This window comes from Halochromatium roseum, assembly GCF_016653315.1.
Lineage (GTDB): Bacteria > Pseudomonadota > Gammaproteobacteria > Chromatiales > Chromatiaceae > Lamprobacter > Lamprobacter roseus.
This window is the reverse complement of record NZ_NHSH01000062.1, coordinates 11311-62514: the sequence shown is the minus strand read 5'-3', so window position 1 is coordinate 62514 and position 51204 is coordinate 11311. Positions and strand designations below refer to the sequence as shown.

General features: G+C 61.6%; 46 protein-coding genes. 16 read left to right on the top strand and 30 right to left on the bottom strand.

The genetic code is table 11. The annotated features are described in order from the left end of the window. On the bottom strand, nt 1–853 hold an 853-nt coding region (locus CCR96_RS15560; RefSeq protein ID WP_242519126.1), incomplete at its 3' end, for a DUF6079 family protein. A gap of 59 nt (nt 854–912) precedes the next feature. Next, nucleotides 913–1503: a BREX-3 system P-loop-containing protein BrxF gene (brxF, locus tag CCR96_RS15555; protein WP_242519125.1), complete on the bottom strand. Its 591-nt coding sequence runs from the start codon at nt 1501–1503 to the stop codon at nt 913–915. 311 nt (nt 1504–1814) lie between these two features. On the opposite strand from brxF, the gene CCR96_RS15550 reads away from it, so the two are divergent. The 7 genes from CCR96_RS15550 to ubiB all read left to right on the top strand — a co-directional run bounded on the left by CCR96_RS15550 (nt 1815) and on the right by ubiB (nt 9269). Beyond that, nucleotides 1815–2621: a Uma2 family endonuclease gene (locus CCR96_RS15550; protein WP_201221033.1), complete on the top strand. Its 807-nt coding sequence runs from the start codon at nt 1815–1817 to the stop codon at nt 2619–2621. Between the two features lie 16 nt (nt 2622–2637). Then, nucleotides 2638–3066, top strand: a complete 429-nt coding sequence (gene arfB, locus CCR96_RS15545) for an alternative ribosome rescue aminoacyl-tRNA hydrolase ArfB (RefSeq protein WP_201221032.1) — start codon at nt 2638–2640, stop codon at nt 3064–3066. 379 nt (nt 3067–3445) lie between these two features. After that, nucleotides 3446–5263 carry an arginine--tRNA ligase gene (argS, locus tag CCR96_RS15540; RefSeq protein WP_201221031.1) on the top strand — a complete coding sequence of 606 codons (1818 nt, stop codon included), beginning with the start codon at nt 3446–3448 and terminating at the stop codon, nt 5261–5263. Between the two features lie 39 nt (nt 5264–5302). Next, nucleotides 5303–5956: an SPOR domain-containing protein gene (locus CCR96_RS15535; RefSeq protein ID WP_201221030.1), complete on the top strand. Its 654-nt coding sequence runs from the start codon at nt 5303–5305 to the stop codon at nt 5954–5956. Nucleotides 5957–6031: 75 nt separating this feature from the next. After that, a complete protein-coding gene (gene ubiE / locus CCR96_RS15530; RefSeq protein WP_200245436.1) occupies nt 6032–6781 on the top strand; it encodes a bifunctional demethylmenaquinone methyltransferase/2-methoxy-6-polyprenyl-1,4-benzoquinol methylase UbiE in 750 nt (249 codons plus the stop codon). Beyond that, a complete protein-coding gene (locus CCR96_RS15525; protein ID WP_201221029.1) occupies nt 6778–7467 on the top strand; it encodes an SCP2 sterol-binding domain-containing protein in 690 nt (229 codons plus the stop codon). The genes ubiE and CCR96_RS15525 overlap by 4 nt, the downstream gene beginning before the upstream one ends. A gap of 131 nt (nt 7468–7598) precedes the next feature. Continuing rightward, on the top strand, nt 7599–9269 hold the full coding sequence (ubiB, locus tag CCR96_RS15520) for a ubiquinone biosynthesis regulatory protein kinase UbiB (protein WP_201221028.1): 1671 nt from the start codon (nt 7599–7601) through the stop codon (nt 9267–9269). Between the two features lie 42 nt (nt 9270–9311). Here the strand turns inward: ubiB and CCR96_RS15515 are convergent, their stop codons facing one another. The 18 genes from CCR96_RS15515 to pilM all read right to left on the bottom strand — a co-directional run bounded on the left by CCR96_RS15515 (nt 9312) and on the right by pilM (nt 32888). After that, on the bottom strand, nt 9312–9674 hold the full coding sequence (locus tag CCR96_RS15515; RefSeq protein ID WP_201221027.1) for a gamma-butyrobetaine hydroxylase family protein: 363 nt from the start codon (nt 9672–9674) through the stop codon (nt 9312–9314). Nucleotides 9675–9798: 124 nt separating this feature from the next. Beyond that, nucleotides 9799–10239, bottom strand: a complete 441-nt coding sequence (locus CCR96_RS15510) for a type IV pilin protein (protein ID WP_242519124.1) — start codon at nt 10237–10239, stop codon at nt 9799–9801. Between the two features lie 9 nt (nt 10240–10248). After that, a complete protein-coding gene (locus CCR96_RS15505; protein WP_201221026.1) occupies nt 10249–13875 on the bottom strand; it encodes a pilus assembly protein in 3627 nt (1208 codons plus the stop codon). A 38-nt stretch (nt 13876–13913) separates the two neighbouring features. Continuing rightward, on the bottom strand, nt 13914–14432 hold the full coding sequence (locus CCR96_RS15500) for a pilus assembly PilX family protein (protein ID WP_201221025.1): 519 nt from the start codon (nt 14430–14432) through the stop codon (nt 13914–13916). Between the two features lie 48 nt (nt 14433–14480). Further along, entirely contained in the window at nt 14481–15563 is a 1083-nt protein-coding gene (locus CCR96_RS15495) for a PilW family protein (RefSeq protein WP_274601133.1), read from the bottom strand. Next, nucleotides 15560–16039 (bottom strand): type IV pilus modification protein PilV, encoded by a 480-nt coding sequence (gene pilV / locus CCR96_RS15490; protein ID WP_201221024.1) that lies wholly within the window; start codon nt 16037–16039, stop codon nt 15560–15562. The genes CCR96_RS15495 and pilV overlap by 4 nt, the downstream gene beginning before the upstream one ends. After that, nucleotides 16011–16583, bottom strand: a complete 573-nt coding sequence (locus CCR96_RS15485) for a GspH/FimT family pseudopilin (RefSeq protein ID WP_274601132.1) — start codon at nt 16581–16583, stop codon at nt 16011–16013. The genes pilV and CCR96_RS15485 overlap by 29 nt, the downstream gene beginning before the upstream one ends. A gap of 840 nt (nt 16584–17423) precedes the next feature. Further along, complete coding sequence (gene hslU / locus CCR96_RS15480; protein ID WP_201221023.1) at nt 17424–18761, bottom strand: ATP-dependent protease ATPase subunit HslU; 1338 nt, start codon at nt 18759–18761, stop codon at nt 17424–17426. Nucleotides 18762–18897: 136 nt separating this feature from the next. Next, the gene (gene hslV, locus CCR96_RS15475) at nt 18898–19440 is read right to left on the bottom strand and encodes an ATP-dependent protease subunit HslV (RefSeq protein WP_201221022.1); all 543 of its coding nucleotides are present in this window, start codon (nt 19438–19440) and stop codon (nt 18898–18900) included. A 19-nt stretch (nt 19441–19459) separates the two neighbouring features. Further along, nucleotides 19460–20926: a glutamate synthase subunit beta gene (locus CCR96_RS15470; RefSeq protein ID WP_201221021.1), complete on the bottom strand. Its 1467-nt coding sequence runs from the start codon at nt 20924–20926 to the stop codon at nt 19460–19462. After that, nucleotides 20919–25598 (bottom strand): glutamate synthase large subunit, encoded by a 4680-nt coding sequence (gltB, locus tag CCR96_RS15465; protein ID WP_201221020.1) that lies wholly within the window; start codon nt 25596–25598, stop codon nt 20919–20921. The genes CCR96_RS15470 and gltB overlap by 8 nt, the downstream gene beginning before the upstream one ends. Before the next feature lie 427 nt (nt 25599–26025). Beyond that, the gene (gene aroB, locus CCR96_RS15460; RefSeq protein WP_201221019.1) at nt 26026–27153 is read right to left on the bottom strand and encodes a 3-dehydroquinate synthase; all 1128 of its coding nucleotides are present in this window, start codon (nt 27151–27153) and stop codon (nt 26026–26028) included. A gap of 1 nt (nt 27154) precedes the next feature. Continuing rightward, entirely contained in the window at nt 27155–27679 is a 525-nt protein-coding gene (gene aroK / locus CCR96_RS15455; RefSeq protein WP_200245460.1) for a shikimate kinase AroK, read from the bottom strand. An 84-nt stretch (nt 27680–27763) separates the two neighbouring features. Continuing rightward, nucleotides 27764–29992, bottom strand: coding sequence for a type IV pilus secretin PilQ (locus tag CCR96_RS15450; RefSeq protein WP_338035891.1), 2229 nt, complete (start codon nt 29990–29992; stop codon nt 27764–27766). Between the two features lie 42 nt (nt 29993–30034). Continuing rightward, complete coding sequence (locus CCR96_RS15445) at nt 30035–30538, bottom strand: pilus assembly protein PilP (RefSeq protein WP_242519123.1); 504 nt, start codon at nt 30536–30538, stop codon at nt 30035–30037. A gap of 92 nt (nt 30539–30630) precedes the next feature. Next, complete coding sequence (locus tag CCR96_RS15440) at nt 30631–31224, bottom strand: type IV pilus inner membrane component PilO (protein WP_201221018.1); 594 nt, start codon at nt 31222–31224, stop codon at nt 30631–30633. Continuing rightward, a complete protein-coding gene (locus tag CCR96_RS15435) occupies nt 31224–31814 on the bottom strand; it encodes a PilN domain-containing protein (protein ID WP_201221017.1) in 591 nt (196 codons plus the stop codon). The genes CCR96_RS15440 and CCR96_RS15435 overlap by 1 nt, the downstream gene beginning before the upstream one ends. Nucleotides 31815–31817: 3 nt before the next feature. Then, nucleotides 31818–32888 carry a type IV pilus assembly protein PilM gene (pilM, locus tag CCR96_RS15430; RefSeq protein WP_201221016.1) on the bottom strand — a complete coding sequence of 357 codons (1071 nt, stop codon included), beginning with the start codon at nt 32886–32888 and terminating at the stop codon, nt 31818–31820. A gap of 260 nt (nt 32889–33148) precedes the next feature. Between pilM and CCR96_RS15425 the strand changes: the two genes are divergently transcribed. Continuing rightward, complete coding sequence (locus CCR96_RS15425; RefSeq protein WP_207191985.1) at nt 33149–33736, top strand: hypothetical protein; 588 nt, start codon at nt 33149–33151, stop codon at nt 33734–33736. Nucleotides 33737–33803: 67 nt separating this feature from the next. Here CCR96_RS15425 and CCR96_RS15420 read toward each other — a convergent pair whose 3' ends face one another. The 4 genes from CCR96_RS15420 to mdoH all read right to left on the bottom strand — a co-directional run bounded on the left by CCR96_RS15420 (nt 33804) and on the right by mdoH (nt 39263). Next, nucleotides 33804–35102: a citrate synthase gene (locus tag CCR96_RS15420; protein ID WP_201221015.1), complete on the bottom strand. Its 1299-nt coding sequence runs from the start codon at nt 35100–35102 to the stop codon at nt 33804–33806. A gap of 528 nt (nt 35103–35630) precedes the next feature. Then, nucleotides 35631–36890 carry a malic enzyme-like NAD(P)-binding protein gene (locus CCR96_RS15415; RefSeq protein WP_201221014.1) on the bottom strand — a complete coding sequence of 420 codons (1260 nt, stop codon included), beginning with the start codon at nt 36888–36890 and terminating at the stop codon, nt 35631–35633. A gap of 194 nt (nt 36891–37084) precedes the next feature. Then, entirely contained in the window at nt 37085–37285 is a 201-nt protein-coding gene (gene rpmE, locus CCR96_RS15410) for a 50S ribosomal protein L31 (protein ID WP_201221013.1), read from the bottom strand. 115 nt (nt 37286–37400) lie between these two features. Next, nucleotides 37401–39263 carry a glucans biosynthesis glucosyltransferase MdoH gene (gene mdoH / locus CCR96_RS15405; protein WP_274601131.1) on the bottom strand — a complete coding sequence of 621 codons (1863 nt, stop codon included), beginning with the start codon at nt 39261–39263 and terminating at the stop codon, nt 37401–37403. Between the two features lie 278 nt (nt 39264–39541). On the opposite strand from mdoH, the gene CCR96_RS15400 reads away from it, so the two are divergent. Further along, the gene (locus tag CCR96_RS15400) at nt 39542–39856 is read left to right on the top strand and encodes a DUF1840 domain-containing protein (RefSeq protein ID WP_201221035.1); all 315 of its coding nucleotides are present in this window, start codon (nt 39542–39544) and stop codon (nt 39854–39856) included. Between the two features lie 223 nt (nt 39857–40079). Here CCR96_RS15400 and ppa read toward each other — a convergent pair whose 3' ends face one another. Together ppa and CCR96_RS15390 are read right to left on the bottom strand one after the other, a co-directional pair. Then, a complete protein-coding gene (ppa, locus tag CCR96_RS15395; RefSeq protein WP_201221011.1) occupies nt 40080–40628 on the bottom strand; it encodes an inorganic diphosphatase in 549 nt (182 codons plus the stop codon). Nucleotides 40629–40915: 287 nt separating this feature from the next. Beyond that, nucleotides 40916–43285, bottom strand: coding sequence for a YgiQ family radical SAM protein (locus CCR96_RS15390; RefSeq protein WP_201221034.1), 2370 nt, complete (start codon nt 43283–43285; stop codon nt 40916–40918). A gap of 385 nt (nt 43286–43670) precedes the next feature. Between CCR96_RS15390 and ilvD the strand changes: the two genes are divergently transcribed. Continuing rightward, complete coding sequence (gene ilvD / locus CCR96_RS15385; protein ID WP_201221010.1) at nt 43671–45575, top strand: dihydroxy-acid dehydratase; 1905 nt, start codon at nt 43671–43673, stop codon at nt 45573–45575. Here the strand turns inward: ilvD and CCR96_RS15380 are convergent. Further along, on the bottom strand, nt 45560–45826 hold the full coding sequence (locus CCR96_RS15380) for a CCDC90 family protein (RefSeq protein WP_201221009.1): 267 nt from the start codon (nt 45824–45826) through the stop codon (nt 45560–45562). The two genes, ilvD and CCR96_RS15380, sit on opposite strands and share 16 nt — an antisense overlap. Continuing rightward, the gene (locus CCR96_RS15375; RefSeq protein WP_201221043.1) at nt 45826–46080 is read right to left on the bottom strand and encodes a hypothetical protein; all 255 of its coding nucleotides are present in this window, start codon (nt 46078–46080) and stop codon (nt 45826–45828) included. The genes CCR96_RS15380 and CCR96_RS15375 overlap by 1 nt, the downstream gene beginning before the upstream one ends. 163 nt (nt 46081–46243) lie before the next feature. Between CCR96_RS15375 and CCR96_RS15370 the strand changes: the two genes are divergently transcribed. Continuing rightward, nucleotides 46244–47128, top strand: a complete 885-nt coding sequence (locus CCR96_RS15370; RefSeq protein WP_201221008.1) for a Uma2 family endonuclease — start codon at nt 46244–46246, stop codon at nt 47126–47128. Here CCR96_RS15370 and CCR96_RS15365 read toward each other — a convergent pair. Beyond that, nucleotides 47105–47311 carry a hypothetical protein gene (locus tag CCR96_RS15365; protein ID WP_201221007.1) on the bottom strand — a complete coding sequence of 69 codons (207 nt, stop codon included), beginning with the start codon at nt 47309–47311 and terminating at the stop codon, nt 47105–47107. The genes CCR96_RS15370 and CCR96_RS15365 overlap by 24 nt on opposite strands. Nucleotides 47312–47425: 114 nt before the next feature. Between CCR96_RS15365 and CCR96_RS15360 the strand changes: the two genes are divergently transcribed. The 3 genes from CCR96_RS15360 (at nt 47426) to CCR96_RS15350 (ending at nt 49382) form a co-directional block, all read left to right on the top strand. Next, entirely contained in the window at nt 47426–48373 is a 948-nt protein-coding gene (locus CCR96_RS15360; RefSeq protein ID WP_201221006.1) for a Uma2 family endonuclease, read from the top strand. A 377-nt stretch (nt 48374–48750) separates the two neighbouring features. Next, nucleotides 48751–49005 carry a type II toxin-antitoxin system VapB family antitoxin gene (locus CCR96_RS15355; RefSeq protein ID WP_201221005.1) on the top strand — a complete coding sequence of 85 codons (255 nt, stop codon included), beginning with the start codon at nt 48751–48753 and terminating at the stop codon, nt 49003–49005. Next, on the top strand, nt 49002–49382 hold the full coding sequence (locus tag CCR96_RS15350; protein ID WP_201221004.1) for a type II toxin-antitoxin system VapC family toxin: 381 nt from the start codon (nt 49002–49004) through the stop codon (nt 49380–49382). Before CCR96_RS15355 ends, CCR96_RS15350 begins: the two co-directional genes overlap by 4 nt. 167 nt (nt 49383–49549) lie before the next feature. Here CCR96_RS15350 and CCR96_RS24670 read toward each other — a convergent pair whose 3' ends face one another. Next, entirely contained in the window at nt 49550–49897 is a 348-nt protein-coding gene (locus tag CCR96_RS24670) for an Lcl C-terminal domain-containing protein (RefSeq protein ID WP_242519122.1), read from the bottom strand. Here CCR96_RS24670 and CCR96_RS15345 point away from each other — a divergent pair. Further along, complete coding sequence (locus CCR96_RS15345) at nt 49897–50415, top strand: four helix bundle protein (protein ID WP_242519121.1); 519 nt, start codon at nt 49897–49899, stop codon at nt 50413–50415. The genes CCR96_RS24670 and CCR96_RS15345 overlap by 1 nt on opposite strands. Before the next feature lie 48 nt (nt 50416–50463). Next, the coding region (locus CCR96_RS15340; RefSeq protein ID WP_201221002.1) for a Uma2 family endonuclease at nt 50464–51204 on the top strand (741 nt) is incomplete at its 3' end.

The window sequence follows — 51204 nt, the reverse complement described above, 5'->3', positions numbered from 1 at the left end:
TGAGTCCGCCGTAGTATTTGGCGAAAGGCATCAGAGTGTCGCGAATCCTGGCCTGTTGCTCGGCGGTCTTCTTGAGCAGACGCTCGGCGACGACGAATTTGACGTCGCTGCGGGCAATGAGGATCTGTTCGAAGCGGTCCTTCACCCGGCGGATACTGTCGGCGACAAAGGCGAAGCGCGGGCTGTCGAAGATGGCTTCCTGGACACCGGCCATGAAGCGGAAGCGCAGGTCCTTGCAGACCTCGCCGACCTCGCGGAGGAAGTTGAGGTCGAGGATCAGCTCCTGGTCCTTGCGGGTGCGCAGGTAGTCGAGCAGCTCGTCGACCACCAGCAGCAGACCTTGTTCGGGGAAGACCTCGCCGAACTTGGCCATCATGTCCTCGAAGGCCCCTTTGTGGCTGCTGATGGTCCCGGCTTCGGGGAACACATAGTCCACGCCGAGTGTTTCGAGATGCTCTTCGAGTTCGGCCACCAGGATGTCACGCAGGGACATGGTGGTGGCGCCGATCTCGGTACGGATGACCTTGAAACGCCCGGCGATCTGTGCGGCTGCATCGCGCACCGTCGGATGGGTCACGGCATCGACCAGACTGGCGTCGGCGGCCAGGCTGGAGACCACCGACATCAGATGCGACTTACCGGTGCCATAGTTGCCGACTACCATGACCGCTTTGTTATCGGCGGGCTGGTCGAACTGCAGTTGCGGAATGATGAGCTGACCGAGGCGCTCGGCCATCTCGTCGGAGACGACGTAGCTGCGCACGAGCTGGGCGGCGGCGCTGGACTTGTCCGCATCGCGCAACTGGACCACCGTTTCGATGGGGTCGAATTGAATCAGATCTCCGTAGCGCATGCTGGCTCCTTGTGGTGATGCAGACTGGCGATTCAGTTTAGACGATTGAGATAGCCGATTCAGCGGTCGGAGTCGATCGTTGCACCGCCGTCCATGCCGACCACGAGCGTCTCGACGCTGTCGTAGCGACGGTATTCGGGGTGACCAGGCGCGGCGTAGTCGAGCCGCCCCGCCTGGTAACAACCGTTCCATGAGGCCAGAACCTGTCGGTTTCTGGACAACCTTTGCAGCAGCCGTAGGGGATCTTGCCGCAGCCGCGGATCGAACAGCAGCTCAAGGTGATCGAGGATGAGGAGTGGCTGGGGCTGGGGCTGGGGCTGGTTTGGATTCAGGGTCTGAACCAGCGCATCATCCAGCGTCTGCTCAAGGATGCGCGGTAGCCGCAGGGCTCTTTGCTTTGGGGTCAGCTCGAGCAATTGGGCGGACAACGCGAGATTCAGATTGATCAACGGGACCGCCCGCTTTGCAGCGATCCGTCGGAGCGCGGCGGTCTTGCCAGCGCCGGTCTCGCCGACCAACAGCACGAGCTGATGATAGAGACCCGCAGCAGCCACTAACGCATGGTGTAACCTGTCGTCGATGGAGCCGGTCATGACCACTCCCTGTTCATCAGCCTGGTCGCGGCGATGGGTCGCTGGATCATACGCCAACTGTCCGCCTGCTTGGGTCAGAGGAGTCTCCAAGCGAGCCTGAGCTGGAACGGGTTGCCGTTCCCAGCACGGGTTGCCGAACAGCAGCAGGCCTCGACTGATTGCCCGTGCTATCGCTTGCCCTGAAGCTCTGGGGTTATAGTCGGCTCTTCGCCTCGCCTCGCCTTGCTTTGGTGCTCAAGCGCAACGACGAGGCTGCGATGAGTGGATGCATCGGATGATTGGACGCATCGATGGAGACGGATGGCCGCATCCATGGCAACAACACAAGCGAGAGACGCGAAGAGAGACGCCCAAACAGAGACGCCAAGATGTCGAACAACCTCCACCCCAACACCCAAGGCCCCTTTCGCGCTGATCAGTTGCGCGAAGGGGATCGCTACGAGTTGAGCCAGGGGCATCCGATCTACTGCGCCCCTGCCGGGCGGGATCATGCCGGTCGCAACCTGGCTGGTGGCGGCGCCTTGGAGACCGACCCGGATGTGGAATGGGCGGGCGTCGATGCTGGCTTCTCGCCGGAGTCCGGCACCCTGTGTGCGCCCGATATCGCCATCGCCCCGGACGGCGATGAGCGCGGCTGGATTCCCGGTGTGCCGCCACTGGCGGTCGAATATGCCGGACCCGGTCAGGATGCCCAGGAACAGGAGACCAAGATCGCCGAACTGCTGGCCCATGGCACGCAACAGGTCTGGGTGGTGCGACTGGTTGGACCACGACTCGTCGAGGTGCGCCGGCGCGACCAGCCGGTGCAGATCCTTGGCCCTGGTGAGCTGCTCAGCGCCCCTGGCCTACTGCGCAACCCGGTGCCGGTCGAGGCGCTCTATGATCGCGATGCCAGCCATCGCGTCATGCTGCGCAATCTGTTGCAACGCGCCGGTTATGAGAGCATCGAGGCTATTCGCACGGAGGGCCTGAACGCGGGTGTCGAGCAGGGGATCGAGCAAGGCATCGAGCAAGGTCTGGTCGAGGCCATTGTCGATCTACTGACTGATCGCGGCTTGACCCTTGACGAGGCGGCCCACGCCCGTCTCTCGGCCTGCCATGATCAGGCGCAGCTCAAGCAGTGGCTGCGTCGCGCCGTGCGGGCGAAGACGCTCGACGACTTGTTCGAGGCCTAGCCTGAGCCTGAGCCTTATGCTCAAGATCACCGCAAGCATCCAGATCCCCGAGCAGGAACTGCACGAGCGCTTCGTGCGCTCGCCAGGGCCAGGTGGACAGAACGTCAACAAGCTCGCAACCGCGGTGCAGCTCAGTCTTGATCTCCGGGCTTCGCCATCGTTACCCGATGCGATTCGCGAGCGCCTGCTGAACAGCGGTGATCGACGCATCGATCGCGATGGGGTATTGACCATTCACGCCCATCGTTTCCGCACCCGCGAGCGCAACCGCGACGATGCCCGTGCCAGGCTCGCCGCGCTGATCGCGCGCGCCAGCATCGTGCAAAAGCCGCGCACCCCCACTAAGCCAACCCGCGCCGCAAAGCGCCGTCGCCTGGATGAGAAGGTTCGGCGTGGACGGATCAAATCGATGCGCAGGCCTGTCTCAGACGCCGATCGATCCTGATCCTGCTCGCAGCTGGCACAAGCATCTAGCGAGCCAACCGCCGTTTCCGTATCCTTGTGACATTCAGTTGTTGCCGGCGCAGGCGCGCGCCCAGCTCACCGACGACAGCATCCGATTGCCTGCCTTGATGACATCGCAGATTGCAGTCCAAAGATCCCGGCCGCCTGGGGCTTTCGGTAAAACAAGCGCTTCCTCGCCGAGGGTGGCGACGTGCGATATCGGTGAGTCCCTGAGGCTGCCCGAGGGCCCGGATAACCTACTCTTTACGCGGTCGACATTCAGACCCCGGTGGGTGATCTGCTAGAGTGCCGGCAAGCCAGTTTGAGCTGTTTGACCGCAGCGGTAACGCCTAAAACCCCTTTGTGCAAGACAAGATTCCATGAAGCAACAGATCCAAGGGTTGGTGCGCACTGCGCTCGATCAGCTCGTCGCCCAAGCTGTCCTCGATCCGCTCGCCTTTGATGATGGCTTGCCGGAGCCGCAGATCGAGCGCACCCGTGATGAAACTCACGGCGACTTCGCCACCAATGCGGCAATGGTGTTGGCCAAGCTCGCCCGTACCAAGCCGCGCGAGCTGGCCGAGCGCATCGTCGCCGCGCTGCCAGCATCGACGTTGATCGACCGTGTCGAGATCGCTGGCCCCGGCTTCATCAATTTTCATCTTGCTGCCAATGCCTTCCATGCGCAGGTTGCTGAGATCATTGCCCAAGGCCCTGCCTTCGGCCGTTCGCAGATCGGCGCCGGCAAGCGCATTCAGATTGAGTTCGTCTCCGCCAACCCGACTGGCCCTTTGCACGTCGGGCATGGCCGTGGCGCAGCCTATGGCGCGGTCGTTGCCGATCTCCTGGCTGCGGTCGGTTACGACGTGCACCGCGAATACTACGTCAACGATGCCGGTCGCCAGATGGACATCCTCTGCACCTCAGTCTGGCTGCGCTACCTGGAGCTCTGTGGGGAGAGCCTGCGCTTCCCCGCCAACGGCTATCGCGGCGATTACGTCTGGGATATTGCGGCCTCACTGCATCGCGAGCACGGTGACGACTATCGGATCTCGGTCGACCAGGTCTTCGCCGCCATTCCGGAAGACGCCGCGGCCGCCGACGAATTGGACGCCAAGGGTCAGCCGCTGCCCGATGCCCCGCTCGGCAATAAAGAGGATCACATCGACGCGCTGATCGCCAACAGCAAGCGCCTGCTCGGCGACAACCGTTATCGGTACGTCTTCGAGCTGGGGCTGAATACCATCCTCGACGATATCCGCCAGGATCTCGCCGAGTTCGGCGCCAGCTACCAGGAGTGGTATTCCGAGCGCACGCTCACCGAGAGTGGCGCTGTCCACCGGGCGATCGAGCGCCTGCGCGAGGGCGGCCACGTCTATGAGCAGGCCGGCGCGCTCTGGTTCCGCTCCAGCGTCTTCGGCGACGAGAAGGACCGTGTACTGGTGCGCGAGAATGGCCAGACCACCTATTTCGCCTCCGATATCGCCTATCACATGGACAAGCTCGAGCGCGGCTTCGAGCGCGTGATCGATGTCTGGGGCGCCGATCATCATGGCTATGTGCCGCGCGTGAAGGCGGCGCTGAGCGCACTCGGCGACGAGGCCGAGCGGCTCGACGTGCTGCTGGTGCAGTTCGCGGTGCTCTACCGCAGCGGCCACAAGGTACAAATGTCGACCCGCTCAGGCGAGTTCGTCACCCTACGTCAGCTGCGCAAAGAGGTCGGCCGCGATGCCGCCCGCTTCTTCTATGTGATGCGCCGCTGCGAGCAGCACATGGACTTCGACCTCGACTTAGCGAAGAGCCAGTCCGCTGACAATCCGGTCTACTACTGCCAATATGCACATGCGCGCGTCCAGAGCGTGCTGCGTCAGGCCGCCGATCGGGGCATCCTGGTCGAGCCCAGCAGCGGCATCAACAATCTCAATCAGCTCAGCGAGCCGCATGAACTCGCGCTGATGAAGACGCTGTCGCGTTACCCAGAGGTGCTCGAATCCGCGGCTCTTGGCCATGAGCCTCATCTGCTCACGACCTATCTGCGCGCATTGGCCAATGACCTACATACGTACTACAACGCCCATCAGTTCTTGGTCGATAATGATGCGCTCCGAGATGCGCGCATCAAGCTCATCCTCGCTACCCGCCAGGTGTTGAGAAATGGGTTAACGCTCATCGGTGTTTCGGCCCCAGATCAAATGTGACCGAATAGATGTGACCGAACAGAGAAAACCGGGATCAAGATGACCAAAGACTACCGCCGTCCAGCCCCAGCGCCGCGCCGTCGCGGAGCCCGCCGTGGTACCTGTGCCTTCTGGTTTTTGCTCGGCGGCGTCCTCGGTGCCTTCGGCGTCGGCTATGCCTGGATGATCCATGAGCCGGCTGCACCTGGCGCCATCAATGAAGAGGCAACCACGCGCCCACCAGCAACCCCACCGCAAGAGCGCCAATTCGACTTCTTCAGTATGCTGCCGGCCGAGGAGGTGGTGGTGCCGACCGAGGAGGCCGCCGAGCCGATTGCTTTGCCACCGGCTAAACCTCAAGCACCGGGTGCCGAGCCGACGCCACAGCCAGTCAAGACCGCTGCCGCAACACCAGCGCCCAGCCCCGTTGCGCCTAGCCCTGCGCCCAATTCGACCGCCAACGCTGCTCCGAGCGGCGGCAGTGGTGACTACCTGCTGCAGCTCGCCTCATTCCGCAACACCGCCGATGCAGAGCGACTCAAGGCGCAGATGGCCCTGAAGGGGATTCAGACCAGTATCCAAACCGTGACCATCGACAATGGCCAGACCTATCACCGGGTCCGCACCGCGGCCTACGACAAATCCGCCGCCCAAGCGATGCGCGCCAAGCTCCAGAGCGAAGGCCAAGAGAGCATCATGATTCGCACGCGTTGACAGCTCGCAGCCCTTGCCGGAGCCGCAAGGTGTAAACTCGACGCATACCGATAGCAGTCTCAGCCCAAAGTCTCGATGTCTGACGATAAGACCACCCATTTCGGCTACCAAAAGGTGCCGGAGAAAGAAAAAGCCGATCGCGTGCGCGCCGTATTTGACTCGGTTGCCTCGCGTTACGACCTGATGAACGACCTCATGTCGATGGGCATCCATCGGCTCTGGAAACGGCGCGCCATTGAACTCGCGGGGGTTCGCCGAGGTCAGCGTGTACTCGACCTCGCAGCCGGAACCGGTGATCTCGCGGAGCAGTTCTCCCGCATTGTGGGTGATTCGGGCGCCGTGATCATGTCCGACATCAACCAGGCGATGCTCGCGCAAGGCCGAACTCGGCTCGTCGATGCTGGCATCGTCGGCAACCTCGACTATGTGCTCATCAACGCGGAGAAGATCCCCTTCGCCGACGACAGCTTCGACTGCGTCACCATCGGCTTCGGCCTGCGCAACGTCACCCACAAACAGTTTGCGCTCGATGAGATGTTCCGCGTGCTGCGACCCGGCGGGCGGGCACTGGTGCTCGAATTCTCGCATCCGACCGTCAAGCCCCTCGCCAAGGCCTACGATGTCTACTCGTTCTCGGTCCTCCCAACCCTGGGTCGTTTCGTTGCCGGCGATGCCGACAGCTATCGCTACCTGGCCGAGTCGATCCGCATGCACCCGGACCAAGAGACGCTGCGCTCGATGATGGAGCAGGCCGGGCTGGAGCGTTGCGAATACTTCAACCTGACCGGCGGCATCGTCGCCATCCATCGCGGTTACAAACTGTGAGTACCGACTGGCAACCCCCTGGCGAGCATGACCAGACGAGCGAGCCTGGCCTAACGCCACCGTCAGCGCTCCTCGCTGCCGCGGAAGCGGTGATCAACCGGGTTCTCGCGCTCGATCCTGAAGGTGCCGCAAGGCTCGCCCGCGTGCAGGGGCAAGTGCTTCGGGTCGAGCTGCTTGGGTTCGGCATTCATCTGTTCGTGGTTCCAGAAGCCGCCGCGCTGCGCTTGTTCGGCGACTACGCCGCCGAGCCCGACTGCATCCTGCGCGCCACACCGGCAGCACTCCTAGGTATGGCCCTAGCGCAACACCGCGAAGACGAGGTCTTCAGCGGCGCGGTCCAGATCGATGGCGATAACGGTCTTGCGCAGACGATCGGCGACGTCTGCAAGGGACTGGACATCGATTGGGAAGAACAGCTCGCCGCCCTCGTTGGCGACAACATCGCGCACCAGCTTGGCAATCAGGCGCGCGCCGCAAGCCGCTGGGCTGAGCGCAGCCGCCACAGCCTGCAGACCGACGTGCGCGAGTCTCTGATCGAGGAAGGCCGTTTCTTGCCCAGCGAGACCGAGGTGCGAGACTTCCTCGACGGGATTGACCGCTTGCGTGACGACGTCGAGCGCCTCGAGGCCCGCGTTGAGCGGCTCGCTCGCCTGCAGAGCCAAAGTACAGGGACCGATCCCACCTAGCAGCCATCCAGCGTCTGCTTCCCGCTCATTGTCCCGCGGGGCCCATCGAGTCGGGAGGCCGTCGATGCGAGACGGCTTGAACCGCGCAGCTGCAGACACGTTTAGGACAGCCCGGAGCCACCGAACCGCTCATGTTTCGTCTCTCGCAGTCGCTGCGACTCCTCCACATCAATCTCGTGTTGCTCAAGCATGGCCTCGACGAGGTGATCGTCGCGACCAAGCTGTTTCGGCCGCTGCGCTTCTTCCTCTATCTGGCGCCCTGGCACTGGTATCGGCGCGACCTGCCGGCCTATCCGGTACGGGTGCGCCGCGCGCTCGAAGAGCTGGGACCGATCTTCATCAAGTTCGGTCAGCTGCTCTCGACCCGCGTCGATCTGCTGCCGGAGGACCTGGCAGTCGAGCTGGCGCTGCTGCAAGACCGCGTCCCGCCCTTCCCCGGTCCCGAGGCGCGGCGGCTGATCGAGAAGGCCTGGGGCGTGCCAATCGAGACTGTGCTCGATGAGTTCCAGGAGCAACCGCTTGCCAGCGCCTCAATCGCGCAGGTCCATACCGGACGCCTGAAGAACGGCCAAGCGGTCATCGTCAAGGTGTTGCGGCCGGATATCGCGCAGATCATCCGGCGCGATGTCGACCTGATGCTGACCTTCGCCCAGCTCGCGCAGCGCTATTGGCCTGATGGCCGACGGCTGCGGCCGGTCGAGGTGGTGCGCGAGTACGAGAAGACCATCTTCGACGAGCTTAACCTACAGCGCGAGGCGGCCAACGCCTCACAGCTCAGGCGCAATTTCAAGCACAGCCAGATGCTCTACATCCCCGAGGTGTTCTGGGACTGGACGCGGCCGACGGTGATGGTGATGGAGCGCATCTACGGCACCCCGGTGTCGCAGGTGGAGCAGCTCAAGGCGCAGGGCATCAGCATGCGTCTGCTTGGCACCCGCGGGGTTGAGATCTTCTTCACCCAGGTCTTCCGCGACAACTTCTTCCACGCCGACATGCACCCGGGGAATATCTTCGTCGAACCCTCCGGGCGCTATATCTCGGTCGATTTCGGCATCGTCGGCAGCCTGACCAAGGAGGATCAGCGCTATCTCGCCGAGAACCTGCTCGCCTTCTTCCGGCGTGATTATCGGCGCGTTGCCGAACTCCATGTGGAATCGGGCTGGGTGCCACGCGGCACCCGGGTCGAGGAATTTGAGTCCGCGATCCGCACCGTCTGCGAGCCGATCTTTGAGAAGCCGCTGTCGGAGATCTCGTTCGGCGGCTTCCTGGTCAACCTGTTCCAGACCGCGCGGCGCTTCGATATGGAGATCCAGCCACAGCTGGTGCTGCTGGAAAAGACCCTGCTCAACATCGAGGGTCTCGGCCGCCAGCTCTACCCACAGCTCGACCTCTGGACCACCGCCAAGCCGTTCATGGAACGCTGGATGCGCGAGCAGATCGGCCCGCGCATGCTGGCACAACGCCTGTGGCATAACTGGCCAGCATTGGCGGAGCGCTTACCCGATCTGCCAGTGGCGGTCACCCGCATCATCGATCAGCTCGAGCATCAGGCGGCACTCTATCCAGCAGGCGGCAGTCAGGGCCTGAACCGGCTGACCACGCAGATCCGCACTAACCATGGCCGAACCACCGCGTCACTGTCCGCGATCGCGCTCGCGGGTCTGGCAACGGCGCTGATCCTGACCCCGCCTGCCGCCACCGCAGCCATCCCGCTGCTCGCACCCATCGCCGCTTCCCTGCTGCTGCTCACGAGCCTGATCATCCTCTGGCGCAACCTGATTGCGCCGACCAAAGCCGAATAGCGATCTCGATACAGGGCGCGGCATTTGCCGGCGCCCCGCACCTTAGGAGGGTCTGACCTTGCGCTTGTGGCCAGCCTTCTCCAGCTCATCGAGATAGGTCTTCCAGAGTTCTTCTTGGTTTTCACCAAGCTTGTAGAGGTATTCCCAGGAGTAGATCCCGGTGTTGTGCTCATCGTCGAAGAACAGGCAAACGGCATAGTTGCCGACCGGCTCGATGCGATCGATGTTCACCTCCTCTTTGCCGAGCTGCAGAACACGCTGGCCAGGCCCATGGCCTTGGACCTCTGCTGAGGGTGAGTAGACGCGCAAGAACTCCACCGGCATGGTGAAGTGCTTGCCGTCATCGAAGCTGATCTCCAGCACACGCGAGCTACGGTGCAGATTGAATTCGGTTGGGGTGGGCATGAAAACTCCTCGGCTTTGAATCGTAACCACGAAACGCGGCTTGCGCACAAAGGTGGGGATTCAGACGCCGATATCGAGCAAGCCGCGCCGTATAACCTGCCATCGCTGAGCTGAGTCAGCGTACTCACCAACAACGCTCGACGCTAGCACCCTCACCTGATACCCCTTTCGCGCCGGTATTGCTCAGCGTCAAGGCACCGCAGGTGTCGTCGTCCTGGCCACCATTGCTGTTGGGGGTCGCCTTCAGCCTGAAAGACGTCCGCGTCGGCTTGGGATCGAGTGCAATCGAGTAGTACTTGGTACTCCCTTCCTTCGGCGCGGCAGCCAAGGAAACGGGCAGTGCCACCGCATTTCCTGCACCATCCTCATCGTAGCGGGCATGCTCGGTGTAGAAGCGGTGCATCCATTGCGCGCCTTCCGTGAGCACTGCCTTCGCGTCGGCGCGCCGAGCCTTGATCACAGTGTCCCGGTAAGACGGGTAGGAGACCGCAGCCAGGATACCGACGATCGCCACCGTGATCATCAGCTCGATCAAGGTGAAGGCACGGAATCTCAGAGATCTCAACGCTGCAACCTATTGTAGCTGTCGCCAGGATTGACGCCCCGCGGTCGCATCGCCGGCCTCTAACACGGGCATCAAACCGCCTGTCGAACCCGCCGTGTATTTGTGCTCAACAACTCCCGCAGAAATCACCGCGGGGGTATTGATGATGCCAACCTCCGACTCGACTGACGCAGGAGGTGAACTTGTTTCGAGATAGCCGTCGCCATCGATATCCAGCGCAATCTCGTCAATCACATCGCTCATGTCGATGCTGCCGTTTCGGTCAACATCGAAGACCGGCGTCCCCATCTGCGCCCCGGTGAGCATATCCAGTTCCGTGATCCAACTCGTCCCGCCAGCCTCGCATGGCTCCAGTGATGGTACCACCGAGGTGAAGATGACGCGGCCATGACGAACCAAGGAGGGACTCACAATGCGCTCGCCCTCGGCACCAGCAGTCGGTGAGATCAGGTCGAGGAACCAGCCTTTGCTCAGCGCCCAGCTCAACGGGTACTCGGATGTAATACGCCAATTACGCCCATTCTCGCTGATCTCGGCAAGGATCGCCTGTTGGGTCAGCTCGGAGCGCACAACGGGATCATCATCGTCCCAGATGCCGTACAGGCTCTGTACCTCGGTCGAGGCGTTATCGCCGACCTCGAAATACTGTCCGGTCCCGAAGAGTACGAGATAGCCCCCGTCTGGATGCGCGACGACCTCTGGCGGCGCAGTAATCGGTTGCCGCAGATCCTCCCCGCCGGAGGGATAGCTGGCCTGAAACAACGGCTCAGGATCATTACCCGACTTGAACGCGCTCCCCCATTGATTGGGATTACTGGAAAGATCGAATTTCCAAAGGTTGCCATGCAAATCACCGGCGTAAACGGTCTCGACCTCGCGATCCGTATTGGGGACCAGGACCGGACCCGCCAAGCCATTAGGGTCGGATGGGTCGCCTACCTCGGTCTCGATCGCCGTCAACAGTGATCCGTCCTCAAGGTCGATGACCAAGAGCACCGCGGCTCCATCATCACTGCCATAGCCGTTCCCCAGGATCACACCCCAATCTCCGCTGGTCAGCAAACCGACGGACAGATGAATGAATTGATTGACCGGATACCCAAGCGTGCTATCCGAAAACTCCCATAGGATATCGTTGGCATCGAACTGATCCGGATCACTGACATCGAGCGCGAACAGTGAGCGCCCACCGGCCCCAAGGCTACCGATCAAGACCGTCCGCCAAGAGCCTGCGATACAGGCATCGGCGAGCTGTGGCGAGCCATCGACATAGTAACGATGGCTGTAGCCAGGATCTGCCAGCGCGGGCAGTTCCGCTAGCAGTCCGGATGGGATGAAGGCGAATTGCTCAACACCTGTTTCCGCATCAAACGCGTGCAACATGCCATCGTTGGCGCCGACATAGAGCATCTTCGTCCGGGCCGCCTTCGTCGCCAGGTAGGTCGCGTAAGTGGTGCCGCCACAAGTCGTTGAACGATATCCATAGTCCGCCCCACCGGCGAATGCAGGATTGGAGTTGACGATGTCGCCGAGCAGATAGTCGCGCTGTCGGAGCGCCCCAGACGGATACTCCTCGCTCTGATCGCCCCGCACCCAGTTGACGACCGCCTCATCAAGATCCAGCGCGGTCAATGCAGCCTGCTGATCAGCGTCCAGACTACTCCAGCGGAATGCAACGCGTTCACCATCGATGATGGTGAAGACATCACGAACGCTCGCATCAGGAATCGCGCCAGCGCGATCCGTATCCCATACCGCATGTTCATCGATATTGGCATCGGCGTCTGGATCGCTCACTGAGCCGTCGCTCTCGATCTTGTAAGCAAGCAGCCTTCCGCTCCAGTCCGCCGTATTGAACTTGGCCTGATAGATCAGGGTATCCGCGTTGATCCGTGTCGAGTTCGAGGCGACAGAGGCCGAGGAACTGGCACTACGCAGCAGGATGCTGTTGACCGCATCGCTGATCGTCTCCTGCAGGTCTGCCGCTGTGTTGGCGGTCATCATCTCGCCACGGCTGTTGATGGTGGCATGGTAGAGATCATCGACCTGCACCGGATGACGCATAGTGCTTGGCTCTTGCCAATCAGGCGGGCCAGGATCAAGGTAGGCATCGTCGATATCCTGATGGGTCACACCGAAGATCTGACCTGTGGCGCCGAGCGTGATGCCGTAGGTCACCATGTGCAGATGTTCGTTACAATCGAGCCACTCAGGCGCCGCATCCGCGCCGCATTGTCCTGGAACAGGCACATCCCCACTATCGAGGCCGGACCGGAGCGTTTTGTCGTAATAGTGCATTGCGATATCGGCGATGGTGCTGCTGTAGACATCCGCATAAGGCGGTCCTTTCGAGCCATCGGCATTGCCGATGCCGCTGATCGTATCCGGGTTGGAAAATCCGTCAGTAAACAACAACGCAAAGTTCTTCTGGCAGCTGTATTCGATCACCGAGGTGTTACTGTCGAACTGATCACCTGCGTAGTCCAATGCGTGGCGATTCGGGGTTCCGCCACTACCGACCGCACCATAGAGAAAATCGAAAAAACCCGCTTTCTCTTGCGCATCGGCAAACTCCCACATGCCCTGCAACGATCGGTTGTTGATGCGAAAGCCACCGGCACGAAGAAAATCCAGATCGGCAAAGGCATGTCCTCCGCTACCGCGCAAAGTCAAATGACGCTTGCGATAATAGGTGAACCAGTTCGCAAAGTTTTGTATCTCCTCTGCATAGCTTCGGCCGCTCGGGAAGGTAGTCGAAGCCTTGATCTCATATCGCACGAGGCAGCCGCCATCGGGCGCGATCGCATCGACATCGCCACTTATAAACGTGCTCGGCGCCGCGACGAAGGCCAGGTAATGAGCCGGATTTGGCTGATCGCAAGAGCCGTGCATCTCATTGACGCTATAGGTTCCGGCCTCGGCTTTGACATAGTAGGTCGCGGGATAATAACGAATGCCGACATCCTTGTTTGAGTTCAGCGTCACATCAGATTGAGCATCCGACCAGCCCGATCCATCGTCGTAGTGGGTGTCAGAAGGGATCACCATCCCCTCGTGCATCTTGAACACCCAGTTGCTTGAATCGCTCTTCTGCTCGCTGGTCAGATCCAGCGTCCCGTCGCCCTTGACGGGGTCCGACAGCGCCGCCGAGGGGTCGGCATCGGAGAAGGTCTCGCTGCCGCTCGATGACCAGGGATCATAGGTCTCGTCATAGTCGTAGTACATGCCGTTATAATCGGCAGAACGCACAAAGGCGTAAGGCGCGATCGGTGGGACGGCATAGTGGTCATGCGCCGAATCCGAATAGACCCGCGCCCCCTCGCTGGTGCCATTGGGAAAGAGGTAGACATATTTTTTCCAGGTGCCATCGGCGGACCCGGCATTGTTGTAGTTAACGGCCCCGGATACCTCGCTGTCGTCTTGGCCACGCCCTACAAAGCGCTTGTCATTTGTATTCCACCATAACGCACCATCATTGCTCGGCAATAGCACTTCCGAATCCATGCTTCCCGAGTCGTCAACAATCAATATAATGTTGGGCTCCACCTGGATGCCCGAGTGCAGCGGTATCTGCGCGATCTCCACCGCCTCCACCACCTTTCCCGTCGGCACACCGGCGAAACAGGCAGCGACCAATGCCACTATCCGCAAATTCTTTCGTGTCGGCACCTTCGTTATCTCCGGTAAAGGGTCTGGACGATTGCGACCGCATCCTCGACACCGCCAACACCACGCGCCGTGACCCGATAGAGCCTGGTCGTGTCGATGGGCGCGAGCTTGACGCTACCGTCAGCAGGCAGCCCAGTGATCAACAGTTCCTCGATCACGAAGCGGCAGGGCTCAGCCAAACCGACAAGCTGCGGGCCCACGAGCGATTCAGCACCATCGCAATCGGCCTCTGATCCGTTCCAACAATAGTCGAGCATCTCGCCTGCTCCGGCAGCGGCGAATGAGGGGCGATACCCGACTGTCGATCCATCGAAGACCGGGAGACTGGCGCCCGCCAGGATGCCCTCTGCCTCGCGGATACAGGCCTCGGCACTCTGAAAGGCAAGGTTGCGCTGACGCGTATTGCTTGCCATGTTTTCATGCTGACTGTTGACCGTCATCGCGGTAACGCCCAACAGGGTCATCACGGTGAGCAGGATCAACGAGACGGCCAGCACCACCCCGCGCTGCCTGCGTGCACCCATCGCTCCCCTTCTCGCGCCAATGTTCTGCTGCAGAACGTGCATGGAGTCTCACTGCAGCCGGTTGCGCAGCGCGACGGTCTTCGACAACGATTGATAGACACGCCAATCAGCGGCCTGAAAACCGGCGCCAGCCTTATTCGCCTCCCCGGTATCCGCTGCGGGAAAGACCACCCAGGGCTGATCTTCCGTCAAATGATCCTGGCGGCTCGCGAGAAGCAGGTTGACGCGCACACTGCGGACCATACCCCAATCGGTTACGGCACTTGCATCCAGGTAATCCGGATCGACCCAGCCATCAGCATCGCTATCGATCCCGTAATGCAATTGCATATCCTCGACCTCCTCGACGAGCTCAAATGCCTGCGGAGTGGAACTGCCCGGCTCGAGCGAGACCCGGAATAAGGAGAGACCAGTTTCGCCGTTTCCGACGTAGTAAGCGATCGGCGTGAAATCGAACATGATGGAATCAGGACCGTACTCGTAAGGGGTTCCATTTGCGGTACATTCGACAGGTGAACCTAACCCTTTGGTACAGTTGCCTGGCGTTTCGGTACCCGTGTTATGAACGAGGGTAACGTTGCTCGTGTTGACGTTGGTAAGCTGCAAGATCGAAGCCTGCCGGGCGTCACACACCATCACGATGCTCCCGTCTTGCAGGTGATGGAGCTGATTGATCTTGAACTGCGCGGCTGTCGCGACATGCTGGACAATCGTGTAACCCTGACGGCCGGCTCCGAGGAGTACGAGGGCATCGGTCCCGGCAACCCGATCACCGATATCGGAACCGAATGCTTGACCTGGAAAGGCCTCATTGCCCTCGTAACCGATGACGGCTCCGGAAGCAAAGTCTGTCCACCAGCGCGCACTTGGGTCATTCAGCACATTCGCTACCGGCACACTCCGATGACAACCAGTGAACCCTCCCATCCGAATGTCCCGAGCTATGAATTCACTGACCGCACGCGCGTTCTCTTGAACCGATGACAGCCCCTCCTGAAATCGGTAGAGACGGTTGCTCCCCAGGAACAGCTGAAGCGTTCCCGCCATCAGGAACAGGCCCAGTACCATGGCAACCAAGAGCTCCACCATGGTCAGCCCTTCCTGCCTAGAAGCGCTGACCGACCCACTCATAACTCGGCTTCCATGAGAAACTGTTGGGGCGGCTCCTGACCACGGCTGTCGTCCCACTGGACAGTGACGGTCACGATCGCGTCGGTGCGCTCGATTGCACCCGTCCCTTGCGGAAGCTGGCAGGCGAGACTCGTGGTCCAGGCCAGCAGATCGCGCTGAGCGAGGGTTCCAGTGGGCGTGGCCTCAGCGCATGCGGGTGGTGATTCGGCGAGTGCCTGACCATCGTAGGCTCCACCCAAGGCCGCTGCCCGGTTGGCACGCATGCGATCGGCGATGTCGTAGGCGAGATAGGTTGCCTTGGAGCGATGTAGTGCGCTGGTATTGAAGCCCAGCGAGGTTGCTTGCAAGCCCGCGAGCCCCAGCAGCCCAATTGAAAGAATAGTCGCCGAGACCAGCACTTCCACGATCGAAAAACCGCGCTGAGACGAGCAATGAGATGCAGTTCTGCTAAGAACAGCTGGCTTCGACTGTTTCAACGCCAGTTCTCCCCGTCGGTTTGATCACAATAGCGCGCTTGCCGCGTCCTGGGAGACAGAGATCGAGCGTGAGTGTGCCGCTCTGCATCGAGCCATCGATCAGGCGGGCAAACCCGTCAGACGTGAAGGCGATATAGTTATCGACCCCGCTCGTGCCCGAGAGGACCTGGTCACCACTCAAGGGACCCTGGACTCGCAGGACAGGCTCTACAGGATCCAGGGTCGCATCCTGATCGAGATCGACGAAGACCAGCCAGCCTTGATCGTAGCCACCGGAGGTTGTACAGGATGCTTCATCGTCGCTTTTGCAAAGCACGACGCGCCGTCCTGTTTTCACCGACTCGCTCCGGGCAAGGCGGATGGAGGCTAGTAGGTCGTTGATTTGCGTCGCTGCACGACCATTCTGGATCGTCGCCTGCAACGATGGCACCCCAATGGTCAACAGGATAGTCGCCACTGAAAGCGTCATCATCAACTCTAGGAGATTGAAACCCTGTTGGCGTGAATGAGCCGCCGATATGGGCTGACGCTGGCAGCAAATCATGAGATCGGTTCCGCTTTTCGACGCTTGTCAATTCAGACCAAGCGATATGACGTTTTCCGAGAAGTTAGGCGAAAGACCAGCTTAGCGCAGTGAAACTGATCTCAAATCTGACCAACTCACCAGCGTTCAACGCTCTTCTGAGATAGCGGTCACAGTTTAAGGCCGAGTCAGGTCTATGGCAGGATGTCAGGAGCATCGTGAGGCGTCCACGCCCACCTCGGGCATCTACTCGGGTGGCCTAGAGCATCGATCTAGCGCAATAGTTTGATATCGACACCAACCACACAACGCCGCTCCGGTGATTGTCAAGGTACTCCAATCCCTCGAAATCATTGGCCAGTGGCAGACTGCGCAGCCACCTAGCCCACTCAGGGGTATTTGAGGAACGCGCGGCAAATCGAGCAGCGCGTCGTTGAGGCTGGCCTCCAAGTTGGGATTCGGTCAGCAGCGTTGGTACCCTGAAGGCGTCGGCCGAGCCGCGGCTCGAAGAGGATCGCGAGCCAACCGGTCTGACACAACAGCGTAACAACGTGCTGTTGTCGCTATCGACGGCTGAAGGTGATTGCCCGCGGGCGATCGGTGACCCAGATCGAGCCGGGAGCTGTGGCGCTATACCCAGAACGCGTCAGTCGATGGCAGCGCCTAGCCTAGCGTCGGGTAGCGGTGGGCTTGTCGACGGCATAGATGCCGTCGACAAGCCACCAAAGACGGACTCACGGCGTCCTAGGTCGTCGCTGCCCGACCCGGAGCGGTATGGAACAGCCGACGACAACTGATCGGCGATAGATATCAGTCAGCAGAGCGGTCATAACGCTCGGCAAGCCGCCCGGAGATCATAGCCTAGAGGATGTACTGTGACAGGTCCTCGTCCGCAGCTAGCTCGCCGAGACTCTTATCGACGTAGTTCGCGTCGATGGTAACGGTCACTCGGTCCATCTCGGTGGCGTTGAAGGAGACATCCTCAAGCAAGCGCTCCATCACCGTATGCAGGCGACGGGCACCGATGTTCTCGGTGCGCTCATTGACCTGGTAGGCGATCTCGGCGATGCGTCGAATCCCGTCTTCGCTAAAATTAATTGTCACGCCTTCGGTCGCCAGCAGCGCTGCATATTGATCGGTGAGCGATTCATCAGGCTCGGTCAGGATGCGGATGAAATCATCCGAGGTCAGCGCCTGAAGTTCAACCCGGATCGGCAGTCGGCCCTGTAGCTCAGGCACCAGATCCGAGGGCTTGGCTAGATGGAAGGCACCCGAGGCAATGAACAGGATGTGGTCGGTCTTCACCATGCCGTGCTTGGTCGAGACGGTACTGCCCTCAACCAAGGGCAGCAGATCGCGCTGCACGCCTTCGCGGGAGACATCAGCACCACCGCTCTGCTCGGCGCGGCGGGTGACCTTGTCGATCTCATCCAGGAAGACGATGCCGTTCTGCTCGACATTGTCCATCGCCTTGAGCTTCATCTCTTCCTCGTTGATCAGCTTGGCGGCCTCTTCATCGAGCAGCACCTTACGCGCCTCTCTGATGCGCAGCTTGCGACGCTTAGAGCGGTTTGAGCCGAGGTTCTTGAACAGCCCCTGCAGCTGATTGGTCATGTCCTCCATGCCGGGCGGCGCCATGATCTCGACGCCGAGTGGCGCCAGGCTCACCTCGATCTCGATCTCGCGCTCGTCAAGCTCGCCGGCCTGCAACTTCTGGCGGAACTTCTCGCGCGTGCCGGACGTGGCACCACGACCGCGGCTGTCTTCATCAAAGTCTGAGGGTGGCGGCAGCAACGCGTCGAGGATACGCTCCTCAGCGGCGGTCTCGGCGCGCTCGCGGTTGCCGAGCATCTGTTGCTCACGCTCCATCTTGATCGCCATGTCGGCGAGGTCACGGATGATCGACTCGACATCGCGCCCGACGTAACCGACCTCGGTGAACTTGGTCGCCTCGACCTTGATGAAAGGCGCATTCGCCAGCCGCGCCAGCCGGCGCGCGATCTCGGTCTTGCCGACGCCGGTGGGGCCGATCATCAGGATATTCTTCGGCGTGATCTCCGAGCGCATCGGCTCCGGGATCTGGGCCCGACGCCAACGGTTGCGCAGCGCGATCGCCACCGCGCGCTTGGCCTGGTCCTGACCGACGATGTGCTTATCAAGCTCGGCAACGATGCGTTTCGGTGTGGTGGTGTCGGACATAAGCGAGGTCGATCAAGAAGATGCCGGCGACAGCTAGGCGTGCCACGCGGCGAGATGGGTCAATTCGGTAGGCTAGCTGGCCGATGACCGCGGCAGCCCAAGAGCCCTCCGCGGGCGCCACGGCTAGCCCGCCGCGCTAATCGTCGGCAAGTTCCTCGAGCACGAGGTTGCGATTCGTATAGATACAGATGTCGGCGGCAATCCCAAGCGAGCGCTCAACGATTTCACGCGCGCCGAGTTCGGTATTCTCCAACAGCGCGCGCGCCGCCGAGGCCGCGAACGAGCCACCAGAGCCAATCGCCATCAGATTGTATTCGGGCTCAAGCACATCGCCGGTGCCCGAGATGATGAGCGAGGCCTCATGATCAGCGACACAGAGCATCGCCTCCAGTCGCCGCAGCATGCGATCGGTGCGCCAGTCCTTCGCCAGTTCGACCGCCGAGCGGGTGAGATGGCCCTGATGGCGCTCGAGCTTGGCCTCGAAACGTTCGAATAGGGTGAACGCATCCGCCGTGGCACCGGCAAAACCGGCAAGCACGCGATCCTTGTAGAGCCGGCGCACCTTGCGCGCGTTGCCCTTGACAACGGTATTGCCAAGCGACACCTGCCCATCACCGCCGATCACGACATTGCGCCCGCGGCGTACCGACAGGATGGTTGTCCCCTTCAGTGGTTCCATAGTGTCTCCTGGGTCAATCTCAGCGTGGGAGATCGGATCGCCCCATCAGCCATTCATCAACGGCGCGCGCGCACTGCCGGCCCTCGCGGATCGCCCAGACCACCAACGACTGACCCCGCCGCATATCACCAGCGGCAAAAACGCCATCGACATTGGTGAAGTAGGCCTTGGCGCCCTCGGTACTGCCTTTAACGTTACCGCGGGAATCAAGCTCCAGGCCTTTCGCCTCCTGTAGCTCCTCGAGCATCCCTTCGTGCACCGGGTGCACGAAGCCCATTGCGAGCAGGACCAGATCGGCCTTGAGCTGAGCCTCGGAGCCTTCAACCTCTGACATCTGCCAACGCCCGTTTTCATCCTTGTCCCAGCGCACTAGAACATAGTTCAAGGCCGTGACGTTGCCGTCAGCATCGGACTCGAATGACTTGGTAAGCACATTCCACAGCCGCTCACAACCTTCCTCCTGCGAGGTCGAGGTGCGCAGCTTGTTCGGCCAGTTAGGCCAGGTCAACCCCTTGTCTTCCTTCTCCGGCGGCTTGTCGAGGATCTCGATCTGGGTGACCGACATGGCACCGTGACGATTGGAGGTGCCAATGCAATCGGAGCCCGTGTCGCCGCCGCCAATCACGATCACATGCTGATCGTGGGCGCTGATGAAATCCTCATCCGGAACGTACACGCCTTGAACGCGTTTGGAGTTGGCGCGCAGGAAGTCCATCGCGAAATGGATGCCGTTGAAGCTACGCCCGGGGACATCGAGATCACGCGGCTTCTCCGAGCCACCGGAGAGGACGACCGCATCGTAGTCCTCCATCAGCGTGGCAATCGGCAGGTCGACGCCGATGTGGCAGTGGGTATGGAACTCGACGCCCTCGGCGCGCATCTGGCTCATGCGCCGGTCGATCATGGTCTTGGCCAGCTTGAAGTCTGGGATGCCGTAGCGCAGTAGGCCGCCGATGCGGTCCTCTTTTTCGTACAGCGAGACCGTATGGCCGGCACGGGCGAGCTGCTGGGCACAGGCCAGGCCAGCTGGACCCGAGCCCACCACGGCGATGCGCTTGCCAGTGCGATGGGTCGGCACCTGTGGCTTGACCCAACCCTGCTCCCAGGCCTTATCGGCAATCGCGCGCTCGATCGCCTTGATCGCCACCGGCTGGTCGTCGATGTTCAGCGTACAGCTCGCCTCACAAGGCGCCGGGCAGATGCGTCCGGTGAACTCGGGGAAATTATTAGTCGAGTGCAAGACCTCGATCGCCGATTCCCAGTCCTGCTGATAGACCAGATCGTTCCAATCCGGAATGATGTTGTTGACCGGGCAGCCCTGATGGCAATACGGAATGCCGCAGTCCATGCAGCGCGCGCCCTGGATACCGATCTCGGCATCGGTCATTGGCTTGACAAACTCGTTGTAGTGGACGACGCGATCGGAGGCCGGCTGATAGGCCAGCTCGATGCGCTCATACTCCATGAATCCGGTTGGCTTACCCATTTTCGACAACCTCTCTGAGCTTGGACGGGTGCGGCCGCGACGGGCTCGGTGGCCGACTCTTGCTCGATTGCATCTGCTCGAGCGCCCGCTTGTAATCGATCGGCATCACCTTGACGAAGCGGCCGAGCATCTCGGACCAATCATCAAGGATGCGCCGCGCGACGGCTGAATTGGTGTAGTGCAGATGACGCTCGATGAGCTGACGCAGGCGCAGCGCATCGTAGCGGGTCATATCGTGGCTGAGATCGACAAAGCCGTGGGTCTCGAGATCCCCGCCCTGATGATCCAATGCCTCAAGCGCTGCATCCTCGGCCGCGATCGGCTCCAGCTCGACCATCGCCTGATTGCAATGATCGGCAAAATTACCCTTTTCATCTAAGACATAAGCGACACCACCAGACATCCCAGCGGCGAAATTCCGACCCGTTGGCCCCAGGCAGACCATGACACCGCCGGTCATGTATTCGCAGCCATGATCGCCCACACCCTCGACCACCGCGGTCGCACCCGAGTTGCGCACACAGAAGCGCTCGCCAGCGACACCGCGGAAATAGACCTCGCCCTTGATCGCGCCATAGAGCACCGTATTGCCGACGATGATGTTGTCTTCAGCGCGATCAATACTCGCATGCTCTGGCGGGTAGATGATGATGCGCCCGCCGGAGAGGCCCTTGCCGACGTAGTCGTTGGCCTCACCGGCCAGTTCGATGGTCACGCCCTGCGCCAGCCAGGCGCCGAACGACTGACCGCCAATCCCCTGCGCCTTGATGTAGATGGTATCGTCCGGCAGCCCAGCAAGACCGTAGCGCTCGGCGACGCGCCCCGAGAGCAAGGTGCCCACCGTGCGGTTGAAGTTCTTCACCTCGGTCTCGATGCGCACCGGCTCGCGGTTCTCGAGCGCGGGACGTGCCTGCTCGATCAACCTGTGATCCAGCGCCTTATCCAGTCCATGATCCTGGCTCTCGGCGTTATAGAGGGCGACCTCCGGGCCGACCTTGGGCTTGGTCAGGATGCGCGAGAAGTCCAAGCCCTTCGCCTTCCAATGCTCGATCGCACGCCGCATCTCGAGCCGATCCATCTGACCGACCATCTCGTTGACGGTGCGGAAGCCGAGTCGCGCCATGTACTGGCGCATCTCCTCGGCGATGAAGAAGAAGAAGTTGATCACATGCTCCGGCTTGCCGGTGAACTTCTTGCGCAGCTCCGGATCTTGTGTCGCTACGCCGACTGGGCAGGTGTTCAGATGGCACTTGCGCATCATGATGCAGCCTTCGACGATCAGCGGCGCCGTGGCGAAGCCGAACTCATCGGCACCGAGCAGCGCACCGATGACGACATCGCGCCCGGTGCGCATGCCACCATCGACCTGCACCGCGATGCGCCCGCGCAGCCGATTCAGTACTAACGTCTGATGGGTCTCAGCAAGGCCGATTTCCCAGGGCGAGCCAGCGTGCTTGATCGAGGTCAGCGGACTCGCGCCGGTACCGCCATCATAGCCGGCGATGGTCACATGATCCGCATGCGCCTTGGAGACGCCTGCGGCCACGGTACCAACGCCGATCTCCGAGACCAGCTTGACCGAGATCCGCGCCTTCGGATTGGCGTTCTTCAGATCATGGATCAGCTGCGCCAGGTCCTCGATCGAGTAGATATCATGGTGCGGCGGCGGCGAGATCAGGCCGACGCCCGGCGTCGAGTGGCGCACTCGGGCGATCTGCGCATTGACCTTATGCCCCGGCAGCTGTCCTCCCTCACCGGGCTTGGCACCTTGCGCAACCTTGATCTGGATGTCATCGGCGTTGACCAGGTACTCGATGGTAACCCCAAAGCGCCCGGAAGCCACCTGCTTGATCGCCGAGCGCTCCGGATTCATCGAGCCGTCGGACAGCGGCGTGAAGCGCTCGGCCTCCTCGCCACCCTCGCCGGTGTTCGACTTACCGCCGATCGCGTTCATCGCCTTGGCCAGGGTCGAATGCGCCTCATAGCTGATCGAGCCGAACGACATGGCGCCGGTCGCGAAGCGCTTCACAATCTCCTTGGCCGGCTCGACCTCATCGATTGGGATTGGCTCATCGGCCCACTTCAGGTCCATCAGACCGCGGAAGGTCAGCAGATGTTCATTCTGCTCGTTGATCAGGCGGGAATATTCAGCGTAGGTGCTGGCATCATTGGCGCGGGTCGCGTGCTGCAGCTTGGCGATGGTCTCTGGCGTCCAGACATGGTCCTCGCCACGCAGCCGGAAGGCGTAATCACCGCCGACATCCAGGTGCTTGCGCAGGATCTGCTCATTCCCATAGCCACGCGAATGCCAGAGCACCGCCTCGCGTGCCACCTCGGCCAGACCAACGCCTTCGACCATGCTCGGGGTGCCCGTGAAATACTTCGCGATGAACTCACGGTTGAGTCCCACCGCATCGAAGATCTGTGCGCCACAATAACTCTGGAAGGTACTGATGCCCATCTTCGACATCACCTTCTTCAGGCCTTTGCCAACCGCCTTGATGTAGCGGCCCTGGGCCTCTTCAAAGCTCAGCTCGCCAGCACCCTCGGTGCGCAGCCGTGACAACAACGACTGGATGGTATCGAAGGCCAGATAGGGATTGATCGCCTCGGCGCCATAGCCAGCCAGGGTCGCGAAGTGATGCACCTCGAGCGCACCACCGGTCTCGACCACCAGCCCGGAGCTGGTGCGCAGGCCCTGACGGATGAGGTGATGATGAACCGCCGAGGTCGCCAGCAAGGCCGGAATCGGGATGAAGTCGGCGTTGGTATTGCGGTCCGAGAGGATCAGGATGTTGTGCCCCTCATGCACCGCTGCCTCAGCCTCTTGGCAGAGCCGTTCCAGCGCCGGCGCCATGCCATCGGCACCCTCAACGGCCGGGTAGACCATGTGCAGATTCTTGGTACGGAAGGCGCCGCCGGAATTGTCCTGGATGTGGCGGATGCGCTCCAGATCTTCGTTGGTCAGCACCGGCTGATCGACCTCGAGACGCCAATGCTGGCCAGCCTCATTGAGACCGAGCAGATTCGGACGCGGGCCGATCAGCGACACCAGCGACATCACTAGCTCCTCGCGGATCGGGTCGATAGCCGGGTTGGTGACCTGGGCGAAGTTCTGCTTGAAGTAGGTCGACAAATGCTTGGAGCGCGATGACAGCACCGACGGCGGGTTATCTGCGCCCATCGAGCCGATGGCCTCCTGACCCGTCGCGACCATTGGCGTGAGCAGGAATTTCACGTCTTCCTGGGTGTAGCCGAAGGCCTGCTGGGCATCGAGCAGGACGCTCGCTTCCGGCGCCATCGGCGCGACATCGGTCGGCAGCGAGTCGAGATGGATCTGGGTGCGATCGAGCCATTCTTGATAGGGCTTGGCGCCGGCCAGCTCGGCCTTGACCTCGGCATCGTCGATGATGCGGCCCTGCTCAAGATCGATCAGGAACATCCGCCCTGGCTGCAGGCGCCACTTCTTGACGATGCGCGCATCATCGATGTCGAGCACGCCCATCTCGGAGCCCATGACGACCAGATCATCATTGGTCACCAGGTAGCGCGCTGGACGCAGGCCATTGCGGTCGAGCGTAGCGCCGATCTGACGGCCGTCGGTAAAGGCGATCGCGGCCGGGCCGTCCCAGGGCTCCATCAGCGCGGCATGGAACTCGTAGAAGGCACGGCGCCTCTCGTCCATCAGCTTATTGCCGGACCAGGCCTCTGGGATCAGGATCATCATCGCCTGCGCCAGCGAATAGCCACCCATCACCAGCAGCTCAAGCGCGTTGTCGAAGCAGGCTGAATCCGACTGGCCTTCGGGGATCAATGGCCAGATGGAGTCGAGATCATCGCCGAGGATCTCCGAGCGCATGGTGTGCCGACGTGCCGCCATCCAGTTGACATTGCCGCGCAGGGTATTGATCTCGCCGTTGTGGCAGATCATCCGGAACGGCTGCGCCAGATCCCAGGTCGGGAAGGTGTTGGTCGAGAAGCGCTGATGCACCAGCGCCAGCGCCGACTCGAAGCGCTGGTCGCGCAGATCGAGGTAGTAATTGCCGACCTGACCGGCGAGCAGCATGCCCTTGTAGTTGATGGTCCGCGACGACATCGAGGCGACGTAGTAGGCCGTCTTGTCGTAGCCATGGGCACGGATCTCGTTGTCCATGCGCTTGCGCACCACGAACAGGCGGCGCTCGAAGGCATCCTGATCGGGGCAGTTCTCTCCGCAGGCGACGAAGACCTGGCGCACCACCGGCTCGGTCGGCAGCACGCTCTCGCCGAGTTCACGATTGTCAGTCGGCACATCACGCCAGCCGAGCACCCTCTGGCCACCTTCGGAGAGGTGACGCTCAACCGTCGCTTGCATCTCAGCGCGCGCGGCCTCGTCTTTCGGTAAGAAGACCATGCCAACGCCGTAATGCCCGAGCGCTGGCAGTTCAAAATCGACCACGGAACGGAAGAAACTGTCGGGCATCTGGACCAAGATGCCGGCGCCATCACCGGCCTTGGGATCAGCGCCGACCGCACCGCGATGGGTCAGCCGCTCGAGGATCTCGAGGCCTTGCTCAACGATGCGATGGCTCTTCTCATTCTTGATATGGCAAACGAAGCCAACACCGCAGGAGTCACGCTCGTGCGCGGGGTCGTACAGGCCCTGGGCGGCTGGATAGGCGCGAAGGTTCATCAGCGGACCTCCCTAAACCGGGTACATTACGGTCAAAAAGACGTCCCCTCAGTGCCTCGAACAGTCGGGGAAGTTCCGGTTTGGATTAAAGTGGTTTTACGCGTGGGTCGTGGCTGACGCCGCGGCATCGCGGAGCCAACCGATGGCGATGAGCTCGCAGCGCCTTTGACGTCAAGCACCGGGCGCACCCAGTTCTAACACGCGCTACAGAGAGCGAACCGCCAATCATACTGTGGATGCAGTCGCTATGCCATGCGGCAGCCAGCGATTGACTGTGCCACCCTCTTCAAGGCGGCAAACATCTGTGCCAATCAGGTGCAACAAGGCGCTAGACTGAGCCGACTTGGTGCAACAGCATCATCGCCAGGTTGCCACGCAGGACCCTGGAGCGCCTGAGCATCCGCAATCAGCATTGGCCTCTCCGCGTTCAAGCGGTCGCGCCCTGAGCAGCTGCAATGGTGGCTTGGAGCTGACCAGCATCGATATCGGCAGTCAGCAGCGCCTCCCCGATCCCTTGTAACAAGACCAAGCGCAACCGCCCACGCTGCACCTTCTTATCGACGGCCATCAGCTCGAGCCAACGCTCGCTCGGCAGGCTATCGGGCGGCACAATGGGCAGTCCAGCGAGGGCGACCACATCCTGAATCCGAGCGGTATCGGCCGGCTCGAGCCAGCCGAGACGCTCAGAGAGCTGGGCCGCCATCACCAGCCCAACGCCGACGGCCTCACCATGCAGCCAAGTGCCGTAACCGGTTCCTGCCTCGATCGCGTGACCGAAGCTATGGCCGAGATTCAGCAGCGCGCGCTGGCCCGACTCGCGCTCATCCGCGGCAACGATCAAGGCCTTATTTTCACAAGAACGGGCGATCGCGGTTGCCAGAGCGGCCGGATCAAGGGCCCGCAGTGCGGGCACCTGGTCTTCGAGCCAGTCAAAGAAGGGCCGGTCCGAGATCAGGCCATACTTGATGACCTCCGCCAAGCCTGCCGAAAGCTCGCGCTCGGGCAAGGTCTCGAGTGTTGCGGTGTCGGCGATGACCGCGCGCGGTTGATGAAAGGCGCCAATCATGTTCTTGCCAGCGGGATGGTTGACACCGGTCTTGCCGCCAACCGATGAGTCGACCTGCGCCAGCAGCGTCGTCGGCACCTGAATGAAGGGCACGCCACGCTGATAACAGGCTGCTGCAAAACCAGCCATATCACCAACGACACCGCCACCGAGGGCGACAACGGTCACATCTCGGCCACAGCGGCGCTCAAGCAGCGCATCGAAGATGCAATTGAGTGTCGCCAGATCCTTATAGCGCTCACCATCCGGCAGGATCACCTGATCGATCTCAAACCCTTTCAAGCCCGCCCGCAGTGCGTCCAAGTAGAGCGGAGCAACGGTCTCGTTGGACACGATCATCACTCGCTCACCAACGATGTACGGGCGGTAGCAGGCTGGATCCGACAGCAGATGGCGGCCGATGAAGATCGGATAGCTGCGCTCGCCAAGCTCAACGTCAAGCCGTTGGCGCTCTGCATCCACAAACGAGACTGGACCTAGGGTGCGCATACTAGAGTTCTTCGTCCTCGAAACGCCGGCGGATCTCTTTGACCACCGAGGCGGTACCACGACGCTCCGTCGAGACCACCATATCCGCAACCTGGCGATAGATAGGCTCGCGCTCGGCCATCAGATCCCGTAGCCGCTGTTGCGGATCATCGGTATCGATCAGCGGGCGACTGCGATCGCGCGCCGTACGCGCAAACTGCTGCTCTGGGCTGCAATGCAGGTAGATCACGAAGCCACGCGCAGCCAGCTGCTGGCGATTCTCGGGGGTGAGCACCACGCCACCGCCGGTGGCGAGCACGATACCCTCTTCTTGCGCCAAGTCTTCAACAACCCCACGCTCGCGCTTGCGGAAGCCCTCCTCACCTTCGAACTCAAAGATGGTCGGGATATCGACGCCGGTTCGGCGCTGAATCTCCTGGTCGCTATCGCGGAACTCGTAACCCAGCGCCTCGGCCAACTGCCGGCCGACGGTGCTCTTGCCTGCGCCCATCGGGCCGACGAGAAAGATGTTTGGTGGTCTGATCATGATGCTAGGTATGCCAGATTTGCCGATCACTAGCAAGCTGTAGGCCGAGTTCGAGGTTGGCAAGCGGCCATGACAGTCGCCCCGTCAGCGTACGGCGATATCCGACTCCAGGATCTTTGGGGTCACGAAGATCAATAACTCTTCGTTATTGTCGAGGCGACTCGTCGTCCTGAACAGATTACCCACCACCGGCAGATCGCCTAGCCACGGCACTTGCTCGCGCGCAACTGACTGATTGCGTTCGTAGACACCCCCGAGCACGATCGTCTCGCCGTTGTCGACCAAGACATTGGTCGTCACCGACTTCTTCTCGATTGGAACGCCATCTGGTCCCGCATTGGCGTAGTCTGGCGAGTCCTTGTTCACCTCAAGATCCATAATGATCCGATCATCGGGCGTGATGTGCGGTGTCACATTCAGCTTCAACGTCGCATCTTCGAACTGAGTAACGATTGCTCCATCACCCTGATCGTTCCTGTAAGGAATTTTTGTACCCACCGAGATGCTCGCCTGAGTCTGATCGGATGTAACAACACGCGGACTTGACACGATCTCGCCTCGATTTTCTCGTTGCATCGCGGAAAGCTCAAGCGTAATCAAATGTGAGCCAACCTTGCCAAGTAGAAAGTTGATCGCCCCAGATGGGGTGGCTGCGGGCAAGTTGACCCAAAGGTTCGGTGCATTACTGTCGTTAGTGATGATTGAGTTAAATGGCGTGCCGGACTCAAGGTCGAAACCATAGGGTCCTGCGTCAAAACTGCCAACACCATCGATGCCACCAGCGCCAGGATCCTGACCTCCAGCGACCAACAATTGATTACCCTTACTACTGCCGGTCGAGCCACTTACGCCGAAGCGAACACCCAAATCCCGTGCAAACTCGTTGCTGGCGATGACAACCCTAGCGTCGATCAAGACTTGTCGGACAGGAATGTCAAGGCGCGCAATAAGCTCGCGGATCGCTGAGAGACGGTCCACTGTCTCCTCAATAATCAATGCATTGGTGCGCGGATCGGAGGTTACTGACCCCCGCTCTGACAGCATTGGGGCAACCCGCTGGCTAGACATGGTAAATTGTTGCGTATTGCCGATATTGGCGATACCTCCAACCTGCTCTCGATGGCCTTCCAAGAGTTCTGCGATGTCGGTCGCCTTCGCATAGTTGATCTGTACGAATTCTGTGCGCAGCGGTGCGAGCTCCTCAATCTGCTGCCGTGATTCAAGTTCAAGCAGTTCGTTTGCTGCGATTTCCTGCGCTGGAGCGACCATGATGACGTTCCCAGTCTGTCGCATCGACAATCCTTTGGTCTTTAAGATGATGTCCAGCGCTTGATCCCAAGGCACGTCTTTAAGCCGCAGCGTGATGCTGCCACTGACGGTGTCGCTCGCCACGAGATTCAATCCAGTAAAATCAGCCAGCAGCTGCAGCACCGCGCGCACTTCGATGTCTTGAAAATTCAGCGATAGACGGTCACCTGAAAAGACGATCTGCTCGCGGGCCAGTTGCTCCTTCTCCGCGGCCGTCAGCGCTCGGAACTCGATCGTGAAAAGGTTCTCGGTCTGATACGCGAGGTAGTCAAACTCATTGGTGGTCTGGATGTCGACGCGCACATCACTTCCCACCCCACGTGACTCAACGGCAACCACCGGCGTGCCAAAATCAACCACGTCGAGGCGACGGAAGAGCCTCTGCGGCAGCGTGGCATTGCTGATGCCGACGATGACGTCGCGGCCCTCTTCAGTCACATTCACCCGCGTCTGTGCGGATGGTAAGCTGATGGTGACCCGGCCCTCGCCGTCCGCGCCACGGCGAAAATCAATATCCTTCACTGGTCCCGCACTGCGGGCAGCAAACCCCGAGCCAAGGCCGTCGCGCCGAGCGCGCGTCTGAGGCGCCGCGGCAACCGACTCTGGGTTCAATGCGATCCGCACGCGATTACCCTCGGTTTTGAGCGTATAGGGCGCGCTGTCGGTCAGGTTGATCACCACGCGCGTGCGATCACTGGCCTCGATCGCCACCAGGCTATGCGCGACACCAAGCCCAATCGGAATCGACTTACGGCCGAGCTGGTTCGATGCGCCGGGAAAATCGATCGCGATACGCGCCGGATTCTCGGTCGCGAAATCACTCGGCGTTGGTGGCACCCCCGAGAAGACCAGATCGATCTCGACCTGATTGCCAGGCAAGGTGGCAAATTCGGCGACCTCCAGACTCGCCCCAAGTGCCGGGCTGACGCTCACGAATGCCATCAGGCACACGAAAAGAGCGCCGACCAGCGACGGCCGCCGCTGCATATCGAGTCGTTCAAGCAAGGATTTCACTCGGGGCCTTGAGAGGTTCATGATCACTACCGCTCACTGTTTTAGTGCCATCGATGCCTGCCTCTGGTCCCACTCGCCAGGCGCCTTCTCAATAATCTCGGTCAGCAGCAACTCGGTCGGATCGACGCGAATGATTCTGCCGTCGTTGAGCCCAAGATAGTTGCCAGTGCGCACACGGTGCAGCATCCCATCGGGGTCCATGATCAGCGCCCAGCGCGTCTGGTCCTGCTCCAGGGTACCCACCATACGCAGCGAGTCGAGCGAATAGCGCTCCAACGGCTCCTTAGGTCGCAGCGGGTCGGGCGAGATGCCGGAGGGGTTGCGCCGCTGTGCCACATCAGCCGCTTGCTCGTCGAGCATGAACGGATCACGCCGCTCCTGCGGCCGATAGGGGAACGGGGCAACCAAGGCGACCTCCGGCACCGGCTCAAGCGGCCCAGCCGGCCGCGCCCGCACACGCTCGGCATAGGATTCCAGCTCAGGCAGGCCTGGATCAGCACAGGCTGAGATCAGCATGAGCGTCAGCGTCGCGGGCATGTGCCAGAGCACAACGCGTCTATTGCTACCGAACCGTCTATTGCCACCGAACCGCTGTACTCTGGCCGGCATGTGGCCTCTGATTAACGGCCTCATTGCGCTTCAGGCTCATCCAGATAGCGATACGTTTTCACGATTGCAGCAAGGGTCATCGAAGCCTTTGGCTCGCCCCTGCGACTCTCGCCACCGATTTCGATATTGTGCACCGTCACAATGCGCGGCAACGCAGCAAGGCCGCTGATGAAGGTCGCAAACGCATGATAGCGGCCGCGGACTCGGACCCGGATTGGCAATTCCGCATAAAAGTCCTTGTTTTCTTCAGCGGACGGCTGAAACAGCTCAAACTCGAGCCCGGCTGCCACACCCGTCTGGGAAACATCGACCAGCAACGACGCCACCTCGGTTTCATCTGGCAGTTGGCGCAGCATGGCACCGAAGGTCTCCTCCATCTCGGCGAGCTGCTGCCGATACTGTTCAAGATTAGCTGCCTTGTGCTGCTTCTGCTCGAAACTCTGGCGCAGCTCCAACTCCTTCTGCTCAGCGCGCTCCAGCTGCTCGATCTGGCCGCGGGTGATGAAGTGGTACCAAGCAAAACCGATCACGCCACAGCCAAACAGGATGAGGACGACTTTCGCCGCCAATGGCCATTCGCTGATGTTGTTAAAGTCGAGCTCATTGAGGTCCATCAGCGCCTCCCAACAGTAAACGCGATGACGTCTTCGTCCGCATCAGGCTGCAGACGCTGCTGCTCGAAGCGCAGCCGAAAGTGGCTGAAACCGGTGCCAGTCTCATCCTTGTTCTCGATCAGCAAGAGCTCTGGCTTGCCAATCCAGGCCGATGATTCGATGTTGCGCATCAGCGCAGAGACGCGCGCATTGGACTGGGCGCGTCCCTCGATGGTGATACGCCCGCCTTCTTGCTTGAGCTGAGTCAGGAACACCCCGACCGGAACCGCATCGACCAAGCGATCGAGCAGATGCACAATCTCTGGACGGCTTTCTTGCAGCTCCTGGATCACGCCCATCCGCGCAAGCAAGTCAGCCTTCTTCTTCTCGAGCTCGTTGATCTCTCGAATACGACGATTCAAGACCGTGATCTGCCCTTCGAGATAGCGGTTACGGGCTTGCTGGGCATCGATCATTGCATCGAGCTGAAGCTTGAGCAGCACGGCTATCAGGAGTACAGAGCCAAGCGCAGCCAGGGCAATCAGCCCCAGGTCACGCTGACGGCGACGGCGTTCCTGTTCACGCCAGGGCAGCAGATTAATCCGAGCCATGGGTCAACGAAACCGGCGCATCGCAAGCCCAGCCGCTATCAGCATCGTGCTCCGACCATGCTGCGACAGGAGGCGCTCAGCATCAGGAGACAGCGCCATCTCAGCGAATGGATCGGCAATCTGTACCGGCAGCGCAAGCCGCTCGGCAATCTGCTGCGCGAGATCGGGAACCTGAGTCACCCCACCGGTCAGCAAGACCTCATCGACCTGACTGAAGGCGCTCGTCGAATAGAAAAACTGCAGTGCGCGCGCCAACTGCCGCGCTAAGGCATCCTGGAACGGTCCGAGCACAGCCGCCTGAAGCTTTGGCGGCAGTGACGCCGTCGCGAGCTGTGACAGCGCTTCCTCCCGTCCCAGACCGGCGCGGCGCTGGACCTCCTCGACGAGTTGCTGACCACCGAAACTCTGCTCGCGGGCGTAGATATTTTGCCCGCCGCGCAGCACATGCAGGGTCATCGTCGTGGCGCCAATATCGACAACCGCGGTCAGTCGATCCGCCCCGGGCGCCGACGCTTGGATGAAGATGCCGCTGGCGTTCTCGACCGCATTCGACTCGATATCGACAATCTCGACGTTCAATCCGGCCAGCTCGAGTGCCGCAACTCGATCATCGACATTCTCCTGCCGCGAGGCCGCGAGCAACACATCGACCATCCCGGCAGCACCCTCGGTCGGGCCAAGCACATCGAAGTCGAGGTTGACCTCCTCTAGGGGATAAGGCACATACTGATCGGCCTCGAGCTGGATCTGGGCCTCCATCTCGGCATCGGAGAGCTCAGCATTGAGTGAGAGCACCTTGGTAATCACCGCCGACCCAGCAACGGCCACCACCGCACGCTTGGTCTTCGACTTTGAGCGTTGCAGGGCTGCAGCAATCGCTTGGCCGACCTGCGTCACATCGGCGATCTTCTTCTCGACCAGGGTATGGGACGGCAGCGGCTCAAGCGCTAGCGCTTCGACCCGGAAACGCTCTGACTTACCCGCAGAGCCTGGCCCAAGCTCAACGAGTTTGATGGCGCTTGACCCAATATCGATGCCAAGCAATGCATGTTGTTTCCAACCGAATCTGAACATCCCGCGTCAGAACACCCCAGCGGCGCCTAAAGTCTCAGCATTTCTCGAGTTTTCGTTGACTATATCAGAAATGCCAAAACCCTTACGCAGCAACCAAACCGACCAATAAACGCATGCCTAGACGAAACGGGAGCCGACACGCCCGCCGCTCGCGCCTACCACGCTCGACCCTAGACCAACCAAGCGGCAGCGCAAGACCGGCCACACGCAGCGCCTGCGCGAGCCAACGGCGACAACTTGCCTATGAAGCGGCCCGCATCATGCGCGAGCAGGAACTGCTCGCGCTGGACCACGCGCGGCGTAAGGCGGTCGAACGGCTCGGGATCACGAATAAGCGGTGCTGGCCAGACAATGCTGAGATTCAGGCCGCTCTGGAGCATGAATATCAGCTGTTTCAGCCCGAGGCCCAGCAGCAGGTCACCAGCACCCTGCACGAGCAGGCACTCGCCGCGATGCAGACCTTCGCCGAGTTCGAACCGCGGTTGGTCGGGCAATCCTTATCAGGCACCGCCTCGCTCGACCAAGGCATACGCCTGCATCTGTTCGCTGACGATCCCCGTCAAATCGTCTTCCGGCTGATCGACAAAGGCATCCCCTGGCAGGCGCATGATCGCCAGCATCGCTATGCCGACGGCAGCCGACAGATGCATCCGACCTTCGCCTTCGTCGCCGGCGAGATCCCGGTCGAGCTGGTGGTCCTGCCGGAGCGGGCTCGACGCAATCCGCCATTGAGCCCGATCTCGGAGCGACCAGAGCGGGGGCTCAATACCGACGCGCTCGAACGCCTGCTCCGGGAGGCTGCGGGCCCAAATGATGCCAACGATGATGGCGCAGCCCAGCAGGGTTGACCAGGGGCCCGATGACGAACGTGCATCGTGCGTCGCTATCCCGGCAAATGACCACCATGAGACATGGTTACCGCTTGGAGATCGGTACGTAATCGCGCACGCCCGGCCCGTGGTAGATCTGACGCGGACGCCCGATACGGTTGGCCGGATCGCTCATCATCTCCATCCAGTGCGACACCCAGCCGACCGTGCGCGCAACGGCAAACATCACCGTAAACATATTGCGCGGGATACCGAGCGCTCGGTAGATGATCCCAGAGTAGAAATCGACGTTCGGATACAGCTTGCGCTGGACGAAGTACTCATCATTGAGGGCGATCTCCTCGAGCTTGACCGCAAGCTCCAGCAGCGGGCTATCAGACGCCCCGGGGAATTCCTCGAGCACCTGATGGCAGACCTCGCGAATGATCTTCGCGCGCGGGTCATAGTTCTTGTAGACCCGATGCCCGAAGCCCATCAGCCGGAACGGATCATCCTTGTCCTTCGCCTTGTCGATGAACTTGGCAACGTTCTTGACATGACCGATCTCCTCGAGCATGTCGAGCACCGCTTCATTCGCACCGCCATGCGCCGGCCCCCAGAGCGAGGCGATACCGGCCGCGATGCAGGCGAACGGATTGGCGCCCGAGCTGCCGGCCAGGCGCACGGTTGAGGTGCTGGCATTCTGCTCATGATCGGCATGCAAGATAAACAGAAGATTGAGGGCCTTCTCGGCGAGCAGACCTGGCTCATAGTCCGCGCAAGGCGTCGCGAACATCATGTGCAGGAAATTCGCCCCATAGCGCAGGTCGTTGCGCGGATACATGATGGGCTCGCCGACAAAGTGCTTGTACGCAGCGGCAGCGATGGTTGGCATCTTGGCGATGAGCCGATGCGCCGAGACCTCCCGATAGCGCGGATCATTGACATCGATGGACTCATGATAGAACGCCGAGAGCGAGCCGACCACGCCACAGAGGATCGCCATCGGGTGCGCATCGTAATGAAAGCCACTGAGGAACCGCTTCAGGTTCTCATTGAGCATGGTGTGGCTGGTGATCAGATGCTCGAAATGATCCAGCTCCTCCTCGGTCGGCAGCTCGGCATAAAGCAGCAGGTAGGCGACCTCGAGAAAGCTCGCCTTGGTTGCCAGCTGCTCGATCGGGTATCCGCGGTAGAGCAGCACGCCCTTTTCGCCATCGATGAAGGTGATCGCGCTGTGGCAACTGGCGGTCGCCATGAAGCCCGGATCATAGGTAAAGAAGCCGGCGTCGCGGTAGAGCGAGGAGATATCGAGCGCGCCGGGCCCTAGGGTGCCGGTCTTTAATGGGTAATCGAAACTTTTCCCGGCCGCCTTGTCGGAAATGGTGATGATCTGATCGGCCATAGAGATCTCTCCCGTCTATCGGTCCTCTCGCCTCGGCACCTTGGTCTCGTCTAAGCGCCGGAGAGGATGTTCAGCCTGATCGCCAACGGCGCTCAGGCCTATGAAAGGATGGATGCGTGCGTTCTGAGTCGGTGCAGTTTGCACGAAGACGGTGCGTTGCGGCCAGATTTCGGTGCATCCAGGCAACCCCAGACGCCGTCCTAGCCACAACCAGGGTCGGTCCTCGTTCAGCCACTGCCATTCTACGCGAGCCCAGCGAGCCTCATCCGCACACTCGCCCGAGATCATTTAGCACAAAGGGTGCCGCAATCGACTCAGGCGCCGCGCGCGAACATGCACTGCACCGCTTCCGGCACACCGACACCAGCCATCGCAGCGCCCGGTACGAGCACGAGACAGGGAACGCTGCAGACCTGTCGCTCGGCGCCTGGGCCAGCGCGCGGAGAGCGACCGAGGCGCGGCCTCAGGCGCGGCTAGACAAAGACAGAGCAGAACGACTCAGAACGACTCAGAACGACTCAGAACGACTCAGACCGCGTCGGGCAACAGCCGGGCGACGCCACTGGCAACCGCTGCCCGCGCCACCGCACCGGCAACGCTCTCGCGCAGCCGCGGGTCTAGCGGCTTCGGGATGATGTATTCAGGCCCACGCGTCAGAGCCTCGAGCCCATAGGCCTCCAGCACTGACGCCGGCACCGGCTCCTTGGTGAGATCCTTGAGTGCATGGACGGCGGCAATACACATCGCCACATTAATGCGCGAGGCGCGAACATCGAGCGCACCGCGGAAGATGAAGGGAAAGCCAAGCACGTTGTTGACCTGATTCGGATAATCCGAGCGGCCCGTCGCCATGATCAGATCGTCTCGCACCTTCAGCGCGACCTCGGGCCGGATCTCCGGAACCGGGTTCGAGAGTGCGAAGACGATCGGCTGCGGCGCCATCGATGCAAGCATCTCCGGACTCACCAGATCTGGTCCCGACAATCCGATAAAGACATCCGCGCCTTCAAAGGCATCGGCGAGCGTGCGACGCTCGGTCTCCACCGCGATCTCGGCCTTGTGGCGATTCAGGTCGGTACGTCCTCGATGGATCACGCCTTTGCGATCAACCGTCAGGATCTTCTCCGGGCTTGCACCCAGCTCAGTGAGCAGTTTGATCGAGGCGATCCCGGCCGCTCCGGCGCCGAGGACGACGACACGCGCATCGGCCAGGGATTTACCCTGCAATTCGAGCGCATTAAGCAGCCCGGCCGCGATAATGATCGCGGTGCCATGCTGATCGTCATGAAAAACCGGGATGTCCAGCCGTTCGATGAGGGCCTGCTCAACGTCGAAACAATGGGGCGCGGCAAGATCTTCGAGGTTGATCCCACCGAAGGTCGGCGCGATCCGAGCGACGGTCTCGATGAAATCCTCAGGGGTCTCAGCATCGACCTCGATGTCGAAGACATCGATATCGGCGAAGCGCTTGAACAGGACCGCCTTACCCTCCATCACCGGCTTACCGGCGAGAGCGCCAACATTACCGAGGCCGAGCACCGCCGTGCCATCGGTGATGACCGCGACCAGATTGCCCCGATTGGTGTAGCGGTAGGCATCCTCAGCATTGGCGTGGATGCGCCGCACCGGCTCTGCAACCCCGGGCGTATAGGCGAGCGAGAGATCGCGCTGAGTGGCTGCAGACTTGGTGATCTCGATCGCGGTCTTTCCTGGCCGCGGCGTCTCGTGATAAACAAGCGCGGCCGCATTCAGTTCCGCATCGGCGTCGGTTTTCTTGTCGTCAGACATGGGTAGCGCTCCGGTGGCGGGTTAGCGCCGATCGAGCGCAGAAGGCGCGGCGGCGCCGGTAAAGTGTAACAGCGACCCGGCCTCCGGCCCATGCAGGGCGCTCGATGATCGGGTGCTCGATGCGATTAGCGTTGCCGGCAGGGTACCAGCGCAGCAGGTGCGTTCCGCCCTCTGGTAGGCCCTATGGCAGAGACTCAGCGACCGTATTTGCGGCGGAACTTGTCAACCCGGCCGCCAGTATCGAGGATCTTCTGTTTGCCGGTAAAGAACGGGTGGCAGGCAGAACAGACCTCGACGTGCAGCTCGTCTTTCAGCGTCGAGCGCGTGTTGAATGTGTTACCGCAACTGCAGACGACTTTAACGTCTTGATACTCTGGGTGGATGCCTTCTTTCATAGCCAGCCTGCTCCGGATCGGCTTTCTCGTCAGGTTAATCGACGAAGCATAGCGCGCTCGATTCGGCTCCGCAAGCTCCTCCGACCGCGCGGAACCGATGAGCGCACGCGATCCATCAGTCAACAGCCTCAGTGACGGCGGTCTCACGCAAGGCCTTCAAGGCCGCGCCCGATGGCCGATCAATGGCTGCAGCGAGTTCCGGCTTGACGGCCCGCACCAACGGCGCCGGCTCAACCTCATCCGGCGTTCGCCAAAGCCCAACCCAGACGACTAAGCGACCCAGCGCCGGTGCAGCAGTACTCACCGCGATCGGCACCGCCAACAGCGCGCCGACGAAGAAGGGCGAGATCACCAGCGCGCCTGGCGGCGCATGCAGCGTAAGCCAGGCAAACCCAAACAGCCCGAACAGGCTCTGCGGCCACAGTCGCCGCATCGCCTCGAGCGGATGCACACCGTGCGTCACGCGCCGCTGCGCATCCCAGACGACAGCGCGACCGAAAAGCAGATCGAGCAAGAACAGGCTGTGCGCGATGGCCATGATCGGCGCCAACAGGGTACTAAAGCCAACCTCAGACAGGCTACCAACGATCAACCGCGAGCCACCTCCGAAGCGCTGTCGACCGGCGCGAGTGCTGAGCGCATCGACGATGGTCGCGAGCTTAGGCGCGAAGACCATCACCATCACCAGCACGAACAAGGCCGCACCCGGCGCCGGCAGGTACACCGGGCCGGCCTCGCCGAAACCGAGGCGAAGCACCCCCACCAGCATCAACAGCACCCAAGCCGGCGAGGCTAAAAACATCATCACCGCCAACCGCAGCTGCCAACGACTCACCGGGTGCAGACCGGCGAGCTGATCGTGCGGCAGCCTCAGGTATTGCATATTGCCCTGACACCAGCGCAGGTCGCGACGGATAAACTCGAGCAAGGTCGGCGGATTTTCCTCCCAGCTACCGCCCTCGATCGGCATCACGCGCACCTGATAGCCCGCGCGACGCATCCAGGCCGCCTCGAGCTGATCATGACTCAGCACCCAACCCGAGAGTGGCCCCTCGCCAGTGATCCGCGGCAGCTCGCAGTGATCGATAAAAGGGCGCAGCCGAATGAGCGCATTGTGGCCCCAGTAGGGACCTGCATCACCCTGCCACCAGGCCGCACCGATGCTGTAGCTCTTCATGCCAAGACGCATGCCGAATTGAAACGGCCGCGCGAAGGCGCTGTCGCTCGGCAACCCCACCATCAGCGTCTGCAGGATGCCGAGCTGCGGATGCGCCTGCAAGGTACGCACCATGCGAAGAATCGTCTCCGCCGCCATCAGGCTATCGGCGTCTAGCACCAACATGAAATCGTGCGCGGCGCCCCAGCGCGCGCAGAAGTCACGCACATTACCGGCCTTAAAACCTGGATTCTCGGCGCGCCGACGATAGGTCACCTCGATCACGCCGCGCCAACGATCAGCGAGCCAGCCAATCCGCTCCTCTTCAGCGGCGATCACCTCGGGCCAGGTCGAATCACTGAGCACATAGACGCGAAAGCGGTCGGCGACACCGGCATCCGCCAGCTCATCGATCATCCGCTCCAGATTGCGGGCGACCAGCGCCGCGTCCTCGTTACGGATGCAGCTCAACAGCGCGGTACTGCTCGTGATTGGCGCCTGATCACCGGCCTCGGCCAGCAGCGGACAGACCGCCTGCGCCGGATCAGCAGTGACGCGCATGATCACGAGCCCGATGAGCGCATTCCAGAACCCGATCACGGTCCAGGGCAGGGTCATCGCGAAGCAGAGCACCAGCAGCGCATCCAGCCAATCGAAGCCGCCAGCCTGCAGGGTCCAGACCATTAACCCAAGTGCCACGGTGGTCGTCAGAATGGCCAGACCGCCAAAGAGCCAGCGGCGCCAGGCCGGCGCAACCGTCATCGCAATCGACATGCTGGACGCGGACGGCATTGGAGACCACACTCTTGCTGGACTGGTCAAAACGGCAGATCCTCATGGCTCAGGAAGGCTCAAGAAATGGACGAGGTTGGGGCAGACAAAACCCGAACAACAGCGAAGGCCCGTCTGGAAGACAGCAGCTGCGAATCCGAATGCGGTTGCGGCCGACGCCAATCAGGCTACTTTTATCAGCTCAGCTCCGGGATAGGGCCGATCGCGTGGATCAGGTTAGGCTGCGCTGTCGCCCGAATCAACAATCTGCGCATGCCCCCTGTGCGACGATGAATGACAACACGACGAGCAACGAAGACAACAAAACCATGCTGATCACCTTCAAGACCCCAGTCCACGCCGATATCACCATGTTCGGTGACGTCGCCAAGGCCCTGATTCGAATGATGGGACACAGCGGCTCCGTGCCCAGTGCGCTCCTCGCCGAGGACGTCCCGGCAGCACTCGCGCGTCTCAAGGCTGCAGTCGCGTCAAACCCAGAGGCCCCGCTCAATCCAGAACGCGACGAAAATGACGATGAAGCCGGCGCTCAGAGCGTCAGCCTCAGACATCGCGCACTGCCCTTGATCGACCTGCTCGAGGCGGCTGCCCGCGATGAGAAAAACGTCATGTGGGATAGTTGAGGCGACCACCCCCCAGCCGATGGCTGGGCAGTCCGGGCGAGCGCGAGGATTGAGACGATTTCTGTCAAGGCGCATACCGCCCTGCTGGTCTTTTCGCTCGCCCTCTTCGTCGCACCGCCTCGTCGCACCGCCGGTCACAGAGCCCGGCCATGCTCACGACGACGCGCCTCGAAGGCAAACGAACATCCTGCGCGATTCGGTACGCGCTTTCCCGACAATCGCCTTAGAAGTGCGGTTTTTCAGGCTCGGCGTCAAACATCCGCACGCTAGCCATGATCTCCTCGCGCGCGTCCTCGCGCCCTCCCCAGCCACCGACGCGAACCCACTTGCCTTCATCAAGATCCTTGTAATGCTCAAAGAAATGCGCGATCTGATCGAGCAGATGGGGGGGCATGTCCCGAAAGCTCTCGATATTCCGATAGCCCTTGAACAGCGAATCGATCGGCAGCGCTAGGATCTTGGCGTCATCGCCTGACTCGTCCGTCATCTTCAAGACCCCGATAGGCCGACACTTGATCACCGAACCAGAGATCAGCGGATAGGGCGTAACCACCATCACATCGACCGGATCGCCATCCGATGACAGCGTATGCGGCACGTAACCGTAGTTGCATGGATAATGCATTGCGGTCGACATGAAGCGATCAACGAACATGGCACCGGTGGCCTTGTCCATCTCGTACTTGACCGGTTCCGCATGCGACGGAATTTCGATGATGACGTTGATCTCGCTCGGGATGTTGTCGCCGCGCGGGACGCGTTGAAGGTCCATATTGAGCCTCTTGTCTAGGTCGATTCGGTTGAGGCAGCGCCCTCGCCGCCCCGGATAACAGCCGCACAGGATACCCGAACCGCTCGAGACCGACAGCAACGACGGCAAGGAGGCCGAGCGCAGGGCAGCAGATTGATCCCGAATCGGCGCATGAGCAAGGCGCCGCTGTCAGCACGCGCAGCCTCGAGAGTCAGAGGACGATCCCGCTCAGTCCCCTGACCAGATGAGACCTTCGAGCCGCCCGGCTGCGGCTCGCCCTCAGCCTGATGACTCCGCAGCCGGCGGCTTCAACCACTGTCAGGACGCCTGCGCTTCGTTGGCCAACGCTGAGCGCGCGGCGGTGAGCCAGCACGCCGAGGCGCGGCGCGACCAACGGCGCCCCCGGGCTGAAACGCGGGCACTAGATGATGCTTGCCGTTGCCGATCAGGTCAGCACGGCCCATCGACTTGAGCGCTGCACGCAAGTCAGGCCAGTTGGCTGAATCGTGCCAACGCAGGAAGGCCTTATGCAGCCGTCGCTGGCGCAGCTTGCGCACCACGCTGATCGGCTTGGCATCGCCGCGGACGCGCCGTAGCGGATTGATCCCGGTGTGGTACATCGTCGAGGCGAGCGCCAGCGGCGTCGGCAGGAAGGCCTGCACCTGATCGGGCCGCAGACGGTTGCGCTTCAGCCAGAGGGCCAGGTTCAGCATATCCTCATCGCTGGTGCCGGGATGCGCCGCGATGAAGTAAGGGATCAGGTACTGCTCCTTGCCGGCCTCGCGCGAGTAACGCTCGAATAGCTGTCGGAAACGCTCATAGCTGCCGATCCCAGGCTTCATCATCGCCGCCAGTGGCCCTGGCTCAGTGTGCTCTGGGGCGATCTTCAGATAGCCGCCGACATGATGCATCACCAGCTCGCGGATGTACTCGGGCGAGCGCAGGGCCAGGTCGTAGCGCAGCCCGGAAGCGATCAGCACGCGTTTGATGCCGGGGACCGCGCGCGCCTTGCGATAGAGTTGGATCAGCGGCCCATGATCGGTGTTGAGGTTGCCGCAGATGCCAGGGTAGACGCAGGACAGGCGCCGACAGGCCGCCTCAATCCGGGAGTCCTTGCAGGACAGGCGCCACATGTTCGCGGTCGGCCCGCCCAGATCGGAGATGATCCCGGTGAATGCGGGCGTGCGATCTCGAACCTCGGCGATCTCATCAAGGATCGATGCCTCGCTGCGGCTCTGGATGATACGTCCTTCGTGCTCGGTGATCGAGCAGAAGGTGCAGCCGCCAAAACAGCCACGCATGATATTGATCGAATGGCGGATCATCTCCCAGGCCGGCAGCCGCGCCTGGCCATACTCGGAATGCGGCCGGCGGCTGTAGGGTAGCGCGTAGACCTGATCCAGCTCGGCGCTACTGAGCGGGATCGGCGGCGGGTTCAGCCAGACCTCACGCTCGCCGTGCCGCTGCACCAGCGCGCGCGCATTGCCCGGGTTGGTCTCCAGATGGAACACCCGCGAGGCATGGGCATAGAGCACTGGGTCGTCGCGCACCTGTTCGAAAGATGGCAGCCGCACCAGGCTGCGCGCTCGCACTGGCCGCTGTCGGAGCTGGTCGACAGAGTGGTCGACAGAGTGGTCGACAGAGATCGACTGGCTGTTTGGTTTGGCACTTGTTGTGTTGGCGCGTGCTGTGTTGGGGCCCGTCTTGTTGTCGCCTGTGTTGTCGGCTGCTCCGGCAGCCGCCTGCGCGGCGAGTTTGGCGCCGCCTTGGACGGTGGCACGAGCGATCGTCTCAACGCCAACCTTGGCGGCTGCCCGCAGCTTGGAACCGGCCTCTGCGGGGGCATCGGCGCAGGTTGGCTGGCGACCCCGCACATAAGGTCCAGCATCGTCGTTTCCGGCTGTCGGCTCTACTGGCCAATCGGGGGTCTCGTAGGGATTCAGATGCGGTCGCACCGGCCCGGGCTGGTCTAGCTCGCTGGCATCGATCTCAGTCCAACCCTCGGGTAGTCCGCGTCTCATGAACGCGGTGCCACGGATGTCGCGGATGCTCGCAATCGGCTCGCCACGTGCCAACCGATGCGCCAGCTCGACGATCGCCCGCTCGGCGTTGCCGAACAGCAGCAGATCGGCCTTGGCATCGGCCAGTACCGAGCGCCGCACCCGATCGGACCAGTAATCAAAGTGGGCGATGCGCCGCAGACTCGCCTCGATGCCACCGATCACGATCGGCACGCCATGGAAGGCCTCGCGCGCACGCTGCGCATAGACGGTCACCGAGCGATCTGGCCGACGCCCACCCACGCCGTCTGGGGAATAGGCATCGTCGGAGCGTCGGCGACGATCAGACGTATAACGGTTGACCATCGAGTCCATGTTGCCAGCGGTGATGCCGAAGAACAGCTCCGGCTTGCCCAGCGCCCGGAACGGCTCTGCCGAGGTCCAGTCCGGCTGCGAGAGGATGCCGACGCGAAAGCCTTGCGCCTCCAATAAGCGGCCGATGATGGCCATACCGAACGACGGGTGGTCGACATAGGCATCGCCGGTAACGATGATGATGTCGCAGCGATCCCAGCCCAGCAGGTCCATCTCGGCGCGCGTCATCGGCAGCTCTGGCGCGGTGCCGAGCTTGTAAGCCCAGTGCTTGCGATAGGAGAACAGATCGGGAGCTTGTTGCATGGCCGCGTCGCCCTGCCTGAGTCCGCGAATGACCGCGGACGGAATCGAATAGCGTGCATTGTAGACCCGAGCAGCCCAGCACCTCGACCTCGGGGGCATGATCTTGACCTCAGTGGCATCGCCCAGGCTCATCGGGCGATTCGCCCTGAGATCCGTCCCCGGATCTGAGCAATGGCGCCTATTGAGACTAGCGCTCAAGTGCTGGTAACGAGGCCAAAACGACCTGCATCCGTAGGATGCAACCAGCGCAGCGCCCCACGAGCGAAGGTAATAGCACCAATCGCGCCACTTGAGGTGGACGAAGGCGTTTCGTCAGCGCACATGAAAGATGATAATGGGCCACTGAACATGCTCAGCTGCGCCGATTCAACATCCGGAGACTCCGATGCCCCAGTACCGCTCTCGCACCACCACTCATGGCCGCAACATGGCGGGCGCGCGGGCGCTCTGGCGCGCGACCGGCATGAAGGACGGCGACTTCGACAAGCCGATCGTGGCGGTGGCCAATTCCTTCACCCAGTTCGTGCCTGGCCATGTGCATCTGAAGGACATGGGCCAGCTGGTCGCCCGCGAGATCGAGGCCGCCGGCGGCGTGGCCAAGGAGTTCAACACCATCGCCGTCGATGACGGCATCGCCATGGGCCACGGCGGCATGCTCTATTCGCTGCCCTCGCGCGATCTGATCGCCGACAGCGTCGAGTACATGGTCAACGCGCACTGCGCCGATGCGCTGGTCTGCATCTCCAACTGCGACAAGATCACCCCCGGCATGCTGATGGCCGCACTGCGGCTGAACATCCCGACGGTGTTCGTCTCCGGCGGCCCGATGGAGGCCGGCAAGGTGAGCCTGGCCAACAAAGGCGACCTGAAGCTGGACCTGGTCGATGCCATGGTCTCCGCGGCCAACCCCGACGAGACCGACGCCGACGTCGCTGCCATCGAGCGCTCGGCTTGCCCCACCTGCGGCTCCTGCTCCGGCATGTTCACCGCCAACTCGATGAACTGCCTGACCGAGGCGCTCGGTCTGTCGCTGCCAGGCAATGGCTCACTGCTGGCCACCCATGCCGCGCGCAAGGCGCTGTTCCTCGAGGCCGGCCGGCTGGTCGTCGACCTGGCCAAGCGCTGGTACGAGCAGGACGATGCCAGCATCTTGCCGCGCGGCATCGCCACCTTCGACGCCTTCGAGAACGCCATCGCGTTGGATATTGCGATGGGCGGCTCGACCAACACCGTGCTGCATCTCCTCGCAGCGGCGCGCGAGGCCGAGGTCGATTTCACCATGGCCGATATCGATCGGATGAGCCGCAAGGTGCCCAACCTCTGCAAGGTGGCGCCCGCAACCCAGCAGTATCATATGGAGGACGTGCACCGGGCCGGCGGCGTGATCGGAATCCTCGCCGAGCTCGATCGCGGTGGGCTCATCCATCGCGACTGTCATACGGTCCATAGCCCGAGCATGGGCGCAGCGCTGGAGGCCTGGGACGTGATCAGCAGCGGCTCAGCCGAGGCCCGCGGCCGCTATCTGGCCGGCCCCGGTGGCATCCCAACCCAGGTCGCCTTCAGCCAAGACAGCCGCTGGCCAGAGCTGGATTTGGACCGCGCCAACGGCTGCATCCGCGCGATCGAGCACGCCTACTCCAAAGACGGCGGACTCGCGGTGCTCTATGGCAACATCGCCGAGGAGGGCTGCATCGTCAAGACCGCTGGGGTCGACCTCAGCATGCTGCAGGCCGAGCAGCTGCGTTACACCACCAGCGTGCCGACCTCGACGCTGCGCGGCTTCGTTGGTCCGGCGCGCATCTTCGAGAGCCAAGAGGCCGCAGTCACCGCCATCCTCACTGATCAGATCCAGCCCGGCGACGTGGTGCTGATTCGCTATGAGGGTCCCAAGGGCGGCCCCGGCATGCAAGAGATGCTGTACCCGACCAGCTACCTGAAGTCCAAGGGCCTCGGCAAGGCCTGTGCGCTGGTCACCGATGGGCGGTTCTCCGGCGGCACCTCCGGGCTGTCGATCGGCCATTGCTCACCGGAGGCAGCCCAAGGCGGCACCATTGGCCTGGTCGAGGAAGGTGACATCATCGAGATCGACATCCCCGGACGCTCGATCCGCGTCGTGGTCGACGACGCCGTGCTCGCCGAGCGTCGCCAAGCCATGCAGGCCCGTGGCGAGCAGGCCTGGAAGCCAGTGGATCGCCAACGCCCGGTCTCGCAGGCGCTGCGCGCCTACGCTGCGTTGACCACCTCAGCGGCCCATGGCGCCGTGCGAGATCTGTCTCAGATCGGCGCTTGAGGAACCTCATCCCCACAGCCTTTGCGCAGCAAGAAGCCAAGCATCCAGCGCATGCTCTTCTGTTCGGCCTTGATATCGGTCAAATCCGCCTTGAGGCGGGCGATATCGGACTTGGTCGCAAACGACCCCGCTAAGGCATCACTGAACGCCTCTTTCTGTGCCTCAGCCATCGCGAGTGCCTGCTGCTCGGAGACACCAGCAGCCTTAAGGCGCTCGAAAAATTTTAGGGTATCGAAGGTCACAGCCGTCATCAGGGCACCCTCATCAGGTGATCGCTTGGTCGATGATCGTCGCTTAGGCTACTCCATGCAGGCAAGCCACGCCTTCGGCGTTGCCGGTGGTTGTCTTGCGGCGCTGGGCGCTGCTCAATGATCAGCACGTCGAGCCGCTGGCTGCGTAGAGCCAGCCCCTCTTCGGTGCTGACGCGATAGGCGAGCCCATTGAGCGCATCGGCCAGGGCTTGGCCGAGCAGCCTGTGCCAGGGGATACGTTGGTCACGACTCATCGCGGCAGTCTAGCCGATGGGCGGGCAGTATCGAACGATGAATTCCCGGTCTCGCATCAAGCCGGCGACCGAAAAACCACATCAGCCCGAATCGGCTGGCCTTGTTGCCCGTCGCGGTGGTGGCTAGACTTTCACACCGGCTCAAATCCACGGGAGTCCGTTTATGTCCTCGCCCGCGTTCACCTTGCGCCATCCGCCGCCTCAGGGCACGCCCTGGAATGGCCGTTCCGATCGCGATCCCCCCATCGACCCACCGGAAGGCACCGCGGTGAGCGAGGAAGACTACTGGGCCTATTACTACGAGCACGAGAACGGCTACGAGTGGAACAATGGCATCTTGGAGGTCAAGCCGGTGTCGGATAGCCTGACCTTGCAGCTCTATCGTTGGCTGCTTCGGTTGCTGGAGTGCTATCTCGAGACCCACCGCAACGCCCGTCTCACCTGCCTGGAATTCGGCTTTCGCCTGAACCTGCCGAACACAGTCACCATCCGCAAGCCGGATCTTGGTCTGGTGCTCGACAGTAATGCCCAGCCGCTTGAGGATCTCGATCGCTCCTACCAGGGCATCTTCGATCTGTGCGTCGAGGCGCTCTCGGATAGCAAGCCGTCGGAGATCGCCCGCGACACCGAGCAAAAGCACGCGGAATACCAAGCCGCCGGGGTGCCTGAGTACTACATCATCCATCATGATCCGCAGTGGCTCTTGTTCTACCGCCGCAATGCCTCGGGTCTGTATGAGCCCATCCCCTGTCAGGATGGCATCCTGCGCTCCGCGGTGGTGCCAGGATTTCGCTTTCGCCTGGCGGATCTCAGCCGTCAGCCGAGTCTAGAGGCGATGATCGAAGATCCGGTCTACGCGCCCTTTGTGCTGCCGAGCTGGCAGCGGGATCGGCAGGCGCGCGCGCAGGCCGAACAGCGTGCCGACACAGCCGAACAGCGTGCCAACACGGCTGAACAGCGTGCCAACATGGCCGAGCGACTTGCCGAACGGGAACGCGCCGAGAAAGCGGCGCTGCTTGCGGAGCTAGCGAGACTTCGCCGCAAATAGGCTTTGGGTCGCGATCGCGTCGCTGCGAAAGTCCGCCGCTGGCAGCAGTGGGTAGGCCGTGCGCGGCTCGACGATGGGCCTGTCAGGGTCTTGATCGGCGGCCGGCGACTGGCGCAGCGCGCGAATGGAGGCCAGCTTGCGGTCGGTGACGGAGTGACTGATGAGCTTTTCGAGTGATTGCAAGACCTGACCCTCTTGCTCAAGACCTGACCCTCTTGCTTGCTTGCCGGCAGGCCGCGCATGACCTAAGCTGCTCAGACCGTCGCCGCGTTGACCTCATCTTGCGAGTAAGCACCCATGTCTGATCTCGCCTACACCTGGCCTGCCTCGTCGGAGCCATCCGAATCCCCGTTGCTGCCAAGCAGCGTCACCGAGCAGACCTACTGGGCTGAGTGGTATGAGCATCCGGACCTGAACCTGGAATGGCATGAGGGTCGCTTGGAGGAGGTGCCCGTGTCCGATCAGCTGACCGTCCAAGTGTACTTCTGGCTCTTGGAACTGCTGCTGCACTATCTGCGCCGCCATCCGGATGCTCAAATCCTGGCCCTGGAGACGGGCTTTCGCTTGGCCTTGCCCGACGGCAAGGTGAGTATCCGCAAACCGGATCTGGGCTTTATCCATCGCGATAACCCGATCCAGCGCACGGATACCGAGCGCAGCTACACCGGTATCCCGGATCTGCTCATCGAGGCGCTGTCCGACAGCACCCCGGCCAATCGGCAGCGCGACGAGGTGATCAAAAAGGGTGAATATGCCGCCGTGGGCGTGCGCGAATACTACATCCTGCACCACGACCCGGCGTGTCTGGCCTTCTACACCAGGGCCGCCAGTGGCCTCTATGTTCCCATTCCCCTCCAAGAAGGCGTGATCCATTCGCGCGTCTTCCCGGGTTTTTGCTTCCGTCGCGCCGATCTGCAACGCCGTCCCAGTCTCACCGAACTCCGCAAGGATCCCATCTACGCTCAGTTCGTACTGCCCGAGTGGCGCGAGGCCGAGGCCGTCGCCGAGCAGGCGCGTGCCATCGCCGAGCAGGCGCGGGCGCAGGCCGAGCAAGAGCGACATCGGCGCGAAGTGGCCGAGGCGCGGGCCAATGAGGAACGCCAGCAGCGCCAACAAGAGCGCCAGCAGCGCGAAGCCGCCGAAGCGCGGGCCGATGAAGAACGCCAGCAGCGCGAAGCCGCCGAGGCGCGGCTTGCCGAGCTTGAGGCATTACTAGCGCAAGGGCATACAGAAGGGCCGCCATGATAGACATCTCGGCGCCTGGTCATTCAGTGCTCTAAAGTCTATACGGCTGCCAGTCGTTCTATCCGTTTGGGAAGCGCATCTTGGGAAGCGCATCGACCAGGACTTGGTCGAGCAGTGCCTGCCAGGGGATGCGGTGATCACGACCCATCGGGGTCGTCTAGCCGCTTGGCGGAGCAGCGTATTGAGATCGAGCGATGGCCTTCACTGATGATCAGGTGGGCACAGGCGACAGGAGGTTTTTGAGCCTGGCCCCTTTTCCTCCCGGCGACTCAGCCGATCGCTAGCGAAGCTCGCCAGTTCCACCATTGCCGCTTCTCGACGACCCTCCGCTTAAGGTATAGAATCTTCACCTGATTCTACCTTGCCGGCAAACCAAAATGGCGATCAGCATCAAGAACCGCGAAGCAGAAACCTTGCTGCAGGAGATACAGGCCGTCACCCATCGCGGGAAGTCCCAGATCGTCCTTGACCTGCTGCGTCATGAGGTCGCAAGACTGCGCCGCGGCCACCAATTCGAGTCGCGTCGCCAGAGGCTTGAATCGATCGCCGAACGCTATGCTGCGCGCCTACCGCAAACAGGTCCATCACCTGATGAGATCATCGGCTACGATGACACCGGTCTACCTCGATGATCGTCGACACATCCGCGCTGATCGCCATCCTGCGCAAGGAACAGGGATACCAGGCTTTCATTGAGACCTTATTGAAGACCGGCCAGGTTCGGATATCAGCAGCAACGTTGCTGGAATGCCGCATGGTGGCGAACCGCGACAATGGACTCGCTGAGTTGGAAGCGCTGCTCGTCACCTTGGACGCGGACATCATCCCAGTGGATCAACCGCAAAGCGATATCGCTTTCCAAGGCTTTCTGCGATATGGGAAAGGTCAGCATCCAGCGGGACTGAACTTCGGCGATTGCTTCAGCTATGCGCTTGCAAAGGCCTATGATGAGCCACTGCTGTTCAAAGGTGACGACTTTCCCCGTACCGACATCGATGCCGCAATCTGATTTGGGCCGGTTTCCTGACGCAATCGAGCCTCGCCCGTCGATGGCGGGAACTCTGCGGTGAGGTTCGCCCGATGCTCGCTGTCTTCCCAGGGCGAATTGCCGCAAGCGGATGGCCGAGATCCTGCGGCATGACCAAGGCCCATGGGAAGCATGACATAAGGGCAAAATCACTGTCCCGCGCGCACGAGGCGAACCTTGAGCAGATAGGTCGAACCGGGGCTGTTGCTGACGTAGTCGTTATCGAAGAAAGAGACGGTCCACGGGAAACCCGATTGGGTGGCATACGGCGACGAAGACCAGAACCATCTTAACGGTGTATTCGGAAAATAGCGCTCGTTGATCGCCGGATCGTAGCAGCGCTGTTCGACCAATGACGCCAGCTCGTTCTTGTTCGGCAAGCGCCACAGATCGCTGCCGGCAAAGCCCTCCGCCTCGGCGAGCTTCAGCGCGCCTTGCCAGTGAAGGTTTGGGCGCTGCCGGTGACGCAGCCCGCCCCGCTCGGACCCTCGGCGCATTGCTTCCAAATCAGTCCGGTGGGCAGGTCGGTGACCGTACCGTTGCCGTTGTCTTGAAAGCGACTGTCAGGTGCGCTCGCGACCAACTGCTGCGTCCCTCTCAGTCGATCCCGCTCAATATTGCCGAAGGCAATGGAAAAGGTACAAACCCTGATCGGCGGCGATTCTTCGAGATTGCTCGCGGCTCGGCGTTGGAATGTGCCGCGATTCAGGACTGCCTCACCTCGTGCCAGGCGATGACTGCCGCCCCAAACATCGAGGGCAAGACGCTGCTGCTGCGCATCGTGTCGATGTTGACGAAGCTTGACCAAAGGAGACATGAGGTGCGAGAGCGTTCTGAAGTCTATAGGGGGCTCGATTGTGACGACAACGACAACGACAACGAATGGTCGCAGGACTTCTGCGGCGCTGCACTAGCCAAGGGACGGCAGTATCGAAAGCGGGCAACAGCCTTCACTGGCGATCAGGCGGGCATAGAGGCTTGCTATTCCCTTGCCGGTAGGCAACGCATGACCTAAGCTGCTCAGACCGTCGCCGCGTTGACCTCATCTTGCGAGTAAGCGCCCATGTCTCATCTCGCCTACACCTGGCCTGCCTCGTCGGAGCCATCCGCATCCCCATTGCTGCCGAGCAGCGTCACCGAGCAGGCGTACTGGGCTGAGTGGTATGAGCATCCGGACCTGAACCTGGAATGGCATGAGGGTCGCTTGGAGGAGGTGCCCGTGTCCGATCAGCTGACCGTCCAAGTGTACTTCTGGCTCTTGGAACTGCTGCTGCACTATCTGCGCCGCCATCCGGATGCTCAAATCCTGGCCCTAGAGACGGGCTTTCGCTTGGCCTTGCCCGACGGCAAGGTGAGTATCCGCAAACCGGATCTGGGCTTTATCCATCGCGATAACCCGATCCAGCGCACGGATACCGAGCGCAGCTACACCGGTATCCCGGATCTGCTCATCGAGGCGCTGTCCGACAGCACCCCGGCCAATCGGCAGCGCGACGAGGTGATCAAAAAGGGTGAATATGCCGCCGTGGGCGTGCGCGAATACTACATCCTGCACCACGACCCGGCGTGTCTGGCCTTCTACACCAGGGCCGCCAGTGGCCTCTATGTTCCCATTCCCCTCCAAGAAGGCGTGATCCATTCGCGCGTCTTCCCGGGTTTTTGCTTCCGTCGCGCCGATCTGCAACGCCGTCCCAGTCTCACCGAACTCCGCAAGGATCCCATCTACGCTCAGTTCGTACTGCCCGAGTGGCGCGAGGCCGAGGCCGTCGCCGAGCAGGCGCGTGCCATCGCCGAGCAGGCGCAA

Bases quoted from the DNA above. Each gene is read 5' to 3' on its own strand.
- hslU (WP_201221023.1), bottom strand. From the start codon at position 18,761: ATGTCCGACACCACCACACCGAAACGCATCGTTGCCGAGCTTGATAAG.
- CCR96_RS24670 (WP_242519122.1), bottom strand. From the start codon at position 49,897: ATGCGCCGAGGGTCCGAGCGGGGCGGGCTGCGTCACCGGCAGCGCCCA.
- CCR96_RS15470 (WP_201221021.1), bottom strand. From the start codon at position 20,926: ATGGGTAAGCCAACCGGATTCATGGAGTATGAGCGCATCGAGCTGGCC.
- CCR96_RS15440 (WP_201221018.1), bottom strand. From the start codon at position 31,224: ATGGACCTCAATGAGCTCGACTTTAACAACATCAGCGAATGGCCATTG.
- aroK (WP_200245460.1), bottom strand. From the start codon at position 27,679: ATGATCAGACCACCAAACATCTTTCTCGTCGGCCCGATGGGCGCAGGC.
- argS (WP_201221031.1), top strand. From the start codon at position 3,446: ATGAAGCAACAGATCCAAGGGTTGGTGCGCACTGCGCTCGATCAGCTC.
- CCR96_RS15355 (WP_201221005.1), top strand. From the start codon at position 48,751: ATGGCGATCAGCATCAAGAACCGCGAAGCAGAAACCTTGCTGCAGGAG.
- CCR96_RS15500 (WP_201221025.1), bottom strand. From the start codon at position 14,432: ATGGGTGCACGCAGGCAGCGCGGGGTGGTGCTGGCCGTCTCGTTGATC.
- CCR96_RS15425 (WP_207191985.1), top strand. From the start codon at position 33,149: ATGCGCGAGCAGGAACTGCTCGCGCTGGACCACGCGCGGCGTAAGGCG.
- ppa (WP_201221011.1), bottom strand. From the start codon at position 40,628: ATGGACCTTCAACGCGTCCCGCGCGGCGACAACATCCCGAGCGAGATC.
- ubiB (WP_201221028.1), top strand. From the start codon at position 7,599: ATGTTTCGTCTCTCGCAGTCGCTGCGACTCCTCCACATCAATCTCGTG.
- ubiE (WP_200245436.1), top strand. From the start codon at position 6,032: ATGTCTGACGATAAGACCACCCATTTCGGCTACCAAAAGGTGCCGGAG.
- aroB (WP_201221019.1), bottom strand. From the start codon at position 27,153: ATGCGCACCCTAGGTCCAGTCTCGTTTGTGGATGCAGAGCGCCAACGG.
- CCR96_RS15435 (WP_201221017.1), bottom strand. From the start codon at position 31,814: ATGGCTCGGATTAATCTGCTGCCCTGGCGTGAACAGGAACGCCGTCGC.
- CCR96_RS15420 (WP_201221015.1), bottom strand. From the start codon at position 35,102: ATGGCCGATCAGATCATCACCATTTCCGACAAGGCGGCCGGGAAAAGT.
- CCR96_RS15380 (WP_201221009.1), bottom strand. From the start codon at position 45,826: ATGACGGCTGTGACCTTCGATACCCTAAAATTTTTCGAGCGCCTTAAG.
- CCR96_RS15485 (WP_274601132.1), bottom strand. From the start codon at position 16,583: ATGATTTGCTGCCAGCGTCAGCCCATATCGGCGGCTCATTCACGCCAA.
- CCR96_RS15535 (WP_201221030.1), top strand. From the start codon at position 5,303: ATGACCAAAGACTACCGCCGTCCAGCCCCAGCGCCGCGCCGTCGCGGA.
- CCR96_RS15360 (WP_201221006.1), top strand. From the start codon at position 47,426: ATGTCTGATCTCGCCTACACCTGGCCTGCCTCGTCGGAGCCATCCGAA.
- pilM (WP_201221016.1), bottom strand. From the start codon at position 32,888: ATGTTCAGATTCGGTTGGAAACAACATGCATTGCTTGGCATCGATATT.
- rpmE (WP_201221013.1), bottom strand. From the start codon at position 37,285: ATGAAAGAAGGCATCCACCCAGAGTATCAAGACGTTAAAGTCGTCTGC.
- CCR96_RS15415 (WP_201221014.1), bottom strand. From the start codon at position 36,890: ATGTCTGACGACAAGAAAACCGACGCCGATGCGGAACTGAATGCGGCC.
- CCR96_RS15400 (WP_201221035.1), top strand. From the start codon at position 39,542: ATGCTGATCACCTTCAAGACCCCAGTCCACGCCGATATCACCATGTTC.
- CCR96_RS15495 (WP_274601133.1), bottom strand. From the start codon at position 15,563: ATGAGTGGGTCGGTCAGCGCTTCTAGGCAGGAAGGGCTGACCATGGTG.
- CCR96_RS15390 (WP_201221034.1), bottom strand. From the start codon at position 43,285: ATGCAACAAGCTCCCGATCTGTTCTCCTATCGCAAGCACTGGGCTTAC.
- gltB (WP_201221020.1), bottom strand. From the start codon at position 25,598: ATGAACCTTCGCGCCTATCCAGCCGCCCAGGGCCTGTACGACCCCGCG.
- CCR96_RS15350 (WP_201221004.1), top strand. From the start codon at position 49,002: ATGATCGTCGACACATCCGCGCTGATCGCCATCCTGCGCAAGGAACAG.
- hslV (WP_201221022.1), bottom strand. From the start codon at position 19,440: ATGGAACCACTGAAGGGGACAACCATCCTGTCGGTACGCCGCGGGCGC.
- CCR96_RS15445 (WP_242519123.1), bottom strand. From the start codon at position 30,538: ATGCCCGCGACGCTGACGCTCATGCTGATCTCAGCCTGTGCTGATCCA.
- CCR96_RS15515 (WP_201221027.1), bottom strand. From the start codon at position 9,674: ATGCCCACCCCAACCGAATTCAATCTGCACCGTAGCTCGCGTGTGCTG.
- ilvD (WP_201221010.1), top strand. From the start codon at position 43,671: ATGCCCCAGTACCGCTCTCGCACCACCACTCATGGCCGCAACATGGCG.
- CCR96_RS15550 (WP_201221033.1), top strand. From the start codon at position 1,815: ATGTCGAACAACCTCCACCCCAACACCCAAGGCCCCTTTCGCGCTGAT.
- CCR96_RS15375 (WP_201221043.1), bottom strand. From the start codon at position 46,080: ATGAGTCGTGACCAACGTATCCCCTGGCACAGGCTGCTCGGCCAAGCC.
- arfB (WP_201221032.1), top strand. From the start codon at position 2,638: ATGCTCAAGATCACCGCAAGCATCCAGATCCCCGAGCAGGAACTGCAC.
- CCR96_RS15370 (WP_201221008.1), top strand. From the start codon at position 46,244: ATGTCCTCGCCCGCGTTCACCTTGCGCCATCCGCCGCCTCAGGGCACG.